Below are 57,671 nucleotides of genomic sequence, written 5' to 3'. Positions count from 1 at the left end.
ATCTGAACCCGGTCGTAGAAGCCCTCCTCCTGGAGCACAATCGCCATGGAGTACGCTTCCTCCCCCGTCGCGCAGCCCGCAAGCCAGATCTTGACGAACGGATACGTCTTGAGAATCGGCACGATCTTCGTTCGCAGCTCCGCGAAGAACGGCGGGTCCCGGAACATCTCCGTCACCGTCACCAGAATGTCCTGGACCATCCCGTTCGCGAACGCTTGGTCATGCAGAACAAGAGGAATCAGCTCCGACAGGCTCTTCGCGCCGGCCTGGAGTCGAACGTTATTCAGCCTCCGCATCAGGGAGGACTGGGCGTATTGGCGGAAGTCGCAGCCGTACTTCCGGTAGAGCGCCTCCAGCAGCAGCTCGGCTTCCAGCTTCTCCGTCAGCTTGTCCGTCAGCTTCTCCGTCAGCTTGTCCGTCATCGTTCCGCCGCCAGCCAGACGCGAAGCAGAGAGAGGAGCTGATCCGGATCGACCGGCTTCGTCATATAGTCGTTCGCGCCTCCTTCGATGCACTTCTCCCGGTCACCGGTCATCGCCTTGGCGGTCAAGGCAATGATCGGCAGCGTCCGGAAGCGTTCGTCCGCGCGGATTCGCCGCATCGCCTCGTAGCCGTCCATGACGGGCATCATGATGTCCATCAGCACGAGGTCGATCCCGGCGGGGGCGGCCTCCAGCCTCTCGAGCGCAAGCTTGCCGTTGTCGGCCATCTCGACCTTGAAGCCGTGCTGCTTCAATATCTTCGACAGCGCGAATGTGTTGCGCAGGTCGTCGTCCACGAGCAGCACCCGGCGCCCGCGGATCGCCGCATCGGCGTTGGCGTTGGCGTCGCGGTTGGCGTTGGTGTTGGCGTTGGCGTTGGAGGCGTCCGCCGCGGCCCGGCTGCGCCTGCTCTCGGGGACCTGCGGCAGGCTGTGGAGGAACAGGTTGACCTCGTCGAGCAGCCGTTCTCCGGAGCTGGCGCCCTTCACGACGATGCTGGAGGAGTAGCGGCTCAGCTCGACGTACTCCTCCTGCGTCAGCTCCCGTCCCGTGAAGATGACGATCGGCGGCAGCGGCTCGCCCTTCTCCCGCGCAAGCCGCAGCAGCAGATCCATCCCCGACAGGTCCGGCAGGTCAAGATCGAGAATGATGACGTCGAAGGACGATTCCCGGAGCTGCCGCATCCCTTCCGCGGCCGTGTAGGAGTGAACGAGCTCGCCCTTCTTCTTCAGAAGCTCCTGGATCGCGCGCTGGCTGCCCGGGTCGTCCTCGATGACGAGAATGCGCCTCTGCCGGTCCACGCTTGAGTTCAGCGCAGCGAACAGCTCCTCGATCCGCTCGGCTGTCGCCGGCTTCGCCAGGAAGCTGACCGCCCCTCCGAGCAGCGAAGCTTCGGTCGCCTCTCTTCCGGACACGACGTGCACCGGGATGCTCTTCGTATCCCTGTCCGTCCGGAGCGCTTCGAGCACTTGCAGGCCGTCCATGTCCGGCAGACCCAGGTCCAGCACGATCGCGCGCGGGCGCTTCTCCTTCGCCAGCCGCAGCCCCTCGGCGCCGCTTGCGGCGACAAGGCTGCCGAAGCCCTTCCGGCGGGCCAGCCCCTGCATCACCTTCGCATAGGCGGCATCGTCTTCGACGATCAGAACGGTTCGCTCGGACGCCGCTGGAGAAGAGGCCGACTCTGGTGATGATGGCGACAATTGTGCTGCTGTTGGTGAAAATGGCGCTTGGGTCGATGGTGACGGATGTGGCGATGGTGGCGATACTGCCGATTGGGTGGCTGGCGATGACTTCATCGCCTGCAGCGCTCCGGCCGCTGCCCCCGGCTCCGCTGCCGCCGCCGCTTCCGATGCGGAGAGGCGGATCGCCTCTGCAGGGTCGAGAGGCAGGAGCAGCGAGAAGCAGCTCCCCTGCCCTTCCTCGCTCGCCAGCCGAATTCGGCCCCCCAGCAAGCGGGCCAGCTCCCTGGAGATCGTGAGCCCGAGCCCGGTGCCGCCGTACCTCCGGCTCGTGGACCCGTCCGCCTGCTGGAACGCTTCGAAGATCGCTTGCTGCTTCGAGTACGGAATACCGATGCCCGTGTCCCGAACCGAGAAAACAATCGCGTCCCCTTCGAACGGCTCTTCGCCCGCGATGTCCTCGGCACTCCCTGCCCTAAGCACGTCAAGCCGGACGCAGCCCTCCGCGGTGAACTTGAAGGCGTTGGACAGAAGGTTCCGCAGAATCTGCTCCGTGCGCTGTCCGTCCGTCATCAGTTCCTCCGGAAGATCGTCCGCGAGGCGACATTCGAAGCGAAGGCCTCGCTCCTTCGCAACGGGATTGAATTGGTACTGAAGATCGCGCACGATCGAGACGACAGGCAGCGGCTCCAGGCGAATGTCCATCTTGCCGGCTTCCACCTTGGACAAGTCCAGAATGTCGTTGATCAGCCGCAGCAGGTCTTGGCCCCCGCTGTAGATGATTCTCGCCGATTCGACCTGATCCTCCGTCAGATTGCGCTCCTCGTTGCCCGCCAGCGACTTCGACAGAATCAGCAGACTGTTAAGCGGCGTCCTCAGCTCGTGCGACATGTTCGCCAGGAACTCCGACTTGTACTTGCTCGCCAGCTCCAGCTCCTGCGCCTTCTCCTCCACCTCTTGCTTGGAGAGTCGGATCAGCTCGTTCTGCTTCTCAATGTCCGCCTTCTGAAGCTCCAAATAACTCGTCTTGAGCTCCATCTCCTCGTTGATGACCTGGAGCTCCTCGCTCTGGATCTTCAGCTTCTCCTCCGAGAGCCTGAGAATGCTCGTCTGCTCTTCGAGCTCCTCGTTCGAAGCGCGAAGCTCCTCCTGCTGCGTCTGCAGCAGCTCGGACAACTGTCTGGACTCCGCGAGCAGCCGCTCCGTTCGCTGCCGGCTGCTCACGCTGTCGAGAATGACCCCGAGCGCCGCCGTCACTTGCTCCAGCAGCTCCATCTGAATCGGCGTCCACTCCTCGAACGAAGACAGCTCGATCACGGCGGACACCTCGTTCTCGAACGGAACCGGCAGCACCGCGATTGTCAGCGGCTTGCGCCCCCCGAGCCCGGATTGAATCGGCGCGTAATCGTCCGGCACGTTCCTCAGCACGATCGGAGCCCGCTCCAGCGCGCACTGCCCGATCAAGCCTTCTCCCGGCTCGAACCGGCTCTTCCGCTCCGTGCAAGCATAGCTGCCCAGCAGGAAGTAGCTGCCGAAGGAAGGCGAACCCGGCTCCGAATCCCGGCCGTAGAAGACGCCTTGGCCGGCCTCGAGCAGCTTCGCCAGCTCCGAGATCAGGAGCGATGCAAGCGCCTTCGCATCCGTGATGCCCTGCGACAGATTAATGAGCCGCGAATAGTGCGTTTTAAGCCAGTTCTGTCGTTCGTTCTCGGCGTTAATGTCGATCAGCTTCGCCATCATCGCTTCTTGGTCGGCCTGCAGCTTCAGCGTCTCGTCATGTTGCTTCCGCAGCGCCTCCGAGCTCGCGAGCAGTTCCTTCTCCGCACGGGACGAACGGCGGTACATCAAGAACGAGACGAAGCCGGCGGACACCGACAGCAGCACTCCGGCAAGCAGAATGTAGCGGGCCGTCTGCCCCGACCGATACGCATCGGAATAGGAATCGTGCGCGATATGCTCGATGCTCTCGGCCAGCTCGGCCTGAAGGTCGCGGAACCGATCCATGTCCGCCTTGCCGTTGCCGATCTGATCCCGCGCCTCCTCCATCTTCCCGCTCAGAACGAGCGCCTCCATCTCCTCCAGATACACTTCGATCCGGTTGATCTGGGGCACGATTTTCCTCTCGAGTATCGCCGTCGCCTCCGGGGAATGCGCTCTCGCGAAATTGCGAATCACGTCCACATTCGCTTGAATCTGGTTCCTTGCAGTCTCGTAAGGATTCAGAAACTCGCGGTTGCTCGTCACCATGTAGCCGCGAATGCCCGTCTCCTGGTCGATGAGATTGCGCACGAGATTGTCCGTCGCTTGAATCGCCGGAATCGTCTCCTGCACAACGAAGTTGGACGCCTGCTGCATACTCAGAGACGAGAAAAAGCTGAGGATGCTGGTCAGCACCATCACGCCGATGATAAGGATATTAAGAGCCGATATTCGTGCCTGGGATACGCGCATCAAGAAATCCTCCAGTAACATTCGCCGCCGGACCGCCTCCGACGACCGTTTTTATGCTAAAAACCGCATACATTCGCCCACCGACCGCACCTGGCGACCACTTTTATGCTAAAAACCGCATACATTCGCCCGCCGGCCGCCCCTGGCGACCACTTTTATGCTAAAAACCACATACATTCGCCCACTGACCGCCTCTAACGACCACTTTTATGCTAAAAACCACATACATTCGCCCACCGACCGCCCCCGGCCCCTCCCGCCGCCTGCAATTGTAAACCCCGCGCAAAACCAGCAGAGCAGTTCTGACCGAGTTCTCACCGTTATGTAGAGGAACGAATATCTCTGATATCTCCAGTTTAATTCACCTCTGCGATATCGACAACGGGCGACAGAAGCAGCGACGGAAGTAGCAGACATTGTCCCCGAGCGCCGATTCTCCTAGCTCCTCTAACTCCCCTGGCAACAGCAAGAAGCGGCAAACGCAGGCTGCATGTTGCAGTCCGCGTTTGCCGCTGTATGTCCTTCCCTTTATTCCTTGAGCCAGTGCCGCTCCATCGCCTTAGTCGTCAACCCCGGACAACGTTATGCTGTCGGCCGTTCCCGTATAGATGCCGAAATATCCAGCGCTGCGAATGGCGTCCGACTTGTCTTCGTAATCGATGACGGAATGGCCGTTCACCTTGAGCACAATGCGCACGCCCTCGTCGGTGTTCCACGAGCCCGCTTGAATGCTGTTCTCCTGGGCGTAAACGAAATATTCGTTAGGCACGGCAGGCCCGCCGACTCCGGGGTCGTTGAGGGTTCCGATCAGCAGCATCGTACTGGCGTTGTCTTTGTACTTCTGCAGCTCGATGACGTCCTGCTTGATGACGATGACATAGCCGCTGCCGAAGCTCATCGTGCCTTGGTTGCGGAGATTGAGAATGGGCCAGCTTCCGGCAGCTCCATACACCGTCATATTGACCGACAATTGGGCATCCCTGTACGTCTTCTCGTTGTATCGGGCATAGCCCTCGTACAAGGTCAGGCTGTCTTGCTCGAAGCTGTACGCGCCGCTCCCCATGCTGAACGACCATCCGTCCGAATCGGCAATCGCGTCGTTCAGGTCGGTGTCGGCGTCTCCCGTACCCGGATCGGTTGACAGCAGGTGCTCCCGCATCGCGACATCGTCCACGTACAAATCCTCCGTCCCAGTTGTGGTATCGATAACGAGCGCACCGGCCACAATGACGGGGCTTGCCGGCAAGCTCAGCGTACCGCTCAGCTCGGTCCACCCGTTCTCGTCCACGGACGCCGAAGCGATCACCTGCTCCAGTACCGTCCCCGCAGGACTGGCATCGCTCGTATAGCGGAAGACCAATCTGGCCGTGTCCGTCCCATCTCCAAGCTTCACCTGGGCGCTGACGTCGTAGGTTTTGCCCTGCGCGGCCTTCACGGTCTGCAGCGCGCCGGCGCCCGGCGAGCCGCGGTCCGCGATCTTGAGCGCGTAATCGCCGCCATACGTTATCCCCGTTACGGAATAGAGAGCGGCATCGAACGCCGTCCACGGCCGCGGGTCGCCCGACTCCATGCCGGGGTTGCGAAGGAGCCCGATCTGCTCCGTTGCGGGGGCGGCTGCATGCACCGCGGCCAGAGCCGCGTCGTCCATGTACGCCGGCTTGCTTCCTTGAGGCTTCCGGAAGAACACGGTCGCCGAGTTCGACGTCGGCCCCGTCGTGAATTCCAGGCTCTGCCGGGACCATAACGTCGAGTCGAAGACCAGGCTAAGGTCGTCGTCGCCGTAGTCGCGAACTCCCATCTCGAGCGTATCTCCGTCCGAGACGAGCAGGCCCCATGCCGACAGCCTGTACGTCGTGTTCGGCTGCAGCCCGGCAACGGTCTGCTCCACCTCCGCCTCCAGGCTGGAGCCCCTGGCAACCGCAGCTTGCATCCGAGCCAAAGCCGTCTCAAGCGAAGATACGGAGACGATCTCCTCGGCGGCCATGGCGTTGGCCAGCAGACGAACCTGCTCGGCAACGTCCTCTTCCGTCGATTCCTGATCGTTCAGCACGGCCTGGGCCTGCGCGACAGCCAACAGCAGATCGGCCTGAAGCTGGCCCGTTAGGCCGCCCGCCTCCGCCGCGGCCGCGTCGATCGCTTCCTTCAGCTCCGTCACGTCCACGATCCGAAGCTCGTCCAGATAGAGATCGGCCAACGAATTTTGCGTATAGAAGCAGATGAGAGCATACTTGTAGCCTTCCGATTCGTTAACCGTATACGTCCCGTTCACCTGTGTCCAACCGGCGCTTCCGATCGTCTTCTGCTTCAGCGTGCGAACCGGGTTCGCTCCGTTCGGCATCAGCGCAATCTGCAGCAGGTCCGAACCGGCGCCAAGCTTGGCTCTTGCCGAGATGTTGTAGGTTCTGCCGTTCTCCATCGGCAGTTGAATCCGCGGGCCAGCCCAATAGGCCGAGCGGTTGTAGCTGCGCAGGGATCGGGAGCCGGCGTACGCCTCCGCTGTCGTCGCCTCTAGGGTAGTACCCAGTCCAATCCAGCCGGTCAAGGCGCTCTCGAATCCCGCATTGCCGAGCAAATCCGGCATATCCTTAATCATCCGGGCGTAAGCGTCGTTCATCGCCGACTGGGCGGAAGCAAGATCGGCGGCGGCGGGAGAGACCTCCTGCAGAACAGCCTCCGCATCGGCCATCTTCTCCTGCAATTGCAGAAGCGGCGATGCCGGATACGTTGCCGAAGGCGAGTTCCCAAGCTGCGCGGAGTAGTTGCCTGCGCGGGTTTTCTTGACGGAAGTGAGCGCATATTCGTACGCGATCGAAGCTTCTCCTTGTTCGATCGTCCAAGGAGCTTCGAGCTCTGTCAGACGCTCGAATCCTCCCTTCGCGATTCGGTTGCGGTACAGCGCATCGGAAGGCTCGTAGATCGCGTCCTTGTCCGTATCGGCATCATACCCGGGGACCCACTCCTGCCCCCATTCATACGCGCCGATGTCGGGAGCGGAGCCTGCATAGCTCTCTGCGATGCCCGCGATGACTTGCCCTGCGTCCCGCGCGGGCGACTGCTCGGACAGGCGGAAGTCGTATCCGGCCCTGTCGACGAACAGCGGATCGGTGCCGCCTTCGATATTGTTCTCCCGCAGCACTTCGTCGCTGAACTCGTAGGAACCGGTCAGAATGTTGTTGACGAATTGCCCGCCGTACATGTCCTTCCGATAGATATAGCCGTAAATGCCGCTGCTCCCGATCAGCGTGTTGTTGTAGACAAGCATGTTGTTGTTGGGCGTGTTCAGCCGCAAAGCCGTTCCTGCGTTCCAGACGACATTATGATGAATGATGTAGTTCGTGCTGCTGTTGTCCGGATAAATTCCTTCGCCCAGCACTTCCGCCTTGTTATCGTGAATCCAGTTATAGCGAATCTCCGTGTTGTCTCCGTCGAAGCTGAAGCCGTACAGCAATCCCGTATCGTTGACAAGGAGCCCCGCGTTGTACACATCGTTGTGCTCGATCAGGTTCGCCCTGCCGGTAATGCTGACGTTCATCTTCCCCGAATCGAATATCGAGTTGGAGGAGAGCAGATTCCGCTCGCCGTTCATAGCCACACTGGCCCCGTCGCCCAAGTAATTCGTCGACCGAATCTCGTTGTTGACAACCCGATTGTTCCGGCCGGCAACCTCGATCATCGCCTTCGGCGAATAGGCAAGACGGCTGTTCCGGATAACATTGTTGTCGCCGGACAGAACCAGCGGCTGGGACGCATATTCGACTCGCAGCCGGTCCAGTATCAAGTGCTGCCCATCCGTCGTATCGACGCCTGCGGCGAACATGCGAATGCCCGACAATTCGATATGCGACCGGCCGCGCAGAACAAACGCATAATCGCGCGCCTTCGCGCGGATGTCCGCCTCTGCGGGGTCGAAGCTGTCCGCGACCATGTACAACGTCCCCACCGCCTGATCGTAGTACCATTCCTTGTCGGCATCGAGCGCTTCGCGCGAGCCGAACAGGTAGTAGCGATTGCCGGCCCTTGGCGTATAGAAGGTTGATTCGCTCTGCGGAAGCGGGTCGAACACAAGCCCGCCGGCTGCCGTGTATGCGGTTACATTCGAAGCCTGGAGAATCCACCCGTCTCCGCCCTTGACCATCACCTTGGCACCGATCCACGCTCCGTCAGGCTGTGTCAGATCGCTGTCCTTGATGGTCGTAAGCGAGCCCGAATCCATCGTTGCCCAGGCCGGATGGAGGATGTCCTGCCCTGCGGGCAAGTTCGGCCATCTCGCCTCTGTCAGAAGCTCGCCGTCCACGAACACTTGTCTCTCGGAGGAAGAGCCCAGGCTGACATCGGCTGCGTAGATATCCCCGGAATCGGGCTGCCACCCGGCGATCGGGTCCGCTCCGCTGACGGTGACGTCCTCTCCCGGATAAGCCGCGAAGCGAAGCGCCTGCTCGCCCGTTCCCGATGTGCGGACGGTGACGGTCTCGTAATAGACGCCTTCGCGGATGTAGCACGTATCTCCGGCCGACATCAGATCGGCGGCCCGCTGAATCGTCCTCCAAGGGTGCTCCAGCGAGCCGTCTCCCGTGATGTCGCTTCCGGTTGTCGACACGTAGTACGTGTTGTTCATTCCGGGAATGCCCGACAACACCGTGAAGTGAATGAGATATTGCTCCGTCGCGAGGCCGTCTTCGGCCGTCACTTCCACGCTCGCCGTCCCGGGCAGGCTATCGATCTGCTGCACTTGCACGGAAGCCCCCGGATCGTGCGCAGACGCGACTACGTTTGTTGCCGCTCCGACTTCGGTTCCGTACGGAAGCACAACGCTGTACTCCAGCGTAGCCGGATCGAAGCCGGGAACCTCCGTTCCGCCAACGCCGAGGCTCGAGAGCGAAGCATCCGTACCGGCTGCCCGCTTGACGAGGCTCACCGTGTACAGCCTCGTGGTCGTCCCATCCTCCGCCGTTACCGACACTTGCGCCTCGCCCGGCAAATAAGTCGCCTGCGCGACACTGACCTGGGCGTAGCCGTCATCGGCAGCCTGAGCTTGGACTTCCGTCAGTGGGCCGACGATTGCGGAAGCAGGCAGTTCCACCTCGTAGGTCGCAATGTCGGGATCGAAGTCCGGCAGCGCCGACGCGCCCACCGAGATCGATTGCAGCGAGGCGTCGTTATGCAAGTAGCCGGAGCTAGTCTCGTAGGTGATGCTGATCTTCCCAAGCAGCGGCTCCGAAGTGATATCGTTGTTGTTCTGGGGAATGGGAATCCGCAGATAGGACGTATTCAGATTCGCGATATAGGCCGTATCCAGGCTGTACGTTTTTTTCTTCCAGGAACCTGATGTCGCGGTCAGCGGGGAATCCACCTTCCGGGTCCATGTATACGTCGAGTCGTCCGAGGAGACGTAGAACTCCATCAAGCTCTGCGTATAAAAATCGTTCAGGACGTACAGTTCAACCGTCGCCGCCTTGATTCGGCCGTTCACGTGGTAGTAGACAAATGTCGTGCCTGTCTCCGTCCGCTTGAGCAGCGTCGCGTCTCCCCCGAATTTCGGAAGATCCGCCGCGGTCGGCGTATACAGCGCCACGGTTTTGCTCGTCTTGTAGATCTTGGACAAGTCCTTCAGATCGTCGGTCAGCGTAAGCATTCTTCCCGCCGCTTCCGCCCGGGGAGTCGGCCACCCGAACGAGCCCAACGCCAATAAAAATGTACAGAAGAGAGCCAGCAGTTTCCTTCCCATGATCCTGCCCCCTATATTCGATTGCGGGGACCGTTCAGTCCCCGTGATCCTCGTTCCCCTTCAAACGCAGCGGCTCTTCCAGGTACCGGTATTCCGTGTTGGATTCGCCCGTATCGTCATTCTCCACAACCGCCACGCAAGCATCCTTGCTTAAGGCGATTGCGTGCCATGCGTTCCTTGCCACGTTGTACACCTTCTGCGGTTCCATGCGGACGATACGCGGCTCTTCGCCGGCTTCCGCGACGGCCAGCATGGCGGCGCCGGCCAGTAGAAGGAAGGCCTCATCCGTCAGAAGATGCCGCTCCAGACGGTTCATTCGATTGAAGCCCAGGCGCTCGGCATAGCGAATGAGAGCCACTCGCCAGCCGCCGGAAGAGACGAGCGCCCGGAACCCTTCCCCCCGGAATTCGGCAATCGCCAGGGAACCGGACGAGTGACGGGTCTCGCCTCCGCTCATCGCTCCCGCCTCCTGCCCTCCACGGAGAATTCGCCGTTCGGATCGGCATCGAGCTCCGCCCACTGAACGGTCAGCGCTTCGTTGCCAACCACGGCTGCCCTCTCCCCGTTCACCCGAATCTCGAAGCTGTCGAACGCGCGATGATCCCCTTTCTCCCAACTGACCATCGTTCGTCCCGCGACAGTCGGCATGGCGAATACGTTGCGCACCGCGGCTCGCTCCTTCTCCTCGTACCGGAACGGCACGCGCTCAAGCGGCCGGATGCGCAGCGTGGCGTAGGAGTACGGCTCAATGTCGAACGCAACAATTCTTCCTTCCGCCAATGCGGCTTCCCCGGTGTTCTCTTCCACGACATTCGTATAGACTGCGTCCGCGACTCCGAAGGGCAGCGTCAACGAAGCCGAGGTTCGTTCCCCGGTCAGCTCCATGAAGCGGACGATGAAGCCGTCGCCGTCCTCGGCAGGCTTCAGCGCAAGCAGTCGCACATTGCGCCGATCCAGCGCAAGCACGCTTCCGGTCTCCGCCACCGCCCCCCTGCCGGCAACCGGAGGATACAATCGGCCCAGGCTCCACTCGGGAACGGAGGCTCGCCAGCTCCCCGCATACGGCAAGATGGACAAGCGGAACTCGCCCCCGCAATCTTCCGGAGAATGGAGGCTCAGGTTGTTGCAGCGGTTCGACATGGCATGCAGGAAGATCGATGAGCTCGGCTTCGCCTTCGTGCTGGAGAATCGATTAAGATGAATCGCTCCCAGATGGAACACCGGCATCTCCCGCGTGAACAACGCGATGCCGCCGGCCTCGTTCTCCGCGGATACCCAGTTCTGGGGGATCACGAAGTCGTTCGTATGCAGGGCAAGGCGATCGCGCTCTTCGTCCACGACGCCGCCGGCCAGCTCCGTGAAGAAGCGGAAGCCGGGCACGCGGAACGGGAAGGCATAGAACACGTTCTTCTTATACCGGTCGTAGAAGTCCCCCATCAAGGCAGCTGCGCCTTCGAAGATCAGCTCGACGTCGATGGTCCTGTCGTGCTTGTAGAAGGTAACCGTGTTCTTGACCGTCGCCCCGCTCTGCTCCTCGCCGCCTTCCATGACGATGGACACCGCGAGCGGACCGTTGCGGATCGAAATCTTAAACACCTTATGCACGTCTTCGTGAGTGCCGGAGCGGCTCGCCTTCTCTTCGCATGTGTAATAGATGAAGTCGCCGAGACGGTAACGGGAGTGTTCGTCCAGCAATTCGTGCCCGGAAGCCTTATCCAGAATATTTCGAATTTTGCCGCTGTCCGTATCCAGCCATACGATATAATGCCCGGTGTCTATCGCCCCGCCCTCCACCCGGGCGAAGCCTTCCCCCGCCTCGGACTTGGACGCCACCGCCTTCGGCCTCTCCCCCGCCATCGCCTTCGGTTCGCTTCCGAGCGCCACGATCCCGAACGCGGGAAGCGGGATCGGCTCCGTCAGAATCCCGTTCGGCAAGCGTTGCCGGCCCACCCCGATCGGGACCGACGCGTCTCCCTCCTCCAGAGGCAGCCGGATCGCTTCCGTCCTCGGATACGGCAGCGGATTCCAGGCATAGCAGCCGTCTCCCGACGGAAGCAGCGCCCGACGAATGACATCGTCGACATTGCGTTTGGCCCGAATCGCCGTCTGTTCCTTGACGAGCTTCAGGTTGTACTTGTGCATGACGAACGGGTCCTTGATCGAAGTCGCCCAGCAATGCTCATCGAACTCGAGCATGCTCCACAGAGCTTCATCCAATGTCGCCTTCGGGAACATGTCGGCTCTCCCGGCGGCCAAGTTAAGCGAGGACAACGCCTCCGCCATGCCGAATAAGGCTTCTCCCTCTCGCTTCTTCGCCAACCACCTTGGAGCAATTGTCGCGAAGTCCGCCCATTGATCCGTCAGATCTCCGGCCAATTCCGGAAGCTGGTCCCCGAATCGCTCTTCGAGGTACCCCATGAATTCGTCCGGCAGCCCCATCTCGAAGACGGGGTGCTTCCACTTGGCGCGCATGGAATCGATCACCAGCAGAAGCACGGTCGTCGGCTTCCTTCTATCGTAATAGTAGGATACCGGCAGGAGATCGTAAGGCACGTCTCCCAACCGGTCGAACAGCTTGTCGATCGCCTTCTCGATATTGTCCTGCTTCGCCTCCGCCCGGAATTCGTCGCTCTCGTAATACCAGGACGTGTCGTGGATCGCCTGGCGCAGATCGTCCTGCATGTAATGGCGTTGCGTCCAGACGAGCAAGCGGTCCTTCCCGCCCGGTGCCCGCCACCAGAAGCATTGGGGGGCCTCCTCCGCGTCCTTGCTGTCGCGGAAGTCGTTGGGCAAGCTGAGCAGGTATCGGATACCCGCGTTCCGATACGCGCTGACGGCCGACCACGAGACGCCGGAGAGATCGGCATGGATGGCGGTCTTCGGATCGATCCCCCACTTCTCCCTGGCATAGCGGCGGGCATAGTAGAGGGAACGGGGAAGCTCCTCATAGCCTTGCCAATGCGTATGAACGCCGCTGTGCGGAGTGGCGAGCGCGATATGGCCGCTGTCCATGTACCGCCTGAGCCTCGCCTGCCGCTCTTCGTCCCGGCAATTCTCGTAAGCTCGCAGCCACCAATAATGCTCGATGACATACTTGTAGCGTCCGTCGCGGTCCATAATGTCCATCGCTTCGTCGAGGAAGCCGGCGCATCCCTCCTCAAGCCGATTCACGTATTCGCAATACCCCAGATCCTCGTGCGAGGAAGTCATCAACGCGATCTTCCATTGCTTGACGGGCTCCAGCTTGCAGCGGTATGCGTCCGTCCGCTCAAGATCGTCATACAGCTCAAGCGTGCAATCGGTCGTTGTCTCCACCAGCGGCAGCAGAAGCTCGCAAGGGCTCGCGATGAATTTCTTGCGTTCGTACACGAGCCTGTCTCCCACATAGACCGTAAGGTAAGAGGGAGTCATCACGATGTCCTCGCTGAACAGGACCCACACTTTATTCCGATCCTGGTAGTCGATGAACGCCGTCTGCCGGATGCCTTGTATTCGCAATCGTCTCTCCTCCTCGTATGCCCGGCAAGCAGGTTCCGATCTTCTCCGCCAAGCGGAAGCCCATCGCCGCATGTCCTTCCGTGGACGGATGCAGCAGGTCGGCGCTTAGCCAGGACGCGTCGCTCATGATTTGTTCGCTGTCGATCCACACGCAGCGGGGGTGGGCGGCCTGCCGGTGAACCTCCTTGATCGCTTCCATGTACCTCAACGTCTGAACGGCCCGTTCATCCTGCCCTCCGAAGTGGAAGTTCGGGAAGATCGACGTTATGAAAATCATTTTCTCAGGGTGATTCGCCAGCAGAGTATGAAGCAGATACGTTGTTCGCTCCCTTAGCTGCTCGACGGTGAAGCGCTCCCGCACCATGTTGACGCCAAGCTCCAGCCAGGCGAAGTCCCAGCCGTCCATCCGTGCCAAGCTGTCGGCCGCGCTTCGTTCCATTACGCAGCTTCCGCCCATTCCCTTGTTGAGCACGTCCGCCCCGAGCAGGCGTCCCGCCGTAAACACATAACCGCAGGTGTTGATCAGCGAAGAGCTGCCCTGGGTGATGGAGGAGCCGTACGCAAGCATCGTCCGCTCGGGAAGCTCATCCGGTCGCGGAACCCGGACCGGATGATCGGAAGCTTCAATGCCGCAGAAGACGACCCCGCAGTGCTGAAGATGAATTCTCCACACCTCCCGGGAGAAGCCGCGCACGCCGGCGCAGGACGGGACCGTGCGAGCGAAGCCGGGAGGCTCCTGGAGGCGGATCGACGTATACCGATCCTTCGGCAGCTCATAGCGGCCGCAGAAGTGATCGCCCTTGTACACGAGCGCGCTGCCGTCCTGGAACTCCGCGAACAGCGTGACATTCACGAATTCGGACAGGGACGCGAACCGGATCTCGCAGCCGTCCGCGAATCCGGCCGCGAGCTTGCCCCCCGGCTCCATGCCGGCAATGGCCTCCGCGGGATAACGCTTGAGGCGAAGACCGTCAAGGTAATCGCAGCTCTCCGGGTAAGCGTTGTGGAAGCTGACGTCCGCCCGCGCTCGTTCCTCCATTCCGCGTTCCTTCAGTGATCCCATTGCTCACTTCACCGTGCTGCGCCACGCGTCAATCTGCTTCTGCAGCTCGGTGCGAACCTTCTCTTCGCCGGATTGGGCCAGCTTGTTCTCGAAGTTCTTCATCGCTTCTTCCGGATCGGCGAGACCGTTCTTAAGAATGACATAGAATTCCTTCTGAGCCGCTTTGATCTGAGTGAGCTCATTCTGAATCGGGGTCAGATCCGCGGAGAAGTCCAGCATCGGGTCGACTTCCGCCGCGTCGTTGATCGCCTTCGTGTCCTCCCATACGCTGTCGGGCTGCGTTCCGTTAAAGTAAGCGTTGAATTGGTTCCCGAGCTCCCAGGCATCGAACTGGTACGTATCCGGAATTTTCTCGATTCGGTTGTCGCCGGTCATCGTGTAGTCCTGGCCTTCCAGACCGAACACAAGCGTGTTGTACAGCTCCTTGTCCGTATTGATCAATTCCAGGAACATCAGCGCCCGCTCCGGATTGGCGGAGGTACGGCTGACGGCATTGAGCGTCGAGGTCAGGGCAGCCTTGGTAATGAAGAGCGGGTCGGTCAGCGGCTTGACGACGACGTCATACCCGTACTTCAGCGCCAGTTCTTCCTCGGCGCCGGGCTTGGCCACTTCGAACTGAGCGAACAGCTTGCCCGCCTGCTCCAGCGATTGGTCCGCTTCTGCGGCCGTAGCCACATTCTTCGGGAAGAATCCCTTCTGATACCATTCGCGCATCAGCTTGTAGCCTTCCACCATGCTGTCGTCGGCGTACAGATACGAGCCCACCTGCCACGTATTCGTGTCGACGATAAAGTCCTCGACCTTCGGAGGAACGCCCGATTCGCCGTACGGCAGCAGCGCCGGAACGCCGTACTTCACCATCACCATGTCCGGCTCGCCCGCTTTGACCTGCTCGAAAATCGGCGTCAGGTCCTTCACGCTCTTAATGCTGTCAAGATCGATATTATACTTCTCGACGATGTCCTTGCGGAACGACATCCCATGCGGTCCGCCAAGAATCTGGTAGTTGTTCACGCCGTAGATGCTCCCGTTGACCTTGACGCCGTTCCAGATTTTGTCCGGCATCGATTCCTTCAGCTTGGGAACCGCATCCAGGTAGTCGTCGAGCGCCAGGTAAGCGCCCTTGGTGGCGTTCGCCACATAGTTATTGGACCAACTGGACGTCCACACGAGGTCGAACGGTTCGCCTGCGCCCATAATAAGCTGCATCTTCTGGTCGTAATCGCCAGGCTCGACGAAGCGGTAATCGACGGTCGCATGAATCTTCTCTCTCGTAATCTCGTTGGCCCGTGCGATGACCGAATCGGCGTTCTTCGGCTTCGATCCCCTCAGGTACCAGACCAGCTCGACTTCCGGCAGGTCTGCCGCCGACCCGGCCGACGCGGTCGCAGCCGCCGATCCGGATGCGGAATCGGACGAACTCGGAGCGGAAGCTCCGTCGTTCTTGTTCTGGCAGCCTGCGAGCAGCGCAGCCCCCAGCATCGTTCCTGCGAGAATGGCCCCCATTGTTTGTTTGCTTGTTCCCGGCTTGCTTGTTCTCGGCTTGCTTGTCTTCGACTTGCTTGTCCTCATTGCGCTTCCTCCTTGAAGGTATAATTCGTCACTCTTCTATATAAATCCACTATCCCTTAACCGACCCGACAGTCAATCCCTTAACGAAGTATTTCTGGAAGAAAGGGAAGATCAGGAGCATCGGTCCCGTTGCGATGACGGCCATCGCCATTCGCATGGATTCGGTAGGTAGCGGCTGTGACGCCGTGAAGCTGACCATGCTGTTCTCGAACCCTCGCGACAGCTCCTGCGCATTGCGCAGAATCGTCTGCAGCAGGTACTGCAAGGGGTACAGCTCCGACTTGTCGATAAACAGCATGGCCTGGAACCAGGCGTTCCAATTGGCCAGGAGCTGCAGCAGCCCCACCGTGGCCAGCACCGGCTTCGACAGAGGCAGAATGATCTTATAGTAGATCTGCAGCTCGCCGGCCCCGTCGATCTTGGCGGATTCGACGATGGCGTCCGGAATCTGTCTGAAGTTCGTGCGCATGATGAAGATGTACCAGACATTGCCGATAAGCGGCAGAATCAGCGCCAGATACGAATTCCGAAGATGCAGGTATTGGTTCATCAGAATGTAATACGGAACCAGTCCCCCGTTGAACAGCATCGTGAAGAACAGATAGAACGAGATGGCCTTGCCGTACTTGAAGTTGCTTCGGGATAGCGCATAGGCCGCCATGGAAGAGACGAGCAGGTACAAAACCAGCGCTGCACCCGATACGATAATCGTTACCTTGTAGGCATTCAGAATCGTGGCCGGACTCTCGAAGATATAGCGATACGAAGTAAAATCGAGATTCCGCGGAATCAGACTGAAGCCATACTTGGTAATGTCCACCTCGTCCGAGATGGAGATCGAGATAACCGCCCAGAGCGGCAGAATAAACAGCAAGGACACCACTGCCAGGTACGCATGGACAACCCACTCGCCCACCGCGATTTTGCGTTTGCTGCGCACAGCCATTCGGCACCGCCTTCTCTGCAATATCAAATTCCATTAAACTTAGAACAGCGCATTCTCCGCGCTTCGCTTGCGAACGATCGCGTTCGTCAGCAGCACCAGGGCGAAGCCGACGATGCCCTTGTAGAAGTCCGCGGCACTGGCCATCGCGATGTTGCCGTTCTCCCGCAGCGCCCGGATGACATACGTATCGATGACGTCCGTCGTGGCGTACAGCATGGACGAATTCATCGGCAATTGATAGAACAAACCGAAGTCCGCGTAGAAAATATGGCCGATAGCCAGCACCGTCAAAATGATCATCAGCGGATACAGGAACGGCAGCGTAATCTTGGTCGTCATCTGCCACTTGTTCGCCCCTTCGAGCGAAGCCGCTTCGAAGTATTCATGGTCGACTCCCATCAGGGCCGCATAATACATGAGCGTGGACATGCCCACCGTCTTCCACACATAAGCAATCGGGATAATCGCGGCCCAGGGAGCCGCCTTGATGTACCAATCGACAGGGACCAGCCCCAGCTTCTCCAGCATGACGTTCAGCAATCCCGATTGCGGGTTAAGGAAGGAATACGCCATGTAAGCGACAACGACCCACGAGAGAAAGTGCGGGAAGAACATCGTCGTCTGATGGATCTTCAGCGCGGTCTTGCTGCGAATACCGAAGAACAACAAGGCGAAGGCGACAGGAATGACCAACCCGAGCACAATAAACAAAGCGTTGTAGCCCAGCGTATTTCTCGTAATTCTCCACATGTCCGGAGAGGTGAAGAAGAACTTGAAGTTCTCCAGCCCAATCCACTTGCTGCCCAGAATCCCTTCGTCGTACCGATAGTTTTTGAACGCGATGATGATGCCGCCCATAGGCAAATAATTAAAGATAAATACGTAGGCCGCCATTGGCAGCGTCAGCAGAAGCAACGGCAGGTTGCCTCCCAGATCCTTCAGGAACCGGGCAATCGAACCCGGCCTCTTCTCTCTGTCCATCTCTCCTCCTCCAGTTGTCCCGTCCGGTTGTCCCGGCACGGCTTGTTCCTCAGCGTTGCTGTGTTGCGATTCCGGGCCACACCCCAGTTATAGGACGGCGGCGGCGCTTTGCAAAGGGGCGAAATCGTCAATCGGGTTATTTGGATGGTTTGATTTTCGATATTCGGTTCAAATCGGCCCGCCGCGGTTTCCCGCTGAACGCGCATGGCTTATAATTAGGGTCGCCGCTTGGTGCAACCGCTTACTCAAACAAAGGAGACTTGCTATGCCGAGATATCGCCTGACACCTCAGAAGTATTTTCTCCACCTGTTGATTACGATCAGCAGCTTCTTTATTGCGGCAACCGTGCTTCTGTCGGGCACGCTCTACTCCAACTTCCGCTCCTTCGGGGAGAATATGATGAACCGATCGAGTCAGGACCTGCTGTCCGGCATCGCCAACAACGTGAGCTTCATCGACAAGTACGCTTACAACTTCAGCGCCTCCTTATTGAGCAACACTGCCGTGTCGCAGTTAATGTACGGATCGAACATCAGCATCTACGACACGCTCGCCAACTTCCAGCAGTTGCAGAACATTCTGCAGTCGACCCCGTTCGTCTACTCGATCTATATTTACAATGCCGCCGAAGATCGTTACTACATCATCGGTCCGCATTCCGACATTCTGACGAGCGCCGACATGTACGATGGGGAGATGGCGGCGCTGCTCCGCTCCTCGGCGACCGAGAGGACGGCATCGCCTGTCGCACGGCAAGTTCCGATATCCGGCTTAAATCGGCAATCTACCGAGAATCTCTATACGTACTGGATCTCGCAGTCGGACATCAACCATCAATTGACGGGCAGCCTCGTCATTAACGTGAAGATGAATTGGATCTTCGAGACGCTGGTCTCTTCCGCGCAGGACGAGTCTCGGAGCGGCTCCGACATGATGATCGTCGATCCCTCCGGCCGGGTGATGGGCCATTCGGACAGCCAGTTGTTCCTGGCCGATCTCTCGGGGGAATCGTACGTGCAGGAGGTCGTGTCGCGCCCGCAGGACAGCGGCTACTTCGTGGACAAGGTGAACGGTCATAAGAGCATTATTGTGTACTCGTCCCTCGATCAGCCATTCTGGAAAATCATCAATGTGTTCCCGTACCAAACGTTGTCGCAATCCCTTCATCGTATCGGCAGCATTACGCTGACCATCAGCCTGCTCGTCTTCTGTGCCGGGCTGCTGATCTCCTATGTGCTGTCCAGGCGGCTATACTCGCCGATCCGCGCGTTGCGCCAGCAGGTGCGGACGATGCTGGGCTCGGACCCTGCCGCGGCCGATCTCAGCAATGAATTCCAGGAGATGGAGCGGCATGTGTCCCATACCGTGGAGCATCTCGTCGCGCTTAAGCAATTCAAGACCAACAGCATCGGCCGGCTCAAGTCGAACTTCCTGTCCAGCCTCCTCATCGGCAAGGCGTCCGTGGAGCAGCGGCTGGATGAACTCAACCTGCGCATTGCCGATCGCGGCTATTATCTGATCGTGCTTATCAAGTTCGACCGCTATGCCGCCTCGGTCGGCAGCCGGTCCGCCATGGAGCAGGCATCGCTGCGCTTCGCGCTGACCAATATCGCCGGCGAGCTGCTGTCTGCCCGCTTCCGCTGCGAATCCATCGATTCCGGCGAAGACTTCTGCGTGCTCATCGTGAATTCGGAGGACGATCTGAACGCGCCGGGCAACGCTTCCGGCCGGGAATTGGACGAGCGGCTGCGGGAATTGCAGGATGTATACGAGTCGTATTATCGCATCACCCTGTCCTGCTTCAGAACGGAGACGTGCGACCATCTGTCCCGCCTGCACGAGCTTTATCACAAAGCCCGGCAGTACGGCATGGAGCGCTTAAGGTTCGGCCATCGCTGCCTGTTGGCCTGCGAGGATCTGCAGGAGTCCGACGCGGAGCCCTTCGACGTGTCCGACCCGCTGATCGAAGCGTTTAACGAGAGTCTGAAGAGATTGAAGCGGGAGGACGTCTCAGAGAGCTTGCGGAGCATTATGAACAAGCTGTATCGCTGCGATTACAACACGAGCATGTGCATCCTGTCCCATCTGCTGTCTTCGTCCTTCAACTATGTTCATCACTTGGAGAAAAACCGAACGACAAAGTTTAATCTGTCGTTCCTGGCCTATCATCACGCGATAACCGGTATGGAGACGCTGGAGGAGATCGGCAAACTGCTGGAGGAATTGTTCGAGACGATATTCCGTCAGCTCGAGCAGACGAAGGACAACAAGATCGGTTTGATTGCCGATCACGTGGTCGCGTACCTGCGGCAGAACTTCCGCGACAAGAACCTGAACCAGCAGCTTGTCGCCGATGCGCTGAAGATGTCCCCGGTCACGTTGGGCCGGATCTTCCGCGATGCGACCGGCAGCTCCATCGCCGATTACCTCAAGGATCTGAGGCTCTCCAAGGCGCAGGAGTATCTGCGCGACACGAACTTCACGATTGACGAGATTATCGAGGAGATTGGCTGGGGGAACAAGAAGTATTTCTCTACCGTCTTCAAGACGACCTTCGCGGTCACTCCGACGGAATACAGACTGAACTCCTCCCTGCACGCCAACCAGCCGAAGCCCGACTGAACGGACAAACCAAAGAAATGAGTGATTGGTCCGGGGACAGGTGATTGGTTCGGGGACAGGTGATTGGTTCGGAGGTGAATGAGCGGTTGGCGGTCGGGCGAGTGGTTGGAGAACGGATGAGTGGTTGGCGGTCGGGCGAGTGGTTTGGAGAACGGATGAGTGGTTGGCGGTCGGGCGAGTGGTTCGGGACGGGCGAGTGGGTTGAGAACGGATGAGGTGGTTGGTGGTCGGGTGACTGGTTCGGGGTGATTGGTTGGCGGACGCGCGATTGGGTTGGAGAACGAGGGAGTGGTTCGGGGACAGGTGATTGGTTCGGGGACGGGCGAGCCAGTCAGAATGTGCCTTTCTTCTCCGCCAACGCCCCATGAATGTGAAAAATCACATTCATCCCCCTCTCAATCGGCCTCTCTTGATCGTTTTATGTTAAAAACCACATATATTCGCCCCCCTACCGACTCGAATGACCGATTATATGCTAAAAACCGCGCTCATCTCGCAAAAAGCGGCTTGCGGCACCAAATGTATGCTAAAAACCACATACAATGCGCGGCGCTTATACAAACCAAGCCCGCACAACACGCCGAAGGAGGGGACAGTCCCCTCCTTTGGCGTGTTCCTCCCGATATGTGCGACAGTTGCGATTATTGCGACGTCCGCATGGTCTGCAACAATTGCGGTAATTGCAATAATCGCGGTAGCTGCAACAACCAGCAACAACCAACAATAACCGGCCTGCTGCGATGTCTTGGCTCCAGCCGCCAAGACGCTTGCCTTCTTCGGTCGGCCCTCGGCCTCAGACGCGGGCGCCGTCCAGCAGCCCCTTCAGATAGCCGACGGCGAACAGCCGTCCGAGCGTAGCATAGCCGGGAATGTCGTTGCTCTCGCCCGCCAGCGTAGGGACGTGGTCGACCCGGATCGGGACAGAGATGCCGAGCTCGCGGTACAGGCGGATAATCCGGGCCATATCCGTCGGCCCGTTGTCGTGGAACGTCTCGCGGAAGTCGGTCTTGTCCCCGGCCACGTCCCGGAAGTGGACGAAGAACAGCTTGTTCTCCCGGGCGAAGGCGGCGATCGCCTCCTCCAGGTTCTCGCCCATGGCGGTGAACGTGCCCTGGCACATCGTGACGCCCAGGTGATCGCTTGGGACGAGGTGCACAGCCCTCTGCATCGCTTGCAGGCTCGTTAAAATCCGCGACACCTTGCCCAGAGGCGAGACCGGCGGATCGTCGGGGTGCAGCGCAAGCCGGATATTGTGCTTCTCCGCTTCCGGTACAACCGCTTCGAGGAAGTAGGATAGGTTCGCCCATAGCTCCGCTTCGGAGATGGCCTGCCCGGCATCCGCCGGATAGTCTTGCAGCCGGAACCCCGTTACGATCGCCCCGCCCCGCTCTTGCAATTGATGGGACGTTCGGGACCACCCGACGTGCGCCATGAAGTTGAGGCACACCGTCCGGATGTTCAGTCTGTCCATAATAGGGAACATCCGGATCACCTGATCGATGCATGCATCCCGCTGCGCGTCGCCCGCTTTGATAGAGTCGTGAAGCGCGTTGGGCATCGGCTCCAGCACCGTCGGCACCAGACCGTAATTGCTGAATCTCTCATATACAAGCCGCCAGTGGCTCGGATTCGTGCAATCGAACTCCTTGTCTTCCGGCAGACGGATGACCGCATGGTCGACCCCCATCTGCTTCGCATACGTCCACTGCACGCTCGGATCGCTTCTTAAATAGTCCGTGATGATCAATGGTTCTCCCGCCCTTCCTACAGACTCATGCCTCCGTCGACATGCCAATTCTGGCCCGTAATGTACCGCCCGGCCTCCGAGCAGAGCAGCTTGACGACACCCGCGCAATCCGCAGGCTCGCCGAATATGCCGGCCGGAATTTTGCTGCGCGTCCGCTCGGCGTATTCATGATCGCCGAGCGCCTCCGCATTCCGATCCGTCGCGATGACGCCCGGCGCGACGGAATTGACCGTAACGCCCCGCGACGCGAACTGCGGCGCCAAGGACAGCGCCATCTGCCTGAGCGCGGCCTTCGTGCAAGAATAGATCAGCATGTCGGGATGCGGCTTGACCTCCTGCACGCTGCCGATCGTCACGATCCGCCCCCAGCCCCGCTCCAGCATGTTCGGCGCGTAGCGTTGAACGAGCCGCAAGCCGGCAAGGAAGTTGCAGCCAAGCTGAAGCTCCAGCTCTCGCTCATTCATGTCCCGCCATGAGCTGCGGAATTGAACGGAGGCGTTGAGCACGAGAATGTCCGCTTCGGGGAGCGATGCCGCCATTATCTCCGCGCAGTCGGCACGGGACAGGTCCGCCTTGATCAATATGCAACTGCCTCCCATCGCCTCGACGGCCTCGCGAACCTCTCCCGCCTCGCGGTCCCTCCCATAATAATTGATCGCGACATCGGCCCCTTCGGCAGCCAGCGCCAACGCGATCTCGCGCCCGATTCCCCGGCTCGCGCCGGTGATCAGCGCCCGCTTGCCTGTTAGTTCTGCCACCTCAGAGCGCTGTCTGGGTATCATCCGGATCACCGTTCCGAGCCAATTCGTATTCGACGGTCCAGTCCAGATCGCGGTATTCCCGTCCCCGTTCATCATCCCGGATAAAGGCCGTCAGCATATCGAGCATCTCTTCCGTCCACGTGTTGCGATCGATCTCGGCCGTCGTGAAGATGTTCGCCGTCAGCATCTCGAAGCCGAAGACGTCCTTGATATGAGACTTGGCGGCCCCTTCCACCACTTCCTGCACCAGATGGCTCGGGATAAACAGGACCCCGCCTCCCGCACCGAACACAATATCGCCGGGCAGACAGACGGCCTTCCCGATTCGCACGGCCGTGTTGAAGCCGAGCATAACGAAGTCCCGAATCGGAGTCGGATCGATGCCGCGGTAATACACTTGCGTGTCGATCCGCTCCATCTGCTCGACATCGCGAATGCCACCCCAGACGACCGCTCCTCCCGTCTTCGTCCGCGCGGAGATTGCTGTGGTCAGATTGCCGCCGATGAAGGTGCCCTTGTAAATTTTGTCGAACATATCCGCCACGACGACGTCGCCTTCCACCAGCGAATCGATGACCCACTGATTGTAATTTCCTTTGCGGCCTTCCTCCATGCCAACTGCGAACAACGTCTCGTGCAGGTCCGGCCTTGCAGGAGCGAATGCACTCGTCACCGCCCTGCCGATCAGCTTCTTGTTGGCATGAAGCGTTCTCAGCTCTCCTTCGAACTGATTCTCATAGCCCTTCAGGAAGATCGGCTTCCACACCTCCTCCAGCGTCATTCCCTCCAGAGCCTTCAAGTATTTATCGGCCACCTTGGGACGCCCGTCCGGGAACCGTTCCCCCGTCCACTGCGGCGTAATCGCGATAATCTCTTCCTTCACGTTGAATCTCATTCGACCGGCTCCTCAATCAAGTTGTAGAAACGTTTCTCCAATTCGCAAAAAAAACGCCAATGACCGTAATCACCGGCAAGTTTGTCGAAGCTCCAGCGTGCAGGTCGGCGTCCGTACTTCGGGAACTCCTTGGCCGTCTATCCGGCGCAGCAGCATCTCCACGGCCATCTCGCCCATCCGCTCTGCAGGGATACGCACCGTACTGAGCGGCGGACACAGGTATGCCGAGTACGACTCCGTATTCGCGGCGATGACTTCCAATTGATCGGGCACGGCGATCCCGAGCACGCGCGCGGCCTCCAGCACGGCATGTCCGGTATCGGACTTGTTCGCCACGACGGCGCGCAGCTCGGGCAGACAGTCCCTCAGCTCCGCCGGATCGACGCATCTCTCCGGCAGCCCGGCTTCCGCCATGGCGTCCCGATACCCCTGCAGCCGGCTCGTCAGCTCGCGATAGCGGAGATTCATCGGAGCCGCGTACGCGATCTCCTTGTGCCCCTTCCCGATCAGATGCGAAGCGGCGAGGTAGACGGAAGCGTGGTAGTCGACATTGACATAGCTGACATCGGGATCGTTCGTGCTGCCGTTCATCATGACAAACGGAACTCCCGACTCCCGCATCAAGCGGATGTGGTCCGCTTCGTCGATCAGCCCGAGCGATTCGTGCGGCGAGATAAACAGAATGCCGTCCACGCTGCGCTCCTTGTAATAGTCCAGATACGCCTTGTCATCCGCCTGACTATCCTTGTGACAGAGCATGACCCGGTAGCCGCTGCCGGCAGCCTCTCGCATAATGCCTCTCAGCATATCCGTGAACACCATCCCGTCCAGCTCCCAATACGAGACGACCCCGATGACCATCGATCGGTTCCGTCTCATCCCGCTTGCCGCATGGTTAGGAACGTACTTCAGTCGGCTCGCCGCCGCCAATACCCTCTCCCGCGTCTCGGGAGTAATGGATTTCTTCGCAGAAGCGTTGAGCACGTACGACACGACGGAGATGCTGACGTTCGCTTCCCGCGCCACATCCTTGATCGTCGATTTCTTCCCTTGCGCCATCCCTTCACCTCGACTGTCGCGAACTTGTAGAAACGTTTCTCCAACCTATTATAACACCCGACTCCCCGCTTGTTCAACGGGGAATCGGCTGCGAATATCGTGCTATTCTACTCGATGTACTTCCCGAGCACCTCGATCAATTGCTCCCGCTCCGACGGCTTCGTCAGGAAGTCCGTGGCGCCGAGGGCGTACCCCTGCTGCAGATCCGTCATCATCGACCAGATCACGACGGGAATGGCCGCCGTCTGCGGGTCTTCCTTCAACGCGGTCAGCACCTTCCACCCATCCATGCCCGGCATCAGCACGTCAAGCACAATCGCATCCGGCTGACAAGTCCTGGCGAGCCTTAAGCCGTCCGCTCCGTTGTCGGCATAGGCCATGCTCCAGCCGGTTCTCGCAAGGTAACGCTCCATCAGCTCGCGATTCGACGGCTCGTCGTCGATCAGCAGCAGATTGGCGCGCTTCGAAGCGCCGAGCGTCTGCGCTTCCTCTTGGTCCGGTTGAATCGAGAGCTCGCCGCCGCGCGGCCCCTCCGTCGAATCGGGCAGCCAGCACGTCATGCAAGTGCCGACGCCTTGCTCGCTCTCGACCTGAATATCGCCGCCGAGCATCTGGCTGATGCCCTTGCTGATCGCCAGGCCAAGCCCGCTTCCTCCATACTTGCGCGTTGTCGAAGAATCGGCTTGCGTGAACGGCTGGAACAGCTTGGCCACCTGCTCCGGCGTCATGCCGATGCCCGTGTCCCGCACGGAGAACACGAAGCCGTTCCTCCCCTTCTTCCGCTCGGACAAGATGCGCACCGTGACAACGCCCTTGTCCGTGAATTTGTTGGCGTTGCCGATCAGATTGATCAGAATCTGCCGCACCTTGAGCATGTCCGTGAGGATGAACCCCTGGGCCTCGCATTCGTAAACAAGGCGGTTGCCCTTGTCCTCGATCAGCGGCCGCATCGTCGTCATCACGTCGTGCATCAATTCCTCCAGCGTGCACGCCTCGAGGTGCAGCTCCATCTTCCCCGCTTCGATCTTGGAGATATCGAGAATATCGTTGATCAGCGCAAGCAGATGCTTGCCAGCCCCGACGATCTTGCCGAGATCGTCGACGAACACCGTCTCGCCAAGCTCGTCCGCCTCCTCGCGAAGCATCTCGCTGTAGCCGATGATCGCATTGAGCGGAGTCCGCAGTTCGTGGCTCATGTTCGCGAGGAACTGGCTCTTGACCATGCTCGCATTAATCGCTTCATCCCGCATGCGGGCAAGCTGCTCGGTGCGTTCGGCCAGCGCCTCCTCCGCCTTGACCCGATCGGTAATGTCCGAGCGGATCGAGATGAATTGCCGCGGCTTGCCGGCCTTGTCCAAGTAAGGCACAATCGTCGTATTCATCCAGTACTCCGTGCCGTCCTTGGCACGGTTCTTCACCTCGCCGCGCCATACGCGGCCTGCGAGAATCGTCTCCCACATATTGCGGAAAAAAGTTTTGGGATGATAGCCGGAGTTAATGATGCGATGCGTGCGACCGATAAGCTCCTCTTGACTGTACTTCGAAATCTCGCAGAATTTATCGTTGACATACGTAATCACGCCCGCTCTGTCCGTAACGGCAACGATTGAAGACTCGTCCAGCGCATTCTCGATCTCCCGCAGGTTCTCCATCGCCTTGATCAGGCCGACCTCTTGACGCTTCCGCTCGGTGATGTCCGTGCCGAACGATACGCTCTGGTCCGCCCCGCCCGGCTTGCCGGACAGCGGCACGATCGTCAGCATAAGCGAGAAGCCGGTGCCGTCTGCCGCCAGGCAGTCCAGCTCCCCCTTCCACACCTTCCCCTGCCCGAGCGCCGCTTGCATGTCTGCGAAGAACTCCGGGGGATAGCCCCCGGACGACAGCGATTCGAACGAACGCCCGACCAGGCCGCCGGAATCCTGCTTCGCAATGTCGCAGAACAGCCGATTCACATACGTAAAGACTCCTTCATTATCCATAATGGATATGATTGAAGCTTCCTCGAGAGCTGCCAGCGCGAGCTGCACATCCTCGACCTGATGCAGAATACCGCTTAGCATAGCTCCTCCTCTTTTCCCTACTCTAGTCATCTTGCCTCCGAATGGCTATACCTTGCCATTATCACAGACGACTATCGCAAATTCAAGATGGTCGAAGCCAAATCTTCTTCGCCTTCCATTCGCCTGAGCCGATGACATTTGCGATTTTATGCGGTTTTTCGCATTCGTCGGCATGGATGGGAGGCAATTGCAGCGTTTTATGCGGTTTTACGCATACATTCGGGCACATCGGACTGGAATTTACTCCACGAATGCGGTTTTTCGCACAAAATCGTTCAAACACCCCGTTATCGAGCTGCGCCAATGTGATTTTTCGCATAAAACCCCGGTTGCCGCCGCTATCGCCCTCGCCTGCGGTCATCTCCGGCCCGAGTCTACTTGCGCTTCTCATCTTCGCTCCCCTTGCCGCTTCGTCCTCCCGGTTCGCCTTCAGTCTGACGGTCACCGTCGTCCCGGCGCCGGGGGCGGAGCGGATCGACAGGCCGTACTCGTCGCCTGCGTACAGCATGATCCGTTCGTTGACGTTGAACAGACCGTACGAGCTTCCGCCGCCGTCGACGCGCAATCCGCCGTCGGCTCCTTCGCGTTCGGACGGCGCTTCCGTCAGCAGGCGGCGAACCTGCTCCTCGTCCATGCCGATGCCGTCATCCGAGACGGAGAGAAGCAGCTCGTCCTGCTCAAGCCGGACGTCGATCCGAATCGTGCCCCGCTTGTCCTTCTTCTTGCGGATGCCGTGAAGCAGCGCGTTCTCCACGATCGGCTGCAGAATGAGCTTCGGCATGCGGCAGCTCTCCGCACCGGCCTGCACGTCCAGTTGGAAGTCGAACGTGTTCGGGAAGCGGCTGCGCTGGATCTCCAGGTACACTTCGGCCAGTTGCAGCTCGTCCTCCACGCTGACGATATCCTTCCCCCGGTTCAGGCTGAGACGGAAATACTTCGCCATCCGGTCGATCATCTGGCTGATGTCCGTCGCGCCCTTCCCGATCGCGATCCAGTTGATCGTATCCAGCGTGTTGTAGAGGAAGTGCGGATTGATCTGCGCCTGCAGCGCCCGAAGCTGCGCCTCGCGCTCCTGAATGCGCACGCGGTACTTCTCTTCCATTAAAGTCCGCACCCGCATGATCAGGTTGTCGACGCTTCGTTCGAGCAAGTGGAAGTCTCCGTTCACCGGCGGCAGATCGTTAAGCCCGTCGGAGCCTTCCTTGCGGATAACGGTAATCACTTGATTGACGCGGCGATTCATTCCGCGGACGATAATCGCCAGCAGCAGGAACGGCAGCATGAGGAATAGCGCCACATATTCCAGCAGCGATGTCCATTCCGCGCGCTGCGACAGCTCGACGGCCCGGCGCGACAACTGCGACTCGGTTCCTTGGGCGACAAGCTTCCAGCCGTTCGGCGAGAGCGATGCGTACAGCACGTCGGAAGCGACGCCGCCGACCTTGATCGCGGCGCTGCCTTCGCTGCCGCGGGAGATCGCTTCGCCGACGGCGCGATCCACCTCCGTTCCGACCTTCGAACGGTCGGTATGGTAAACGATCGTTCCTTCGGCATCCGTCAGATAGACCTGCGTGCCCGGAGCAAGCTGAAGGGTCGACAGAATATCGGACACCATGTCCTCCCGGACGTCGATCATCAGCACCCCGGACACCTTATCGTAGTCGTGGGGGTCCCGGAGCATCCGCGCCGCCGAGAAGATCGACTGCTCGCCCGCGTCGAGGTACGATTCCCGGTAATCGCCCGTCCATACGATTCTCCCGCCCGCTGCGATGATCGGATCGTACCACGGCCGGTCCTTCAAGCTGTCCAACGCGAAGAAGTTAATCCGTTCGCCCGAGTAAATCTTCGATCGGTCGACGAACAGCCGAACGCGGAACACGTCGGAGTTCGTCTGGACGGTCGTCACGAGGTAGCGCAGATCCTTGATGACCTCGAGCTGGATCGCAATCGATTGATCGTCCGCTCCGACCGCCAAGTAATCGTGCAGATTCGCGTTCATGAACGCCGCGTTGCCGATATCCTCGATATGCTCGAGCCGATAGCTCAAGTTGCTCGCCGCCTGCTTCAGCGCTTGCTGCGTCGTGCGGATGACCTCGCTTCGCAGAATCGAGCCCGAGCGCTCGTAATAGCCGTACAGGAATACGCCCGCCGGCACGACGATCAGCAGCAGATACGCCAGCAGCCACTGGCGCGGAATCGAGAAGCGATGGAAGACGCGGCCCAGGCCGCCTTGACGAGCCGCCCCTCTACGCATGGTTCTGGCGATAGACGCTCGGCGTGACGCCGGTCGCCTTCTTGAACAGCTTCGTGAAGTAGCTCGGGTCCGTGTACCCGATCGCATAGCAGATATCGTAGAACTTGTACTTCGGATCGCGCAGCAGCGTCTTCGCCTTCTCGATGCGCACCTCGGTCAAGTATTCGTTGACGGTCTGCCCCGTCTCTTGCTTAAACAGCAGGCTGACATACGTCGGCGACAGATAGACCTCCTTGGCGATCTCGGCCGCGGTCAAGCCGCCGTCCGCATACTTCTCCTCGATGACCGTCTTCACCCGGTCGACGACGTTAAGCGACTTGCTCGAGCGCTTGTCCCGAATTCGCCCGCACACCGCCGACAGATGCGCCTCGAGCAGCAGCCTCATCCCCCCGAGCGTCTCTTGCTCGTTCAGCGTGCTCCACAGCTTCGCCTCGGAAGCTTCCAGCTCCGGCGTCTGCGCTCCCAGCTCCAGCAGCAGTTGGCCGACGGCCAGCACGATCTGCAGGCAGACGCTGCGGCCGTACTTCAAGCCGTCCCTGCGGTTGCGGGCGAAGTTGGCGAAGACGTCGGCGAGAAGCTCCGCCAGCCTGGCTTCGTCGGCCGCCTTGAGCGCGGCCAGCAGCCGCTCGTTCTGCTCGGGCGCATGCTTGCTCCAGCCTTCTTCCTCCGGCGCGGAGATCTCCAGGCTGTCCATCGTAATGATCCGGTTCTTGCCCAGGTACCACTTCCGTTCGGCGGCTTCGGCGGCTTGCTTGTAAGCGCGCGGAAGCTCGCAGAGGTCGTTCGCCCGATCGCCGATGCCGATCGTAACGCCGAGCTTCAGCCAGCGCTGCAGATTCGCCTGAATGTCCGCGGCCAGCGCGATGAGCGCCTCCGTCGCATCGGAAGCGTTCCCGCCCGCCGCCCGCACCCGCAGCAGACCGACGAATTCGCCCTGCCGATTCTCGATCGCGTAGCCGCCGATATGCCGCTCGATCAGCTCCTGGCAGACGTTAAGCGCCGCATACCAGAGCAACTGGCAGTCCCGCACGCTGCGGCTGGCCGCTACCTCGGCCAGATCGTCGACGGAGACGACAAGCGCCCAATAGCCGGCATCGTCCGGCAGATCGAGCCCAAGGAAGTCGATGCGCTCGCGCAGGTCGTTCTTCGGCGCGCCGCTGTCGATCAGCGACAGCAGGAACTTCTCCCGCAGCAGCGGCAAGCCTTCCTTCAGCTTCTCCTGCATCTCGCGCCGAAGCTCGCGTTCGGCCCGGTCCGCATCCAGCTCCTCCACGACGCGGCGAACCGTCGAGCTTAGCTCTTGAAGGTTCACCGGCTTGAAGATGTAATCGACCGCGCTCAGCTTCATCGCCGACTTCAAGTAATCGACATCGTCATGCCCGCTGACAAAAACGATTTTGACGCCGGGGTCGCGCTCCAGAGCGAGGCGCGACAGCGTGATTCCGTCCATGTTCGGCATCCGGACGTCGGTCAGAATCAGATCGGGAGGCTGCCGATCGATCACCTCGAGCGCGACGTCCCCATCGTCCGCTTCTGCCGCCACCTCGATGCCGTAGGACGCCCAATCGAAGTAAGTGCGCAAGCCGAACCGCACGGTCGGCTCGTCGTCCACGATCAACAGCTTATACATACCGCTCCCCCTTCCTCTTCCTGATTCAACTGCCTCGATCCCACCCGATTGTCTCGATCCGCTGCCTCAATCCCACCCGGCCGCCTCGATCCGCCGCCGATCCTCGTCCGCCGATCCCCGTTGCCGCTCCGGCGCTTAAGCGCCGGCGAAGCGCACGCCCTGCGCGACCAAGCGCTCGCGCAGCGCTTCCGCCGGCACCTCCTTCATCGCGCACGCCCCGTCCAGCGCCAGGGACGCGGCGATTCCCGCCGCTTGCCCAAGCGCGTAGCAGGTCGCCTGCACGCGCATCGACGACATCGCGACGTGCGTCGCCGAGATGGCCCGGCCTGCGACGAGCAGGTTGTCGAGCTCGGCGGGAACCATGGAGCGATACGGAATATCGTACCCGTCCACCTTCCGCTCGTCCGTCGTCTTCTTCGCATCGGGGCTGTGGATGTCGATCTCGTAATTCGTCTGCGCGACCGCGTCCGGGAAGCGGGAACCGCGGACGACATCCTCCTCCGACAGCGTGTACAGCCCGCGAATCTGATTCGTCTCCCGCACGCCCGTCTGCGGCGCGATATGCGTCAGCGCATAGCTCTCGAAGCCGTTCTTCTGCAAGTAATAGGCGATGGAGAACACCTGCCGCAGCGCTTCGGCTTCCGCGTAGTTGACATCGTCGATCTTCGCCCCGTTCGCCTTCACGCGCGACATGTTGACGAGCAGGGAGCCGTCGCCGTTGCGCTCCCAATACAGCCTGCGGCCTTGCGGCAGATCGGATACGTCCTTGTATTCATAGCAACCCTCCGGCAGATAAGCTTTGACCGGCTGGCCGGTATTCTGCATCGTGAACATCAGCGTCATCGGCTGGGTGAGGCCGTCCTCTTCCCGTCCGGTCGTATACGGCACGCCGGCGTCGATCGCAACGCGGGCATCGCCGGTGCCGTCGATGAACGTCTCTCCCTCGAACGCCCTCAGTCCTTCGCGGGTCGAGACGACGACGGCCCGGATGCGGCGGTTCTCGACAATCGTTCCGACGAATTCGCAGTGATAATAGACTTTGACGTTCTCCTTCTTCATCTTCTCATTCAAGTAGTGTCGAAGCAAGAACGGCGAATATTGCGGCGCAATCGAGCTGTCGTGATCCGGCGGAAGGTGATCGGCCATCGTCTCCGCGATGATCTCCCGATAGATGCCGGTGACATTGCCGATCGGCATGAAGACGCTGACGTTGGCCAGCGTGCCCATGCCGCCGAGCTGCGCGGACTTCTCGATCAGCGCGACGCTCTTCCCGCTCCGCGCCGCCGAGATAGCCGCAGCCGTCCCCGCCGGGCCGCCTCCGATGACGACGACGTCGGCGCGCCATTGCGTGCGCACCTCTTGCTTGTACTCGTAGCTCTCGTTATGCATATCCATTCTCCTCCCATGTTAAGAGGCGACGGCCCGGAAGGGGCCGCCGCCTTGCATTACTTGGCCGCGGTCGCGTACCAGTCGTTGATCTCCTTCGCGCTTGCTTCCTCGCCGGCCGCCTTGTACTTGGCTTGGAACGCATCCAGCCCCGACAGCGAATCGGCTCCCGCAATCAGCTTGATCGTGTAATCGGCCACCATCGTCTCCAACTGCTGGTTATACTTGGCGTAATTCGGCATATAAGGCGCAAGCCCGAGCGGATTCGAGATCTTCACCTCGTCCGGCTGTTGGTTGTTCAGTTGGTCGAACGCCTCGAACATAACCGGATTCTTGTGAACGCGCGCCTGCCAATAGAGCGGGTAGTTCGCTTCGTCCGTGCCGGACATATAGTTGTTCGCCAGGTTGCGCTCATCGTTGAAGATCGGAAGAATCGGCATGAACGCCCCGTTCTCGACCGTGTAATGAACCCCTTCTTCGCCGACGGCCAGTTCCTTGAACGTCTCCGCCTCGAGCGTCGCGTCGATCCACTTGATCGCGTCTTCCGGATGCTTGGACGCCTTCGGAATGAAGGTCAGCCGGTCGAACCCGGCATTGCCCGAGAAGCCCGCTTCGCCGCCCGGCCCCTTCAGCGCGCCGACATATGCGAACGTCGCGTTCGGCTCGTTCTTCTTGAGCGCTTCGTCAATGCTCGGAATATCGGCCCAGTGAATCACGATCGCGCCGGCTTGGCCGCTGGAGAACTTCTCCTTGGTCGTGGCTCCCTTATTGACGACGAACTGATTGTCGATAAGCCCTTCCTTGTACAAGTCGGCCATGTAGCCGACATAATCCTTGTAGGACGGGTCGAGCAGACGCGGCACGAGCTCGCCATCCACGTCGTTCCACGTATTCGGCATCCCGAACGCGCCGACGATGCTGTCGAGGAACGCATTGTCCCCGTTCATCGTGAGCGGCACGTCCTGATCGCCGTGGCCGCCCGGGTCCTGCTCCTTGAACGCCTTCAGCACGGCCTTCAGCTCTTCCGTCGTTGTCGGCATGTCCATGTCGACCTTATCAAGCCAATCCGTGCGAATCAGAATGCTCGAGCCTACCTTATACGTCAGCATGGACGGAAGCGCATACAATTTGCCGTCGATCTTCAGCGCATCCATCGATTGCTGCGAGATGGCCTTCTTGATGTTCGGGCCGTACTGCTCGATCAGCGGCGTCAGATCGGTCAGCGCCCCCTTCTGGGCGTAATCCGAGTAGAGCGCCATGTCGGCGGCATAATGAACGGTATCGTACGCTTCTCCCGAAGCCATGAGCAGATTGAGCTTGTCGGCCGCCTTGTCCTGCGGAAGCGTGTCGTACTTCACCTTGTAGCCGGTCTTCTCCTCAAGCATCTGCGCGACCGGATACGTGTTCGGGTCCTGGTCCTGCCAGACGGTCAGCCTTCGCAGCGTCGGCTTCTCTCCCGCGGAATCCGCCGAGCCGGATGCGGCCGGGGATGCCGCAGCGCCTTGCGAAGCCGTGCCGGCGGCATCGTTGCCGCCATTCGATCCGCACGCGGCGGTAACCGCAAGCAATGCGGCCACGGCCGTCAATTGCAACCCTTTGGTGCTCATCTTCATGTCGTAGACCCTCCTAATAAGGATTATATATCATTAATCTTCCGGGCAAACCCCGGCAGAGTTAATGCGATGCGATGCCCGCAGGCTCAGCCCTTGACCGACCCGATCAGAACGCCTTTGATAAAATACTTCTGCAAGAACGGGTACACGAGAAGAATCGGAATGGTGGACGCGATAACCGTTGCCGCCCGGACCCCCTCCGCCGGCACGTTCATCAGCTCTTCCGCGCTGCGGTTCAGCGACGAGGTGTCCGCGTTCATGACGATGTCCTGAAGGTACAACTGCAGCGGCTTTAGCGACGTGCTGTTGATGTAGATCATCGGGTTAAAATAATCGTTCCAATAATAAACCGCGTAGAACAGCCCGATTGTCGCCAGCACCGGCCCGCTAAGCGGGAGGACAATCCGGAACAGGATCGTGAAGTTGCGCGCCCCCTCCAGCTTGGCCGATTCCTCAAGACTGGCCGGCAGCGATTCGAAGTAGCTTTTGATCACCAGCATGTTGAACACGCTGACCAGCGCAGGGAGAACAAGCGCGCCGAGATGGTCGATCAGGTTCAGCTCCCGAACGAGCAGGTAGTTCGGAATGATGCCTCCGTTGAACATCATCGTGAAGATAAACAGGACAATGATCACGCCCATGCCCGGCAGCTCCCGCTTCGACAGCGGATATGCCGTCATGGCGGTCACGACGAGGGAGGCCAGCGTGCCGATGACGGTCACGAGCGCCGAGATCCACAGCGAATGAAGGAATTGCGAATTCGTGACGACGTACCGCAGCGTATCAAGCTGGAAGCCGATCGGATAGAGCCCGACCTTGCCGGACACGATCGCCCACTCCTCGCTGACCGACTTCGACACGACGTTCGCGAACGGCAGCAGCGTGATGAGGCCCATGGCGATCAGGACCAAATAAGTGAATGCGTCCAGCGTTCTGTCTCCGAGCGTTCTGCTTCGCATATCGATCCCCCCTCTTACCAGATGCTCCGTTGCAGGAACTTGCGGCTTAACGCGTTGCCGATGACGATCAGGACGAAGCCGACCGCCGAATTGAACAGCCCGACCGCCGTGCTGAAGCTGTAATCCTGCTGCCCCAGCCCCATGCGGTATACGTAAGTGCCGATGACGTCCCCGTTGTCGTAGACGAGCGGATTGTACATCGTCAGAATTTGTTCCGTCCCCGCTTCGAGCAGGCTGCCGATCCGCAGAATAAACATGAGCACAATCGTCGGCATGATGCCCGGGAGCGTAATCGAGAACATCTGCCGGATGCGCCCCGCACCGTCGATCGAGGCGGCTTCGTACTGCTCCTGGTCGATGCCCGCCACCGCGGCGATGAAGACGATCGCATTCCAGCCGACCTCCTTCCATCCGGCCGTGAAGACGACGACGCTGCGGAAGAACCGATTGTCGGTCAGGAAGGAGATCGGATGTCCGCCGAGGGCGACGATAACTTCATTGACGAGCCCTCCGGTCGGCGACAGAATCGTGACGAACAAGCCGGAGATGATGACCCAGGACAGGAAGTGGGGCAAGTAGATAACCGTCTGGATCGTCCGTTTGAAAAACATTCTGCGTACCTCGTTCAAAAGAAGAGCGACGGCGATCGGGACGGGGAACAGCAGAACGATCTTGTACAGGCTGATGAGCAGCGTGTTGATCAGCACCCGGAAGAAGTCGTCCGAATGCAGGAGCTTCTCGAACTGGCTCATGCCGACCCACTCGCTGCCCGAGATGCCGGTAAAGATGTTGAAGTCCTGGAACGCAATCAGGATGCCGTACATCGGGGTATACTTGAACAGCAGCAGGAAGATCAGCCCTGGAAGCAGCAGCAGGTACATGTCGAGATTGCCGCGAATGAGCTTCCAGCGCCCGCTCTTGCCTCTTGCGCCGATGCTGCCGCTGTCCGCGGCGGCGATGGTTTGCAATGTTCTCACCTTCTTGTGCTTCGTTGTGTCTTCATTGTAAGGAACCGGAGCACAACGCTGTAGCAGGCAATCCTTCGATTTCTGGTGCAAAACGAACATGTTGCTCCATTCGAACCAAAAAGAACCGCCGGGAAGCTCTCCCCGGCGGTTCTCCGCAATGCTATTCGCCCCCCCTTGTCCGGGGACCTTGCGATTTTATATGATTTTTAGCATACACCCGACAATTCTAGCCGCAAAATTCTCCATATATGCTATTTTTCACACAGAATCGCCCAAACCGCCCGTTATCGAGCCGCGCCAATGCGGTTTTTCACATAAAACTCCGCTGATGAGGCCGCGCGCCATTCGTTCCCGATAATCCCGCCAGACGCCGCGCAGATGCGCATAATCGGCTTCGTCGAACGGTTCGCCGGAAGCGGCGATGCCCCGAATATAATAAGTTACCGGAATGCCGAGCAGCGGCTGGGCTTGCACGTAATTCCTCCACATGCGCTTGTCGGCCATCAGATCGTTGTCGGGATCGATCAGCCAATCCGAGTTGCACAGGCGGGCGATCTCCGCCCGGTTGCGCATGATGGCGAGCACGTCGGGAGACTCGCCGTCCAGGTCGTTAAGCCGGAGCACATCCGCAATATCCGCGAAGTAAGGATTGGCCGTATGCGCAATCAGCATGGCGTCCGGCTTGGCGGCCTTCATCGCCGAATAGATCGCCTGAATGTAATCGCGCAGCAATTCAACGCCCCAGGAGGCACCGGCGGTGCGAACGAGCGAGTCGCGGCCGTCGCTCAGCCGGGGATAGCTGTGTTCGGGATCGCTCTGGTTCAACAGCGCCCAACTGGTCGACAAATAATTGCGGAAGCCTCTTCGTTCGGAAGCGAGATTTTGCGTAAAATCGATCTTCAAGCCATCGGCGTTCAAGCATCCGGGAGCATCGTCCACCATGCGGCGGATCTGCTCCGCCACAATCTCCCGATATCGCTCCGACGTCGGGTCCGCCGCGACGACTCGTCCATCCAGCGTCATGCAAGCCTCGACGGGCAACCCTTCCGCCAGCAAGGGCGAATACCAGAGCAGCACCCGGCGCCCGCGCCGATGCTGCTCGTCGATAAACGCGCGCATACCGCTCCACTTGAGCGGATCGGGAGCGGCCAGCGCATCCTGCGCGGCCCACTTGTAATCGATAATTATCGTCCCGGGATGGATGCCGTGCGCCTCCATATGCGCGACATAGGAACGGTACTTCTCCTCTGTCGCGTATTCTCCGACATTCAGAAAGTGTCCGTTCTCCGTGCCGTTATGATCGCCGCGGTAATCGTATCGCTGCTGCCCCCAGCCGCAGAACATCGGTTCCACCCACCAGGACGGTTGCGAATGTCCGGAACCCGCTTCGCCGGACTTCGCAAGCCTCATGCGGTCGGCCAGCGCCCGAACGTATTCGCCGACCGCCTCGTTGCCGCCCGCAGCGGGCCGGAAGCCGAAGCGAAGCTCGGGGGTGCGGAACCCCGTCTCCCCGACCAAGGTGTGCCCCTCGTAATCGAGCCGGAACGAGAATTCGCCGCCGGGCGATACGACGTAATCGAAGCCGAGAAACCGGAAGGCGCCCGGTTCGGCCAAGATGCCGCAGCTTGTCCAGCGGTCGCCCTGCCGCAGCGCATAACAGAAGGGGGGCGGACTCAGCCATTGCTGACAGTTCAGCGAATCCGGCTCGTCCGGCCTGCGGAAGACGAACCCGGTCGACCAATCGAAGCGGGGCGCGTAATAGCCGGCGAAGCCCGGCCTCCCCCCGCGCCAGCGCGGAGCATCGCCCTCTCCGGAAGCGGCCTCTCTGTCCCCCGGCCCGGCAGCCATCCAATCGGCGGCGCAATAATAGACGTCGTCGATTCGCTTGCCGGCGCCGGACACCTCGACGCGATAGCATACGGAATCGGCGCCGAAGGCGAAGACGTACGTCTTGCTCGCCCAGATCCCGCCGCCGTCCGCCGCGAACGTCAGCGACAGCCCCCCGCCGCTCCGCTGCTCGCGAATGAGCCGAATCGCTCCCTCGTCGGCTAAATCCGGCTCCTCCAACGCATGAATGCGAGACTGCATCGGCAAGCACACGATCGGCGCAACACCGTCAACATCGCCGCCGCGACCGCCCCCTTCCGACAGCCCGGCATACAAGCTCCATTGCTGCGCGGCCAGATCGAATCGCACCTCATAGCACGCTGCCGTCACCGTGAGCTTCTTCGGCTTCTTCGCGTCGTCCATGCGGAGAATGACGTCCCCCTTTTCCATACGAGCCCCCCTCCCGATTAAGCCTTGATCGCACCGGACGTGAGACCTTGGACGAAGAACTTCATCGTGAAGCTGAACAGCACCATCAGCGGGACGGAAGCGAGCGACATCGCCGAGAACACCTGACCGTACAGGATCTGCTGCTGATCCATGAACCGGTACAGGCCGACCGTCAGCGTCATCTTCTGTTGATCCGGCAGGACGAGCAGCGGCCAGAAGAAGTCATTCCACGTATTCAGAACGGTAACGAGCCCCATCGACAGAATGATCGGAAGCGCGAAGGGAATGACGAGGCTGATAAAGCAACGGAATTCGCTGCCGCCGTCGATCTTGATGCTCTCGAACAGCTCCTTCGGGATGCCCTCGAAGAACGTTCGCATGACGAATATCGTCACTAGTTGCCCGCTTGCAATATAAGGAAGAATCGCCGCCCAGGGCGTGTTGATCAATCCCAGGTTTTTGACCAGGACGAATTGCGGAATGATCGTCAGGACGCCGGGAATCATCAGGAACAGCAGCAGCGTAAAGAACAGCGCGTCCTTGCCGTAGAACCGGAATCGAGCGAAGGCATAGGCGGACAGAGAAGAGACGACCAGCACGCCGATCGCGCTAATGGCGGAAATAACGCCCGAGTTCGACATGTACGTCTTGATCTTGTTCAAGGAGCTTCCGTAGTATTGGAATTGCGGATCGAGCGGAAGGCCGAAGAAGTTGCTCTGCAGCTCCGCATTGGTCTTCACGGACGAGATCAGCATAAAGTAAAGCGGATACAGCGTGCAGAAGGCGAAAAACAGCAGCAGCGCCACGTTGACGGATCGAGACCATGCTTTGGTTCTCATAAGCTGCCTCCTAAGTCCGCGACTTCATAAAGCGCAGGTTGAGTACGGTGAACAGAGCGATGATCAGGAACAGGGTGACGCCGGCGGCCGAGCCGATTCCGAGCTTGCCGTAATTAAACGCATTGTTGAACAGGAACAGCCCCGGCACGGTCGTGTCGTAACCCGGACCGCCCTTGGTCAGGATGTACTGATCGCCGTACTGCTGAATGCCGCCGATGAGCACAAGAATGGTCGTCAGCTTGAGCTGCGGCAGAATGAGCGGCAGATCGATCCGCCAGAAGACGGTCCACCCGCTCGCCCCGTCCATCCGGGCCGACTCGCGAACCGATTCGTCGAGCGATTGGAAGCCCGCCAGATAGATAAGGAAGCCGATCCCGCTGATCCACGGGAAGCCCTTCATGAGGAGCGAGCCGATCGCGGTCGTCTGGCTTGCGCCGAGCCACACCTTCTGCCAGCTCTCCAGGCCGAGCTGACCCAGCAGCATGTTCAGCATGCCGTTCGTCGGCTCGTAGAAGAACAGCCAGAACAGCGTGGAGACCATGCCGGGAATGACCATCGGGATAATGAAGGCGACTTTGATAAACCCGGCGAACCGGCTGGTGCCGAGCAGATAAATCAAGTAGCCCGCGAGCACCGAGATCCCTTGCAGGATAACGAGTTGCCATCCGAGGAAGATCGCCAATACCCGGAACGAATCGATAAACACATCATTGTTGAAAATCTCCCTGTAGTTGGAGAGGCCCACGAATTCCGGATGGTAGTAGTTGCGCAGGTTCCAGTCCAGAAACGAGATGCGGATCGCCTCGAAGGTCGGATACACCAGGAAGAGGCCGACAAACAAAAAGGTGGGCAGCAGGCAGAGGTACGCCGCCCTGGACTCCATGAGGCGCAACGGCTTCATCGCTTTCACTTCCGTTCGATCAACGCTTCGACGCCCCATTCCGGGTTCGCTTTGATCGCGGCGTCCGCGTACTTCTCCAGCGTCTTGGTAATATCTCCGATGAACGCGTCGGCCGTCAGCTTATTGTCCAGGTATTGCTGCTGGGCCTTGAAGAAGGCGTCGGACTGTTCGGGCTCGAACTTGAACGCGTTGAACGACACTTGCTTCTCGGTGCCGAACGTGTCGATGATCGGCTGGACTTGCTCCGGCGCCTGAATGCCCTTGACGACGGGAATCAGGAACAGCTCGTCGGTCATCATCTTCGCGCCGCCGTTCGGGTCCGTCCAGAAGCGCAGCCAATCGAGCGCCGCCTGCAGCTTGCCGTCCTTCTCCGCCTTGGCCGTTATGGCCACGTAGGCTTCTCCGCCCATGATATAGTTGTATCGCTCCTCGCCGCCGAGCTGCGAATACGTCTTGTCCAGATAAGGAATCGGCGCGATGCCGTAATCGACCGTCAGGTTGTTCTGCAGAGCCTGATTCGGGTACCAGCTTCCGTTCAGCGCCATCGCCGACTTGCCGTCGTTGAACAAGCTCTCGAATTCCCAGCTTGCCGTGTTGAAGCCTTCGTTGAAGTATGGCGACAGGTCCTTGAGGACTCGCGCATATTCCTTCAGCTCGGGCGAGTCCTTCGTCACCATGCCCTTCTTGACCGCCAGCGCCCACTCGTCCGTCCCGACATAACCGTCCTGGTTGATGACGTCCAGTTGCTCCAGCTTCGGCTTCCACAGGTAGCCCCAGAGGTCGGTAGCCAGCCAGCCCAGATTCCAGTCCATCGAGTTCTGGATACTGAAGCCGACATAGCCGGCGTCTTCGGCCTTCTTCGCGACCTCAAGCAGCTCCGTGATCGTCTTGGGCGGCTCGGCTGCGCCGATCTCGTTGAAGATCGTCTTGTTGTAATACAGATTGACCGTCGTCAATTGAATCGGAATGCCGTACAGCTTCTCGGGCGGGGTCTTGTCCGTGGCGGATTCGAGCACCCCGTCGACGAACGAGTCTCGCCAGGCGGCATTCGTGAATCGGCTTGCTTCGTCCATATGCGGATACAGGTTCACGATCCAGCCGTTCTTGAACCAGGAAGACTTGTCCGATGGCCCGCCCATGATGATGTCCGCTTCGGTTCCCGCGATAAACTGCGCATCCAGGTATTTATCGAATTCGGCGGCGGGCACGTACTGAAGCTTGACGGTGTGGCCGGTCTTCTCCTTGAACGCCTCCGCCATCTTCTCGTAGGCGGGCCAGGAGAATTCCCCCTGGGAATAAACCATCGTCAGCGTCTGCGGCTCCGCGTCGGGCGAAGCGCTTCCCTCCTGGGAGGCGGACGTTCCGGCGCTCGACGGCGACGGGCTGACGCCGCTCGTTTGGTTATTGTTCGCGGAATTGGAGCAGGCGGACATCGTAAGTGACAGGCAGATCGCGGACAGCAGAATAAAGGATTGTCGCTTCAATTTGGGTATCCCCTTTGCGTATGTTGTTGGGCTCCTCTTAACTATAGAGAGCGGGTTTTGGACTAACAATAAGGCGGAATCTAGATTTCATTTGCGTTTTTTGGAGGTTGTCGGCGGCGGGGCGAAGGCGGTTCGACAGGCAAGGAAACCGTACGCCAGCCGTATATAGCGACACGACAGCCATGCGAAAAAAGCCCGCAAAGCGAACTTGTTCGCGGGCTTCTCTCGTCTTATTCGGTGAAGCTGGGAGGAGATAATCGCAGTCTTGTCTATCGGTCTCTCTTCCAAAATGTTTTAAATGTATTTAATTGTAATTAATTACATAATGATCTATACCCCGGGAATGTCATCTATTACTCCGAAAAGGGTGTCTTATCCCTGCTGTTCAGGTGTCATTTTCCAGAAATTAGGACACTGATTCAAGGGGATAAGGCACCCATCTGCGAGAAGGGATATGGACCGGATCAGTAGGCGCGGCAATTATACAGGGTGGGGGTATGTATGGAGGGGGCTCCACTCGTCTATCTCCCCTCCTCATCCCTCCTCATCCCGTCGTTATCTCGAATCGTTCTGCTCGTCCGTCGGCCCCGGCTTGCGCAGCTCGAAGAGACGCGCTTGGCGGCGCAGCGGCAGCCGAACGCGAAGGCGGCCGTTAACGGAATCGTAGCCAAACTCGGCTTGCCTGTCGGGCGCGGCGGGATAAATCTGTCTGACCTCGGCAGTGCAACCGGCCCAGCCGCGCACGGGAAGCGTCGCCGTCTCCTCCTCGCCGTCCAGCCGCCACACGGCCAGCACAATTCGGTCGCCCTGCATGTTCGCGAGGCCGACGCTGTTCCAGTTGTCGGTGTCGGCTACCGCGCGGAACCCGAGCGGCCAGATCGGATGCGAGCTGCGAATATGCGCCCGTTCGGCCTTGTAGAGAGCGACCGCTTCCTTGATGAGCGCGGCGTTGCATTCGTCCGCCTTGTCCACGCGGCCCGACAGGTACAGGTTGCCGCACAAGCCGTTGACCATATTGAAGATCGTCTGTTCGCCGTCCGCCATCTCCTGCCGATAATCGGCATCGTCGAGCCTCTCCGGCCGATCCCGATGCTCGACGAGCAGAGGATACGGGTACGCCCAGATCCCGTTCTGCTCCGGCAGGACGGCCGCCAGCATGCCGCCGAGGATCGACGGGTACTTCGCATAATGCTCCTGGTCGCTGGAGCTGACCAGATGGACATGGGACAGCAGGCCGTAATCGGCGCGCATGCCGCCCGAAGCGCAGCCTTCAATGATCAGACCGGGATGCTTCGCCCTTGCCTCGTCGAGGAAGGAATAGACGGCCCGCGCATGGCGGATCAGGCCGTCGGCGGCCGAGGCCCCCAGCGTATCGTCTCCGCAGCCGACGCAGCCGTTGTAGTCGTTCTTAATAAAGCCGACGCCCATCGCGACCAGCCGGTCGATCGCTTCATGCAGATACAGCCTCACCTCGGGATGAGTGAAGTTCATAAACCAGCGTTCTCCGCCGCCGACTCTGCTGCCGTTGCGCCGCAGGAACCATTCATCCGGCTTCGCTGCCAGAGCCGCCTGCTCCCCGCATACCTCCAGCTCGAGCCAGACGCCGGGGATCATCCCCGCCGCGCGAATGCGCCGCACCATGCCCGGCAGCCCTTCGCTGCCGAAGCGCGTCCCGTCCGGCTGCCAGTCGCCGAGCGAGGAGCCCCAGTACGAGCCGGGCGCGGCGAACCAGCCGGCGTCGATGCAGAACACCTCCAGCCCGAGCTCGGCCGCCCGACGGATAAGGGGCAGCAGCTTGTCCGGCGAAGGATCGGCCCACAGGCAGTTCATGTAGTCGTTGAACACGGCAGGGAATTCCTCCTGCCACGCCTGACGAGGCTTCAGGCGGGTGCGCCGGTAGATCGTCAATTCGCGCACGGCGTCCTCGATGCCGCCCGTGCAGCAGCCGATCGCCGCCGGAATCGTCGTGAAGCTCTCTTGCGGCTGCAAGGTTCGCGTCCAGCCGCCGAACCCTTCGCTCGCTCCGTCGATCTGCAGGTACAGGCTGTCGTCTCCCTTAGCCGCGCTCGCGCCCTCATGCCGGTTGCCGAGCTCGATATGCCAGTGGGACGAGGTCTCCGCCTGCGCGTACCAGACCGTCCCCGTCTGCGTATCCTCGACGACGACCATCGGCAGGAAGCGGCCGGTGCTCCAACTGCCCCGCGATTCCCAATGCGCGGCATGGGACAGCGAATAGGGCGACGTGCGGTACAGGCCGAGACGGTCCGCATCCTCGCAGAGCCATTGCCCTTCGCCGCTCCAGGCTTGCCGCCCGTAGTGCACCTTGATCCGGCCCGGCATGGCCCAGTCGCCCAAGCCCCCGAGGCCGATGCCCTGCAGGATCAGCGAGGACAAGTGCGTCAGCACGACGGCCCGATCCCCGTCGTTGCACACCGTTGTCGTCTGCCGGATAACCGCTGCGCCGGGGATAAACTCCATATCCGCGACGAAGCGAAGCTTCAGCCCTTCATGCCGGTAGTGCAGCCGCAGGCCGCTGTCCGTCGGCTCGATCTCCGACACGACAAGCTGCTCCGCGAGCAGGGAGTGCCCCGAAGCAAGCCCCGGGTGCACGCCGTGCGGCACGCCTGCCGCGGCGGCCTGCACGACGGCGGCAGCGGCATACCTCCTCTCCGGGGGTGCGGGCAGCTCCCGAGGCTGGAACATATCCTGCCTCAGCTTGCCGCCTTCCCGCACGAACCCGAGTCTCATCTTCTCATGAATCCATTCCAGACGTTCCATGGCCGCGCTCCTTATTGTCCCGTTGCATAGTCGATCACCTTAACCGAGTTCAAGAAGCCCCAGGTGTAGGCGACCGCGTGAATATCGATTCTCAGATAGAGGGTCGTCTGTCCCGCCGCTGCGCTCGTCAGATCGAGCGTGCGGATCGTATCGTAGCTGCCGGAGGCCGAAGTCGGCAGGCTGCCGACCAGAGCCATGTCGCTTGTGCTTGTACCCGCATAGAAGCGGATGTCCGCGATCTGAGTCTCGCTGATGTACAGCGTTCGGCCGCTGAATTGCAGCTCGAGCTTCTTGAACCCGTCCGTATCCGTGCTGTCCAGCTTGAAGAGGACATAGCCGTCCAGCTTGCCTCCCGCTCCGTCAGGCGTGCCGGTCAGCCCCATATTCGGCAGGCTCTCGTGCAGCAGCTCGTTCTGCAGTTGGACAACCTCGTAGGCACCAATGTCTCCCGCCGTTATCTCCCCTGCCGGCAACCCCTGGAAGTCCTCGTCCACCAGCGCGATCGGCTGGGCGACGAGCACGTTGAACGTCTGGACGAGCACGGTGTCCTTAAACGCAGCCTGGACCGTAATGACCGCGCTGCCGAAGCCGACGGCCGTCAGCAAGCCGCTCGCGGATACCGTCGCGACTGCATCGTCGCTGCTCGAATAGGTCGCGCTGTACAGCGACGGATCAAGCTCGTCATCAAGCTCGTTGTAGGCCGCGATCCCCACTTGGTAAGCATCGCCCGTCCCCATCGTCCGGTCGTCGGTGGACAGCTCGATTCGATCCAGCGTCTGGGCCTCCACCGTTACGGCAAGGCTGTTGGAGGCGACGACGGTCCCGTTGACCGATACGTAGGCGCGAATCGTCCCCGATCCCGGCTGGATCGCCCGCACGCCTGCGGAAGAGCGGACAAACAGACTGTCGTTGTCCCACGTATAGACGACCTTGGCCTCTTCCAGATTGACGGCATCCCCGTTGTCGTAGGTGGCGCTCAGCGACAGCGGCACGTCCTGCCCTTCGTACACGACGCCGTTATCCAGTGCGAGAGCGGCCGCGTCGAGCCGGCGCGCCCCCGCCTGCCACCTCGTCACCTTCACGCTGTTCAGCGAAGCCCAGGTGTCGGAGGTGTTCGTCGCCATCACGACCCGCACATACAAGGTACTCGTATTCAGGCTCCCGGCGTCCAGCTTAATATCGCGAAGCTGGCTGTAGTTGTTGTTGTCCGAGTTGTCGGCGATCTCCCCGACCTTCTGCCAGGTGCCGTCGGCGCCGCTGGCGCTGATCTCCCACTCGACCGTCGATCCCAGTATCGCGCGCCCGCTGTACTGGATCGCCGCCAGCGTGAACGGCTCGGCGCTCTCGAACTTCCACACGACGATACCCGGCTGATTAATATCGTTCGGCCTCAATACGCGGTCCTGGATATTCGAATCCAGGCGCGTCTCGATGACGTTCTGCACCGCATAGGCCCGATTGCGCCACGTCTCGCTGCCGTCCTCGAAGCTCTCGTTCAGCAGCGTGTCGTACGTCTCCGAGATCTCCAGCAGGCGCTTCTCCCTGCCCGAGGCGACATACGGACTGTAGCGCACCGTCACTTGGTCTCCGACCTCGAAGCCCCAGTCGTCAAGGTTCGCCGTAAACAAGCTGACTCCCGTCGCCTTGGGGGATTTGAACTGGCTGTCTTGCCCCAGCTCGAAGCGATAATCGCGATTGTCCCCGTCGCGCAATTCCATATACGCATTGCGCAGCTCGCCCTCGACCTGAACCGGCTCGATGGCGGTAATGGTGCCGTACACGGTGCCGTAGTAAGCCTTGATTCCGGCAATCTCGTTATCGCCGTTCATTGTCAGCACGAGCCGATCGCCGTATTCGAGCAGCTCGACCGGAACCGCCAGCAGCTCCTGATCCGGAGCGCCCTCCGGCCCTCTGAGGATCGTCGCTCCGCTCGCGAGCTTCAGCCCGACGGCAGTTGCATACTCGCCGATGTCCGGGTCCTGGGACTGAATCGAGAGCGAATCCGCCGCAGCCGATACGCCGTACAGCCTGGCCTCGAACTCGGCAGGGTACAGCTTGACCGCCTCTCCCGGAACGGCCAGCTCGAACGCGACCTGCCCGCCCGATGCGGCTACCGCGCCGGGGTCCCCGGCCTGAGCAGGCACCAGCTCATATTGGCCGCCGCCGAGATCGACCGCGCGATAATGGGAGGCTGCCGCCGAGGTGAGCGTCACCGTGACGTCGGTCGCGGCATCCGCCGCAAGCCCGATCCGGACGGAATCGCCGACCGCGTACAGCGTGACTCGCACCATCGCGTCCGGACCGGTCGTGCTTACCGCCACCGGATAATCTCCCAGCGTCCCGTAGCCCTTGACCACGAACTTGGCGGGCAGCAGCTCGGACATGGCGGCGAGCAGCGCACGGTACGCGCTTCCGTAATAGCCCTTGTCATATTGCTCCTTGATCGTCTGATAGACGGCGGTCTGCCCCGCCTGCCCGACGTACTTCTGCAGCAAGCGTTCGATATCGGCCCGATACGTCACCCACAGATTCCTCTCCCGGAACTGCTTCAGCGTATATTGGTAACCGCTTGTCTGACCGCTCGGACCGCCTAGTGCCGCCGAGATCTTGACGCCGGACAAGGCTACCCAGTTGTCCAGGCTGGCGACGCTCGGCGAATACAGCCGGATTCGCACATAGGCGACATCGCTGTCCGGGTCGATCTGGTCCCTGGCCTCCACGTGCGCCGTCGACCGGAAGCCGTACACGGTGCCCGCGAGCGACAAGTCGCCCAGCGTCGCTCCCGCCCACACCTCGATCTTGCAGCCGCTGCACAGGTAGTGCAGGTTGCGGCCCGACAGATCGACGAGCACGCCGTCCGTCAAGGGAACGCCCTGATTGTCCACCTTGAAGGTCAGATACCCGCCGTTCGCATCCGCCGTGTCCGCGCTTGCGACATACTGCTCGAGCAGCAGGCTGCGCTTGACCTGATCCGCTTCGACCAGCGTCGAGGACAGCGCCAGCGACTCCTCGTCGGCCAAATCATAATCGACCATCACTTTCCCATAGGAGGGAGTCTCATAGAGCGCATCCATCTCTCCGTCGGACGAGCGGATCATGCTGTCGTCGCCGCCGTAGAAGTTGTAGATGTTCGCATAGTCGGCCCCGAAGGCATACGCCTGAGGCAAGAAGTCGAAGCTCTGCATCGCGCTGCGCTCCGCATTGACGTCCGCGAACTTGCCGCGGGCGGCAATGTAGCTCAAGTACCGTTCGTCGAGCTGGTCGTCCCACTCCCCGCCGTAACGAATGTCCTCGACCATGTGCGACTCCCACAGGGCTTGCGTCTCCTCCAGCGACGGGAACTTGGCATAGGGGAAAATATGCGTGTAAGCGTTCTCGATCAGTTGGCTGTCGGGGTACGTCACCTGACCGTTGTCCACAACAATCGCATTGTAGCCGTAGCCATCCGCCATCGCCTGGGCCGTGTCGGCGATATAGTTGTTCATGTTGCGGGCCAGCCATCTGAGCTCCAGGACGGACAACCCGTCGGTCGGGTCCAGCGTCAGTCCGTCCGCCGCCGCCGCAGCGATCACTTCCGGGCCGAAGTCTCCCGCACCCTGAGGAGACCGGTTAAAGGCAAAGTACGGCCAGTACCAAGGCTCGTTCTCGGTGAAGACGACAATCGGAGGCAGTTCCTCGCCTTCCGCCTTCATCTCTCCGGTTCGCTGCGACAAGTACGACGTTACGCTGCGGATCTTCTCCTCGCGGACTTCATTGTAGTGAGCGTTGTTCATCGTCAGCCAGGGCGTGTTGCCATATACATTGGGCGTTGTCAGCTTCCAGTTCCCCCGGCCGTCGGTGTCGAGCGGATCGTATACAACCTGCTGATACGGCAGATCGCGCCAGTAGCCGCCCAGCCCGTCCGGTCCCGCCGGCGTGCCATCCCACCAGGCGTCGACGCTCAGATGGATCGCCAGGCCCGAATCGGCGGACAGCCGGATGAGATAATCCAAGCGGCGCTTCATCTCCTCGCTGCTCCAATGCATGTACAGAATATCGAAGACTACCGATATCCGATACATCTCGTAGTCGGCATAGGTCGCCTTGAGCCCGTTCAGCAGCGCAAGATCGGCAGCGTAGTCGTTCCAACTGATGTTCGGCTTAAACAGTCCGACGGTCATCGGCCGGTAGATTTGCTCCTCCTCCAGCAGGTCGGCGAAGTCGCTGTACGCCCACACTCTGGCGAAGTGAACCCTCGTCGCGGTCTCGTTGCGCAGCGTCAGCGTAACCGAGGTCGCATTGCCCACAACGGCGGCGTCCAGCTCGACAAAGAGGTGGTTCGGTCCCGCAGACGCCTCGCGGTACGTCCGGAAGTAAACCTCTTGCCCGTTCGCCAGCACGGTATATGCGAACGCCTCCGGATTGCGCTGATGAATCTCCTCGAGCTCCACGGTTGCCGGTTCATTCGGCTTCAAGCCGTGAAGCGTGAAGGCGATGGTCGAGCCGACGCCTTCCATATACCGAACGTCGTACGAATTGTGAAGCTCCCCGACGTTCGCCTCGACGACGGCCGTGCCGCCGCTGCCGGTCGCGACCAGGTCGGCGAGGTCTTCCTCGTTCTCCTGTCCGAACTGGAGCATAGATACTTTGGCGACGAGCGGGTCCGGTTCGGACGGGGACTCGGGCGAAGCTCCGTTCCCGCTGACGTTGCCCGACGACGACGCGACCGTTCCCTTCCCGGCATCGGAAGTCCGGAATTCAACATCCTTCGCGCCGTTATCCAGCTTGCCGATCCGGGTCGCCTCGTCCTGCGAGACGACGCTGCCGGCGGCGGACGGCATAAGCTGCAGCTTCTCGAGCGTTACAGCCGTCAGCGAGAGCTTCGTCCCCGGCGCCGCCAGCTTCAGAGCGGCCAACTGCGAGTCGCGGACCGCAATGCCGTCCGCCGGACTCCCTTGCACGAGCACCCGGCCGCTCACCGTCACATGGTCGAGCGTCACTTCGCCTTCCCGGATGCCCGGAGCCAGCAGCAGATCGCCTTCAATGACCAGATCGTGCAGGAGGACAGGCGCATGATTCACCACGACGTTGCCCTGCACCGTCGCATCGCTCAGCCCTTCAGTGTCGATCATTCGTTCGACGACATTGTCCAGCAGCTTGACCATCTCGGCTCTTGTCATGCCGGAGCCGGGTTCGAACCGGCCGCCTTCCCGTCCGGACATGTAGCCGCGGCCGACCATCGCCTCGACGTAATCGCTCGCCCACCCGGCGATGCGGCCGCTGTCGCTGAACGAATTCGCCGCAGCGGCGCCGGATTCGACATCGAACGCCAGGGCCACGAGCTTGGCCGCCTCCTCGCGGGTGATCGGCCTCTCGGGCATAAACTGTCCGTTGCCCGTCCCGTTGACCAGCCCGGCCGCGAAGGCGCCGGCCAACGCTTCATAATAGTAGGCCGTGTCCGAGACGTCGCGGAACGGCAGCTCCGCTTGTCCGCCGAAGCGGAACACCCGATCCAGCAGCACGACAAATTCGGCCCGGGTCAGCACTTGATCCGGCTTAAGGCTTCCGTCCGGATAGCCCATGACAATCCCGTATTCCTGCCACCGCCTCAGCTCCTGCTCGGCCCAATGGCCTTCGCTGTCTTCGGTCGGCTGCGCTTGGGGCGTCTGCGCGAACGCACGGTCCGGCGCCCGCAAGCCGCCCCAGCCGGAAGCCAGCATAACGGCGATGCACAATCCGCAGATCCATTTTCTGAACATGGTTAACCCTCCTCGTATCCTGTCGCATATCTCCGTTCACTTGGATTCCGAGCCTTCGTCCGCGCCGGGAATGATCAGCGTCACTGTCGTTCCTCGCATAAACCTGCTCTCAACGCGCACGTCGGCTTGGTCTCCGTAGTAGATTTTCAACCGCCGATATACATTGCCAAGTCCGATGCCCCGCTGAACGGACGCCCCGGTCGGTCGCTGCCCGTCTTCCGGCTTCAGCTTCAGCCTCTCTCGCAGCCGTTCCAGCTCAGGCACTCGCATGCCTGTCCCGTTGTCCGCGATGGCGATGACCAGCCTGCCCTCCTCCAGCCGCGACGAGATGCTCAGCTCGCCGCCGGACGCATACTCGGAGAGTCCGTGATTGATCGCGTTCTCCACGATCGGCTGCAGGATCAGCTTCAGCACGGCGAACGACAGGGAGGCCGGATCGATGTCCCACTTCACCGCGAACCGATCCTTGAAGCGATTCTCCTGAACGGTGATGTAATACTTCGTATACTCGATCTCCGTCTCCAGAGGAACGCCCTGCTCGGGGCCGGAACGGATCGAATAGCGGAACAGCTTGGCCAGCGACCCGATCATCTTGTTGACCGCTTCGCCATTATTGCGCTGCGCCTCCATATTGATGGATTCCAGCGTGTTGTATAAGAAGTGGGGATTGATCTGCTGCTGCAGCATGCTCATCTCCGCCTGCGTCTTCAGCTCGTTCAATTCCTTCTCCCGAAGCTTGCTGCGGTAATCCTCCTCGACAAGCTGGTTGATCTTCTCAACCATCCGATTGTAATGCTGGGCCAGCAGGCTCACTTCGTCTCGCGCGCCGCTGCCGGCCGCGAGCGGAACCCGATGCTCGTTGATTCGCTCCATCGCCTCCTGCAGAAGCCCGATCGGCCGCACGAGCCAGCGCGACAAGGTCAAGGCCACCAGGAAGCAGAGCAGCGCCACCGACGCGACGACCCAGAGCAGCTCCCGATTCCTGTCGTGCCAGGCGTCGAACGAGAACTTCACCGTCACGCTCCAGTCGAACTTCGGCACATTCTCCGTCAGAACAAGCGAGATGTCCCGTCCGGCGGACGCCGGCGCATGGCCGCTCAGCAGGTCGCGCTCCTCGTACCCCTGGCTCTGGAACATCAATTGCCCCTGCCCGTCTTCAATCCGGAAGGCCGCGCCTCCCAGCCGTTCGACCGCCTGGAACGCATCGGGCTTCAGCACGAGCTGCAAGTAGCCAAGAGGGGTCCCGCGCTCGTCCCGGCCTCCCCGATAAATCTGCTTGATCAGTTGTCCCGCGAGATGGTTGTAGACGTCCGGGGCTTCCGGAAGCCAGGCGATCGCCGGGCTCTCCTCCCCTTCCCCTTGGGGCTCCAGATAGAAGAGCGACAGGTTGTTGGAGAAGATCGTCGAGTACCGAGCGCTCCCGTTCATGTCGTACAGAATAAAATAGGCGAATTCCTCGGATTCGGGGTAGATCGCCCCGGATCGGCCGTTGGCCGCGGCCCCGGATGCCGCTTGGAAGCTCCCCGAAGGCAGCGTCAAATAAGCGCTCAGCATGTCGTTGGCCGCCAGCGCATGGGCCGCCCCTTCGAACACTTCCGCCTGCTTCGACACCGTCCAGCCCATCTGTCCGGAGAGAGCCTCGGCGGTTCGCTTCCATTCCTGCCTGGCGTAATGATTCTGAAGCGCGGAATACAGGACGACCATCGTCAGCAGCGGCACAAGCACCGTCGCCAGGAACAGCAGAACGAGCTTCGTTCTGATCGAGGTCGCCGCAAGCAGCTTGTCGGCCTGCTTGTCCGAGGAGCGCCTCCATGAATACGTGCTCAGCGGCAGCGCGCCGCCCTGGCTGCGAATGAAGCGGGACAGCTTGTGCAGCGGAGACAGGATGCTCTTCGCCAGCATCATGGAGAGAATCAGACTTCCCGACAGCAGCAGGACGAACGCGGCCCCGATCGTCGCTATCGTGCGGCTGAAGCCGCCGGACCAGCCCGCCTTGCCTTCCGTCCATACGAGAACGACCCCGTAGGGAGCCAGCTTCTTGATGTAATGAACCTGTCCCTTATCCCCGGACATTCGGGTCCACGACGTTTGCCCATCCGGCAGATCGGGCTGCCCGCTGAAGTCCAGAGGGACAAGGCTGGCGCCCCAAGTGCCGATCCCTTGATCCGTATAGATCGACAGGTGCCGGCTGTCCTCCTCCTCATCTTCCATCAGGAACTCGCGGGGAAAATCGTCTCCGAGCACCATCAGACTGAGCGTATAATCGTTAATGCCGTTGTTGATGATCCATTTCCCTTCGAGCGCGTGCACGAATTCGCTTGCGCGTTGAAGCTGAAGGTCGCTTACGTATGTCCATTTGCGGCGCATCTGCCGTTGAAGCTCGCCTTCCTGGATGTAGACGGGGAAGCCGATTCCTTTGGCCGTCAGCGCTTCCATAATGCCGGTCCCGTTCAAATCCTCGATCCAGGGCAGCTCCTCGGCAAGCGGCGACGGCTGGTCGAAGGCTCGGGCATAATTCAGTTGCTTGCTGTCTTCGCCAAGAATGTACAAGCTCTGAATCAGCTCCGGCTTCATATACAGGCGGCTGATCTTGTCGTTCAGCTCCCACATCGCCTCCTGGCCTTCGGCCGACGTTCCCAGACCGAGAAACTCCGAAGAGTAAGCGGTGTATTCCTCCGACTTGATATGCGCGGAGAACGCATTGGCCTGCTTAAGCACCGACATGGCGTTGTATTCCAACTGGCTGAGCAGATGGCTCTGGCGATAATACTCCGCTTCATTGCGGATCTTGTTCATGTTGACGTATCCGTAGATGCCGAACAGAACAAGGGCGGACAAGAGCAGCAGAAGCGAGCTGGCCACGATCCGCTTGCGGTGCGTCATGCTGTTCACGTGCGGCTCGCCTCTTCCTCGATGAAGTTCGCCATCGTATATTTGTTGCGATATTCCAGCGGCGTAAGCTGACGGTACTTCTTGAATACGATGGAGAAGTGCTGGGCGTTGTGATAGCCGACCCGTTCGGCAACCTCATAAATCTTGAAGGCCGGGTCCCGCAGCAGCAGCTCCGCCTCGGCCATGCGGCACGCCGTCAAATACTGCAAATAATTTTCTCCGGTCACCTCCTTAAACAGGAAGCTCAAGTAAGCGTTGTTGACATGCAGGTGGCGGGCGATCTGCTTCAGCGAGATCGGCTCCCGGAAGTGCTCCTGCACATATCGTTTGGCGCTCGCGACGATTCTTCTGCCCGTCTCCCAATCGCCGGGCGACTCGGCATCATTCGCCTTGGCTTCCGAAGCCTCCGCCGGCTCGTCCGCTTCGGCGTTATCGCCTCCCTCCTGCTCATAGAAGACAAGGCTCTCCTCCCCGTCCGCACGGCGAAGCGCCAGATCCGCCTGCTCCCTGGACAGCGAGATGTCTGCCAAGCGCGCTGCCGGTTCGCCCAGAGCGATCGACATCGTTGTTCGGAACAAGCCGCCGAACCGATACAGATTCTCTCTGACCGACGAGGCCCGCTTCGCCAACTCCCCCGCTTCGCTCATCCCGACAAGATAGCAGCAGCCCGTCTCCGACTCGACGAGATAGCTGTCCAGCCCCTCGCTTTGCCGGAGCTCGGACAACGCGTTCTCCAACGCAAACAGAATGAGCTCCCAGTCTTTAATGGAATAATCCTGTCTCCGTCTGCCGTCGAGTCCGATCACCGCCACAGTGTAAGCGCTTGCATTCGGAGCGAGATAAGCCTGCCCGCAGCCGGCCTCTATCTCCTCTTGAGAGAGAGGCATGCACAGCAGCTTGTGCAGGAACTGAATTCGCATCAATGCCGAGGCTTGCTGCAGCTTGCGCTGAACGATTCGCTCGTTGTCCGCCTCGCGGCGCTCCTCATTCAGCATGGACACCAGCGGGGAGAACGCCTTGATCAAGTCCTCCTTCGCAGAGGGCTTGAGCAGATAATCCGATACGCCGCAGCGAAGCGAGGACCGCACCAGCTCGAAGTCGCTGTATCCGGTCAGAATAACGATTCTCGTCGACGGATAACGGCTCTTGATCTTCTCGGCCAGCTCCAGCCCGTCCATCCACGGCATCCGTATGTCCGCGAGCAGAAGATCCGCCGGCTCTTCCTCGAAGCTTCGCAGCACCTCCAAGCCGTTCTCGCAAGTGCCCGCCAATTCTATCCCGAGCGTGTCCCACTCGAACCCGGCAAGCCCTTCTCTGATATTCGCCTCATCGTCGACAATGACCAGCTTGTGCTTCTTCATGCAGGATGTCCTCCGATCATAGGAGCGGCCGCCAACCGCTCGTGTCGATGTCGTTCAACTGGATGATCCGATCCGCGGCCTTGCTCTGGATCTCGTCGATTGCGGCGAAGTACGTGTCGTCGTTCAGCTTCCCATTGACCCAAGCCGACGTGTATTGGTTCCATTGATCGAAGCTCTCCGCATCCAGACCGGTCGGCCAAGTGAACTTCGGCGTAATCGGGAACGGACGGGAGATCCAATCTTGCAGCAGATCGGGGACCGGAACGCCTTCGACGGCGCCGATCGAGGTCCCATCCTCCTGAATCAGCAGCGAGATGTTGTCCGGCGCGGTGAGGAATTGCAGGAAGCGGACGGCAGCCTCCTCCGTGCCGTGGCGTTCGACGGACGACCGCAGGATGTTAAGCGTCACGGACGGTTCGGGCTGGTAGGGGCCTCCCTCCGTGTACTTGGGCTCCGACACGTAAGGCGATTCTTCCACGGACAGCGGGACGGGAGGGAACATGCCGAACTCGAAGCCGCGCTCCTTGTTGCCCTCTTCCGTATTCAGCAGCCAGGTGCCGTCCTCGAACATCGCCACCTGTCCTTCCGCCCACGGCTTGGAGAAGTCGGTATATTCCCAGTTCGGCGGCGACACCTCGAACAGCTTCTTGAAGTTGGCGTACAGCTCTCTCGCATACGCATGCCGGACGGGCGACAGCATTCCTTCCTTGATGGCGCGCATCAGCTCTTCGTTGTCGATATGGCCGTTGGCATCCTGCTTCAGCCCGCCGGCTACGTTCTTCTCGAAGTAATAAGGTCCCAGATTAAAGATGTACGCCCAATTGTAGATTTGATTCTGCGCCGTCCACGGATGAAGGCCGATATAGCCCTTCGCGTTGAGCGCCTCCGCCGTCTCGATGAACTCGAGATAGGAATCCGGTATCGGAATGCCTTCCTTCTCGAAGATGGCTTTATTATAGAAGATAGCGGTCGCAGGGCCGGAATACAGGCTGATCGGAATTCCTGTCGAAGTTCCGTCGATCGCCGAATTCACCAGATTGTTCTCCCACAAATAAGCCGGGAATTGCTCGATCCACTTCCGATTGCCCTCCACGAACGGATTGGGCTCATCGAGATACCGGTCCAACGGCAAGTACCAGTTCTCCTCGGTGAACTGATTCCAGCTCATCCCGATATCCGGCGCATCGCCGGCGGAGAAGTGAGTCGTGTAGTAGCTCGCGAGCTCCGCCTGGTCCTTCTTGTTCATGCCGCGCACCCATTCGATCGTTACGTTCGGGTACAGCTTCATGAACTTGTCGGCGATCACCTGCCCGGCCACCCGCTTCTCGGGGTTCGTCTTGGTCCTGGCGGCATCGGTCGTCGGCGTGAACAGCCACAGGTCGACCTTCAAGGTGACGGGCTGACCGCCGGACAGAGGCTCCGCAGGCGCAGCGGCTTCCGTCTCCGCAGGGTTGGCGCCTGCCGAGCGCTGGCCGCCGGACAGTTCGTCGGTCCCCTCGGCGGCCGGAGGGCTCGTCCCCGTCCGTTCCGAATCCGCCGCGGAATGGAAGCAGCCCGCAGTCGGGAGGCACAGCAGCAGCCCTGTCATGATGTGTACAATCGGCTTCACTCGCGATTTCATGCTGCCTCAATTCCCCTTTGTACAGCTCTTACTACCATCTTAAAGTCAATGCCTCTATCGAACAACAAGGGATTGTTTAGGTTTGATTTGTGTTTTTTAGAAGAATGGGGAATCGGGGCCGGGCGGGCGGGGAACGGCTTCGCTTCGGAGTCCCCCTCCCCTCCCGATCCGACGATGTTGCGATTTTATATGATTTTTCGCATTCGTCATCGTGGATTCCAGGCGATCGAGGAGTTTTATATGATTTTTAGCATATATCCGACAATTCGAGCCGCAAAATTCTCCATATATGCTATTTTTCACATAGAATCGCCCAAACCGCCCTTTATCGTGCCGCACGAATGTGAATTTTCGCATAAAATCGCCTCGACACTAATCCAACGACACGATCTTCCGATACATGGATTTGTCCTTCAGCTTCCGGAACAACGAGTCCGCCGGCTTGAAGTTGGCTTCGATGATCCACGGTTTGCCGCTCACGTCGATGCCGATATCGAGCCCGACCTTGCGCACGCCGTAATGCTGGCGGAACAGCTCGGCCGATTGCAGCCCCATTCGGGTTACTTCCGCCTGAATCCGCCCCGCGGACTTGCCTTGGATGTTGGATTGCAGAATGGCCGCAGACAGCGGTACGACCCGGCCCCGGCTTCGCTCGACATTCGTGATTCGATAGCCCGGGCCGGCAATCTTCGCCAAGATGCCCGTTACGGCCCAATCGGACGATTGCTTCCGCTGCACCACCACACGAACATCGAACGGCCTTCCTCCTACTGCAGCCAAATCGATTTTCCGCTGTACGACATGCGGTTTCGCTTTGGTCTTGCCGGCCACCTGCAGGTAGGCTTCCTCCGCTCCAAGCACCTGCTGCTTCTTCCGCCCATCAACAATCTCATAGGAGCCGCCGCGCTGCCTGGAGATGAACAGAACGCCGTCGCCGCCCCATCCGCCGCTCGGCTTCACGACAACCTGTCCATATCGATCAAGCAAAGCGAGAAAATGGCTGCGGCTCATCCCATACGTCTCCGGAAGGGCGGGGAGCAGACTCGGCGATGTGAGCATCACTCGATGTTTACCTAGCTTGCTTCGGCTGTAGCGCAATCCAGTTCACCTCGCCATCCTCGTTGAACAACGGATGATCCTCGACTCCGGTTATCCGGTTGTCGCGATCCACGAACACGACGCGGGGAATAAGAGATTGGACCTCGCTCTCGTCCGCCTCTGCCATGCTGAGAATGATAACGAGATCGCCCGGCGCGAACAGATGGGCGGGCGGCCCGTTCAGGCAGATTCCCCCCGCCCCTTCCGGCCCCGGCAGCGCATAGGTCTTCCACCTCGTTGCATTGCGCAAGCTCGTCACCTGCACGATCTCGTAAGGCAGGATGCCGGCCTGCTTCATGAGCAGCGCATCAATCGTAATGCTGCCGACGTAGTCCAGCTCCGCCTCCGTCACGACAGCCCGGTGGATCTTGCTCTTGCAGAACAATCTCTTCAACCGCACCTTCCTCCGCTCCTAAGAAGTCGATTCTCTAATGGTTAATCTATGCAGCGTTCACCCGGTCCGTCTGGGTAGGATGCGGGTGGATCGACGGGAACGAAGCGCCCTCGCCGCCGCCGGCTTGCCACATACAATATAGCGATCGGCAGCAGCGAAAGGAGACAGGGAACGTGATCTTCCAGCTTACCTGCACGCGTTGCGGCACAAGCTTGCCCTTCCGTATCCGGGACATCCGATGCGTCTGCGGCGGCACGTTGGCCGTGGAATACGATATGGAACGGGTTCGGCGCAGGCTGACCCAAGACCGTCTTCGAGGAAGAGCGGCGAGCATGTGGAGGTACCGGGAGCTTCTTCCGGTGCGGCACGACAAGCATATCGTCTCCCTCGGGGAAGGCTGGACCCCGCTTGTCCGGCTGGAAGCGGCGGCGAAGTCC

Annotated in this window: 34 protein-coding genes and 2 pseudogenes (2 of these 36 cut by a window edge); 2 read left to right on the top strand and 34 right to left on the bottom strand. The window is 60.2% G+C overall.

Annotation, left to right across the window (positions count from 1 at the left end):
• From E6C55_RS18795 to E6C55_RS18755, 9 genes are all read right to left on the bottom strand, one after another.
• A protein-coding gene (locus E6C55_RS18795) for a CheR family methyltransferase (RefSeq protein WP_136371356.1) crosses the window boundary here: on the bottom strand, positions 1-422 show its start. The gene continues 430 nt to the left of window position 1, outside the view; the window shows 422 of its 852 coding nt (coding positions 1-422); it begins with the start codon at positions 420-422; its stop codon lies off the left edge, out of view.
• Positions 419-4,111 (bottom strand): response regulator, encoded by a 3,693-nt coding sequence (locus E6C55_RS18790; RefSeq protein WP_168735743.1) that lies wholly within the window; start codon positions 4,109-4,111, stop codon positions 419-421. The genes E6C55_RS18795 and E6C55_RS18790 overlap by 4 nt, the downstream gene beginning before the upstream one ends.
• A 559-nt stretch (positions 4,112-4,670) precedes the next feature.
• Positions 4,671-9,836: a carbohydrate binding domain-containing protein gene (locus E6C55_RS18785; RefSeq protein ID WP_136371354.1), complete on the bottom strand. Its 5,166-nt coding sequence runs from the start codon at positions 9,834-9,836 to the stop codon at positions 4,671-4,673.
• Between the two features lie 34 nt (positions 9,837-9,870).
• Positions 9,871-10,293, bottom strand: coding sequence for a hypothetical protein (locus tag E6C55_RS18780; RefSeq protein WP_136371353.1), 423 nt, complete (start codon positions 10,291-10,293; stop codon positions 9,871-9,873).
• Positions 10,290-13,334, bottom strand: a complete 3,045-nt coding sequence (locus E6C55_RS18775) for a glycoside hydrolase family 38 N-terminal domain-containing protein (RefSeq protein ID WP_168735742.1) — start codon at positions 13,332-13,334, stop codon at positions 10,290-10,292. The genes E6C55_RS18780 and E6C55_RS18775 overlap by 4 nt, the downstream gene beginning before the upstream one ends.
• On the bottom strand, positions 13,279-14,373 hold the full coding sequence (locus E6C55_RS18770; protein ID WP_168735741.1) for a GDSL-type esterase/lipase family protein: 1,095 nt from the start codon (positions 14,371-14,373) through the stop codon (positions 13,279-13,281). The genes E6C55_RS18775 and E6C55_RS18770 overlap by 56 nt, the downstream gene beginning before the upstream one ends.
• Before the next feature lie 27 nt (positions 14,374-14,400).
• The gene (locus E6C55_RS18765; RefSeq protein WP_136371350.1) at positions 14,401-15,969 is read right to left on the bottom strand and encodes an ABC transporter substrate-binding protein; all 1,569 of its coding nucleotides are present in this window, start codon (positions 15,967-15,969) and stop codon (positions 14,401-14,403) included.
• Between the two features lie 49 nt (positions 15,970-16,018).
• Positions 16,019-16,915 carry a carbohydrate ABC transporter permease gene (locus tag E6C55_RS18760; RefSeq protein WP_136371349.1) on the bottom strand — a complete coding sequence of 299 codons (897 nt, stop codon included), beginning with the start codon at positions 16,913-16,915 and terminating at the stop codon, positions 16,019-16,021.
• A 39-nt stretch (positions 16,916-16,954) separates the two neighbouring features.
• Complete coding sequence (locus tag E6C55_RS18755) at positions 16,955-17,896, bottom strand: ABC transporter permease (RefSeq protein WP_136371348.1); 942 nt, start codon at positions 17,894-17,896, stop codon at positions 16,955-16,957.
• A gap of 265 nt (positions 17,897-18,161) precedes the next feature.
• Between E6C55_RS18755 and E6C55_RS18750 the strand changes: the two genes are divergently transcribed.
• The gene (locus E6C55_RS18750; RefSeq protein WP_136371347.1) at positions 18,162-20,519 is read left to right on the top strand and encodes a helix-turn-helix domain-containing protein; all 2,358 of its coding nucleotides are present in this window, start codon (positions 18,162-18,164) and stop codon (positions 20,517-20,519) included.
• 468 nt (positions 20,520-20,987) lie between these two features.
• Here the strand turns inward: E6C55_RS18750 and E6C55_RS18745 are convergent, their stop codons facing one another.
• The 25 genes and pseudogenes from E6C55_RS18745 to panD form a co-directional block, all read right to left on the bottom strand.
• Entirely contained in the window at positions 20,988-21,281 is a 294-nt protein-coding gene (locus E6C55_RS18745) for a hypothetical protein (RefSeq protein WP_136371346.1), read from the bottom strand.
• 31 nt (positions 21,282-21,312) lie between these two features.
• Positions 21,313-22,266, bottom strand: coding sequence for a mannonate dehydratase (locus E6C55_RS18740; RefSeq protein WP_136371345.1), 954 nt, complete (start codon positions 22,264-22,266; stop codon positions 21,313-21,315).
• A 17-nt stretch (positions 22,267-22,283) separates the two neighbouring features.
• The gene (locus tag E6C55_RS18735) at positions 22,284-23,024 is read right to left on the bottom strand and encodes an SDR family NAD(P)-dependent oxidoreductase (RefSeq protein WP_211093612.1); all 741 of its coding nucleotides are present in this window, start codon (positions 23,022-23,024) and stop codon (positions 22,284-22,286) included.
• A gap of 1 nt (position 23,025) precedes the next feature.
• The gene (locus E6C55_RS18730; RefSeq protein ID WP_136371343.1) at positions 23,026-23,922 is read right to left on the bottom strand and encodes an RraA family protein; all 897 of its coding nucleotides are present in this window, start codon (positions 23,920-23,922) and stop codon (positions 23,026-23,028) included.
• A gap of 69 nt (positions 23,923-23,991) precedes the next feature.
• Entirely contained in the window at positions 23,992-24,981 is a 990-nt protein-coding gene (locus E6C55_RS18725; RefSeq protein WP_136371342.1) for a LacI family DNA-binding transcriptional regulator, read from the bottom strand.
• Positions 24,982-25,088: 107 nt separating this feature from the next.
• Positions 25,089-27,041 (bottom strand): PAS domain-containing hybrid sensor histidine kinase/response regulator, encoded by a 1,953-nt coding sequence (locus E6C55_RS18720; RefSeq protein ID WP_168735740.1) that lies wholly within the window; start codon positions 27,039-27,041, stop codon positions 25,089-25,091.
• Positions 27,042-27,123: 82 nt separating this feature from the next.
• Positions 27,124-29,295 carry a cache domain-containing sensor histidine kinase gene (locus E6C55_RS18715; RefSeq protein WP_136371340.1) on the bottom strand — a complete coding sequence of 724 codons (2,172 nt, stop codon included), beginning with the start codon at positions 29,293-29,295 and terminating at the stop codon, positions 27,124-27,126.
• Positions 29,288-29,680, bottom strand: coding sequence for a helix-turn-helix domain-containing protein (locus E6C55_RS35445; protein WP_407923753.1), 393 nt, complete (start codon positions 29,678-29,680; stop codon positions 29,288-29,290). Before E6C55_RS35445 ends, E6C55_RS18715 begins: the two co-directional genes overlap by 8 nt.
• A 360-nt stretch (positions 29,681-30,040) precedes the next feature.
• A pseudogene (locus E6C55_RS35440) lies at positions 30,041-30,436 on the bottom strand (response regulator); the annotation flags it as partial.
• Positions 30,437-30,589: 153 nt separating this feature from the next.
• Positions 30,590-30,925, bottom strand: a pseudogene (locus tag E6C55_RS35435) (response regulator); the annotation flags it as partial.
• Positions 30,926-31,060: 135 nt separating this feature from the next.
• Entirely contained in the window at positions 31,061-32,314 is a 1,254-nt protein-coding gene (locus E6C55_RS18705) for an FAD-dependent oxidoreductase (RefSeq protein WP_136371338.1), read from the bottom strand.
• 56 nt (positions 32,315-32,370) lie between these two features.
• Positions 32,371-33,924, bottom strand: a complete 1,554-nt coding sequence (locus E6C55_RS18700; protein ID WP_136371337.1) for an extracellular solute-binding protein — start codon at positions 33,922-33,924, stop codon at positions 32,371-32,373.
• A gap of 86 nt (positions 33,925-34,010) precedes the next feature.
• On the bottom strand, positions 34,011-34,883 hold the full coding sequence (locus E6C55_RS18695; protein ID WP_136371336.1) for a carbohydrate ABC transporter permease: 873 nt from the start codon (positions 34,881-34,883) through the stop codon (positions 34,011-34,013).
• Between the two features lie 14 nt (positions 34,884-34,897).
• Positions 34,898-35,764 (bottom strand): ABC transporter permease, encoded by an 867-nt coding sequence (locus E6C55_RS18690; RefSeq protein ID WP_136371372.1) that lies wholly within the window; start codon positions 35,762-35,764, stop codon positions 34,898-34,900.
• A gap of 345 nt (positions 35,765-36,109) precedes the next feature.
• Positions 36,110-38,128, bottom strand: a complete 2,019-nt coding sequence (locus E6C55_RS18685) for an alpha-amylase family protein (protein ID WP_136371335.1) — start codon at positions 38,126-38,128, stop codon at positions 36,110-36,112.
• 17 nt (positions 38,129-38,145) lie between these two features.
• Positions 38,146-38,967 carry a carbohydrate ABC transporter permease gene (locus tag E6C55_RS18680; RefSeq protein ID WP_136371334.1) on the bottom strand — a complete coding sequence of 274 codons (822 nt, stop codon included), beginning with the start codon at positions 38,965-38,967 and terminating at the stop codon, positions 38,146-38,148.
• Positions 38,968-38,977: 10 nt separating this feature from the next.
• Positions 38,978-39,868, bottom strand: coding sequence for a carbohydrate ABC transporter permease (locus E6C55_RS18675; protein ID WP_168735739.1), 891 nt, complete (start codon positions 39,866-39,868; stop codon positions 38,978-38,980).
• Positions 39,869-39,873: 5 nt separating this feature from the next.
• Complete coding sequence (locus tag E6C55_RS18670; RefSeq protein WP_136371332.1) at positions 39,874-41,352, bottom strand: ABC transporter substrate-binding protein; 1,479 nt, start codon at positions 41,350-41,352, stop codon at positions 39,874-39,876.
• A 555-nt stretch (positions 41,353-41,907) separates the two neighbouring features.
• A complete protein-coding gene (locus tag E6C55_RS18665; protein ID WP_136371331.1) occupies positions 41,908-44,130 on the bottom strand; it encodes a glycoside hydrolase family 36 protein in 2,223 nt (740 codons plus the stop codon).
• 11 nt (positions 44,131-44,141) lie between these two features.
• Positions 44,142-49,868: an S-layer homology domain-containing protein gene (locus E6C55_RS18660; RefSeq protein ID WP_136371330.1), complete on the bottom strand. Its 5,727-nt coding sequence runs from the start codon at positions 49,866-49,868 to the stop codon at positions 44,142-44,144.
• Positions 49,869-49,904: 36 nt separating this feature from the next.
• The gene (locus tag E6C55_RS18655) at positions 49,905-52,751 is read right to left on the bottom strand and encodes a sensor histidine kinase (RefSeq protein WP_230986752.1); all 2,847 of its coding nucleotides are present in this window, start codon (positions 52,749-52,751) and stop codon (positions 49,905-49,907) included.
• A 5-nt stretch (positions 52,752-52,756) separates the two neighbouring features.
• Positions 52,757-54,121 (bottom strand): response regulator, encoded by a 1,365-nt coding sequence (locus E6C55_RS18650; RefSeq protein ID WP_136371328.1) that lies wholly within the window; start codon positions 54,119-54,121, stop codon positions 52,757-52,759.
• Positions 54,122-54,137: 16 nt separating this feature from the next.
• Complete coding sequence (locus E6C55_RS18645) at positions 54,138-55,742, bottom strand: ABC transporter substrate-binding protein (RefSeq protein ID WP_136371327.1); 1,605 nt, start codon at positions 55,740-55,742, stop codon at positions 54,138-54,140.
• Between the two features lie 372 nt (positions 55,743-56,114).
• Positions 56,115-56,801 carry a YheC/YheD family protein gene (locus E6C55_RS18640; RefSeq protein WP_230986751.1) on the bottom strand — a complete coding sequence of 229 codons (687 nt, stop codon included), beginning with the start codon at positions 56,799-56,801 and terminating at the stop codon, positions 56,115-56,117.
• A gap of 10 nt (positions 56,802-56,811) precedes the next feature.
• Positions 56,812-57,234, bottom strand: a complete 423-nt coding sequence (gene panD, locus E6C55_RS18635; RefSeq protein ID WP_136371325.1) for an aspartate 1-decarboxylase — start codon at positions 57,232-57,234, stop codon at positions 56,812-56,814.
• A gap of 173 nt (positions 57,235-57,407) precedes the next feature.
• On the opposite strand from panD, the gene E6C55_RS18630 reads away from it, so the two are divergent.
• On the top strand, positions 57,408-57,671 hold the start of the coding sequence (locus E6C55_RS18630; protein WP_136371324.1) for a threonine synthase. The gene runs 933 nt beyond the window's last position; the window shows 264 of its 1,197 coding nt (coding positions 1-264); it begins with the start codon at positions 57,408-57,410; the stop codon falls past the right edge of the window.

Origin of the sequence: Cohnella fermenti (genome assembly GCF_004801405.1) — a bacterium.
In the GTDB taxonomy this organism is placed as follows: Bacteria; Bacillota; Bacilli; order Paenibacillales; family Paenibacillaceae; genus Cohnella; species Cohnella fermenti.
The sequence above is the reverse complement of the archived record's forward strand: the minus strand, read 5'-3'. Positions and strand labels throughout refer to the sequence as shown.

What these genes read in the sequence shown, in the direction of transcription:
- E6C55_RS18790 (WP_168735743.1), bottom strand. Translation starts at nt 4,111, where the DNA reads ATGCGCGTATCCCAGGCACGAATATCGGCTCTTAATATCCTTATCATC.
- E6C55_RS18655 (WP_230986752.1), bottom strand. Translation starts at nt 52,751, where the DNA reads ATGACGCACCGCAAGCGGATCGTGGCCAGCTCGCTTCTGCTGCTCTTG.
- E6C55_RS18705 (WP_136371338.1), bottom strand. Translation starts at nt 32,314, where the DNA reads ATGCATAACGAGAGCTACGAGTACAAGCAAGAGGTGCGCACGCAATGG.
- E6C55_RS18725 (WP_136371342.1), bottom strand. Translation starts at nt 24,981, where the DNA reads ATGGCGCAAGGGAAGAAATCGACGATCAAGGATGTGGCGCGGGAAGCG.
- E6C55_RS18755 (WP_136371348.1), bottom strand. Translation starts at nt 17,896, where the DNA reads ATGGACAGAGAGAAGAGGCCGGGTTCGATTGCCCGGTTCCTGAAGGAT.
- E6C55_RS18675 (WP_168735739.1), bottom strand. Translation starts at nt 39,868, where the DNA reads ATGAAGCCGTTGCGCCTCATGGAGTCCAGGGCGGCGTACCTCTGCCTG.
- E6C55_RS18650 (WP_136371328.1), bottom strand. Translation starts at nt 54,121, where the DNA reads ATGAAGAAGCACAAGCTGGTCATTGTCGACGATGAGGCGAATATCAGA.
- E6C55_RS18695 (WP_136371336.1), bottom strand. Translation starts at nt 34,883, where the DNA reads ATGCGAAGCAGAACGCTCGGAGACAGAACGCTGGACGCATTCACTTAT.
- E6C55_RS18765 (WP_136371350.1), bottom strand. Translation starts at nt 15,969, where the DNA reads ATGAGGACAAGCAAGTCGAAGACAAGCAAGCCGAGAACAAGCAAGCCG.
- E6C55_RS18645 (WP_136371327.1), bottom strand. Translation starts at nt 55,742, where the DNA reads ATGAAATCGCGAGTGAAGCCGATTGTACACATCATGACAGGGCTGCTG.
- E6C55_RS18640 (WP_230986751.1), bottom strand. Translation starts at nt 56,801, where the DNA reads ATGCTCACATCGCCGAGTCTGCTCCCCGCCCTTCCGGAGACGTATGGG.
- E6C55_RS18690 (WP_136371372.1), bottom strand. Translation starts at nt 35,764, where the DNA reads ATGTACCTGCTGCTGCTTCCAGGGCTGATCTTCCTGCTGCTGTTCAAG.
- E6C55_RS18680 (WP_136371334.1), bottom strand. Translation starts at nt 38,967, where the DNA reads ATGAGAACCAAAGCATGGTCTCGATCCGTCAACGTGGCGCTGCTGCTG.
- E6C55_RS35445 (WP_407923753.1), bottom strand. Translation starts at nt 29,680, where the DNA reads ATGAGGCTGCTGCTCGAGGCGCATCTGTCGGCGGTGTGCGGGCGAATT.
- E6C55_RS18780 (WP_136371353.1), bottom strand. Translation starts at nt 10,293, where the DNA reads ATGAGCGGAGGCGAGACCCGTCACTCGTCCGGTTCCCTGGCGATTGCC.
- E6C55_RS18660 (WP_136371330.1), bottom strand. Translation starts at nt 49,868, where the DNA reads ATGTTCAGAAAATGGATCTGCGGATTGTGCATCGCCGTTATGCTGGCT.
- E6C55_RS18685 (WP_136371335.1), bottom strand. Translation starts at nt 38,128, where the DNA reads ATGGAAAAGGGGGACGTCATTCTCCGCATGGACGACGCGAAGAAGCCG.
- E6C55_RS18770 (WP_168735741.1), bottom strand. Translation starts at nt 14,373, where the DNA reads ATGGAGGAACGAGCGCGGGCGGACGTCAGCTTCCACAACGCTTACCCG.
- E6C55_RS18760 (WP_136371349.1), bottom strand. Translation starts at nt 16,915, where the DNA reads ATGGCTGTGCGCAGCAAACGCAAAATCGCGGTGGGCGAGTGGGTTGTC.
- E6C55_RS18720 (WP_168735740.1), bottom strand. Translation starts at nt 27,041, where the DNA reads ATGCTAAGCGGTATTCTGCATCAGGTCGAGGATGTGCAGCTCGCGCTG.
- E6C55_RS18715 (WP_136371340.1), bottom strand. Translation starts at nt 29,295, where the DNA reads ATGCGTAGAGGGGCGGCTCGTCAAGGCGGCCTGGGCCGCGTCTTCCAT.
- E6C55_RS18750 (WP_136371347.1), top strand. Translation starts at nt 18,162, where the DNA reads ATGCCGAGATATCGCCTGACACCTCAGAAGTATTTTCTCCACCTGTTG.
- E6C55_RS18665 (WP_136371331.1), bottom strand. Translation starts at nt 44,130, where the DNA reads ATGGAACGTCTGGAATGGATTCATGAGAAGATGAGACTCGGGTTCGTG.
- E6C55_RS18700 (WP_136371337.1), bottom strand. Translation starts at nt 33,924, where the DNA reads ATGAAGATGAGCACCAAAGGGTTGCAATTGACGGCCGTGGCCGCATTG.
- E6C55_RS18730 (WP_136371343.1), bottom strand. Translation starts at nt 23,922, where the DNA reads ATGAGATTCAACGTGAAGGAAGAGATTATCGCGATTACGCCGCAGTGG.
- E6C55_RS18785 (WP_136371354.1), bottom strand. Translation starts at nt 9,836, where the DNA reads ATGGGAAGGAAACTGCTGGCTCTCTTCTGTACATTTTTATTGGCGTTG.